The sequence below is a fragment of the Roseibium sp. JB4-4 genome (assembly GCF_055693425.1).
Window position 1 is genome coordinate 3,265,001 of the sequence record NZ_CM146333.1, and the last position, 55,584, is coordinate 3,320,584.

Consider the following 55,584-nt stretch of genomic DNA (forward strand, 5'->3'; position numbering starts at 1 on the left):
CACCAACAGTCAGCCATCCTTCATGCCAGCGTGTTTCCGTCGATTGACCACATATGTATCCAGCAAAAAGCAGTTCGCTTTTGACCCAGATCTCACCGGCCGTGCCACTTGGCAAGGGATGCGCCGGGTCGCCAATTGCAATTTGCACCCCGTGTGCTGCCCGGCCGACCGAACCCGCAGGTACATCATCGCATGGCCGCGATACTGTAATGAAACTCGTTTCGGACGCTCCGTAAAATTCCATTAAACTGGCAGCCGGAAAGACTTCGGCCATTGCGGCCCGCTGTCCATCCTGCCATTTCGCGCCACTGGCCAAAACCTGCCGGACCGTATCAACAGGACCAGTGCGCCTGGCCACTTCCCCCAAATAGTGAAGCTGAGTTGGCGTTGCATAAAGGACTGATCCGTCCTTTGCACGGTTCAGTTCGGCAAAAAGTTCTTTTGGATCAAAGCGCTCCATTAGAACGACCTGGTGGCCGCCTGACAATCCACAGACGGCACCATAAAGATGCAGCGAATGGGTCAGGCCACCCGCAATGACGATCCTATCATTCGGGGCGTTGCTGAATTCGCGATCCGATAGCTCGAAACTCTTGAGCCAAGACCTATGTGTGCGAACGTATCCCTTCGGCATACCACTGCTGCCAGAGGTAAAGCCCGCAAAAAAGAGAGCCCCTTCTTCAGGCGATACATCTGCACGTTGGCTGTCGACGGTTTTAAACAATTGCGAGCCGCACTGGATGAAAAGACCCGGGCTCAGTTCCTCCAAAACAGTCTTCATCAAACTGTCCGGCCACTCCGGATCGACAATCAGCGCCACACGGCCAGTGCGCGATGACGCAAAGAAGCCAATGAGCAACGACATCGGATCGGTCAGAGCAAACGCAATCCTTGCGCCCGGGCACGTTTCTTCGCAAATCGCCGATGCCGCTGTTTGAACCCGGTCGAAGAATTCCAGCCACGTGAGAGAGACCGGACCGCATTTCAGCGCGGTGTCTGCGGGTCTCGCCGCTGCAAATGCTTCAAGCCGGTCGCCAACAAAGGTCATCCAAGCGGTCCGATCGCATTGCGCCCTAAGTTCTGGAAAGGAAGGCTGCCGGCAGGCCTCTTGAAATGGTCTCAGCCACAAGTGCCGTGACGGCGACCTTCAACAAGTCTCCTGGAATGAAGACAGCGCTTCCTACCGCTGCTTCTGCAAGCGACAGCCCAGCTTTATAAGCAAGTCCTGGAATGCCGAAGGCGTAAACCACGACAATTCCCCCGATTGCCGCAGCAATCGCAGAAGACGTGAGCACATTCAACCGTCCGGTTGCGCGCATGATCCATCCGGCAACAAATGCGCCTACCGGCCAGCCAACCAGAAAGCCGACAGATGGCGAAAAGAACACGCCCAGACCGCCTCTGCCACCGGCCAGCAAGGGCGCGCCCAAGGCGACGATGAAAAGAAACAGAAGCACTGCCAGGGCGCCTCGAACCGGACCAAGCATGACACCGGCCAGCATGACACCGAGCGTCTGCGCGGTGATCGGGACGCCGCTCAGAAACGGTATGGCCACCGGCGGCAACAGGCCGAGCGCTGCAATGAGAGCGGCATAGAAAGCAACGTGGACCAAAGACCGGTCAGCCATATCGTTCATTCCTCTTGAGTGTCTTGTCTCTTTTGTTGCCACAGAACGCTTTGATATGAGCCGTTCCGTCCAACGATGTTGTGTCGGGCGCCGGATACCTCAGTTTCGGCCGGGATGCCAGACCCGTCCACCCTTGAGGCCCAACTATCTTGTCAGTCCGTTCGAGCCGCCGCGTGCCTTTAACGCCTCGGCCACATGATCGGACATGCGAAGCGATTGTATGGCGAATGGTGCCAACAGCCGCCAGGAGCCGGAAGATCCCGTTCTCGCCCGATAAGCCTCCTGCAACATTGAAAAGACTTGCAGCATGTGAGGTGTGAAACGAAGGACGAGGGTAACCCCAAGCGCAGGTTTGCGCGATGAAATCCCAAGCCATTCCAACGGCCTGAACAGCGGTTGCACGGCTGCCATCATGTCGTCCATACGCGTCGTGACAGACACGAAATTCGCAGCAAGGATCATGATGATGAGCCGCAAAATGATGGCAAGTCCTTCCAGGAGCGTTCCAGACAGCCAGTGTAGCGCCAACAGGCATGCCAGAAGTACCGACAACCCGCGCAAGAGCTTCAGCTGGGCCAGACCTTGTCGACCCAAACTGGCATAAAGAGAGATCACGGCAGCCAGACACGGCAGGAGGATCCAGAAAGATGTCACCTGAAACAACAGGATACTGGCAACGGCGACCGCCACCAGTTTCAGACCTGCCGGGAGACGATGCGCCCAGGTGTCACCAGGGATTTGCATCGCGATCACAGCGCCACAAGCTCCAATTTGTTGTTCAATTTGATGTCAAGATCGGCGCGATAAGCTGCAAGCACTTCATGCGGCGGCCCGTCCATACGCAAGCGACCTTCCTCAAGCCAGAAGATCCTGTCAAAGCCTTCAAAGTGACTGAGATCATGGCTGACAAGGACGATCTTTTGAGGCAACGACATCAACATTGATCGAATGCGACTGGTCGCAAGAGCATCGAGGCTCGTCATTGGCTCGTCGAGCACCAGAAGCCGAGGCTCCATAACCAGCACTGCAAGAATGCAAATCAGCTGTTTCTGACCCTCCGAGAGTTCCGAAATCGGTCTGTCAGCCAGCGCTTCGCACCCATGGGTCGCAAGAAAGGCTCGCGCCCGACTGCGGCTTTCATCTTTGTCGGATCCAAGCTGCGTGAGACCGAAGGCAATCTCTTCCTCAACGGTCGGGAAGATCGCTTGATGATCCGGATTTTGAAACACGAAACCCACATGTCGCGGCAGCTCTGGTTCGGCAAGTGTTGCCGGAACACCGAATAGCGAAAGTTCGCCGCTGCTGGGGGTGCGCAACCCATTCAGGAGCCTCACGAAAGTGCTTTTTCCGGAGCCGTTCAAACCGATTACGCCGATGCGATCTTCGGTGAGACGCAGTGTCAAGCCACTCAGGACTGACCGTTCAGCGATTTCCAGGCCGACGTTTTCAAAGGCAGCAAACGGCTTGGCGTCCGGATCACAGACACGCGTTTCATTTTGTTTGCTTTTCCTGGGCCAGAACGCCATATCACCTCGCCGCTGATCGGCCGCTTTCAGGGTCTATCCCTTAGTCTGGCGCCGCTTATCGACCGGAAACTCTTTTATGTCAAAGACGCCTCATATTACGTGGCGCAGATGATGCGGCAAATCGGCTATTTGGGCATTCACCATTTCACCGACTTGCGCACAAGGTTCAGTCACGCGAACGCTACGCCACAACGCTGTAGAAGCTGCACCGGCAATTAGCCGACCGGACGCGTCAACTCAGGCAAATCAGCCAATTGATTGATGGTTGCCCTGATGCGCTTCAATGCCCAGACAAAGCGGTCGTCAGAAGGTTCGGACCCGAAAGTGAGGCGCACATAAGGAGCCGGTTCATAATCCTTCACCTGGAAATAGCGGGACGACAAAACGGAAACTCCCTGATGGCCCAGAGCTGCCTGCAAGGCGTCCGGGTCGACCTGATCCGGCAGACGCAACCAACCGAACACCTTGTCGACATTGCTCTGAAGGAAATGAGGTGCAAGAATTTCGCGTGCGTTCAGGTACCTGCTCCTGTTGGCCTTTCGCTTCAGGCGCAGCGTCTTGAACAACAGTCCTTCACGGACCCAACCTGCGATCAGCTCCGCCGTTATGGGCGACGCCATCCACGTGCTTTCACCAATCTTGTTGCGGATGCTGTCTCCAAAGGACGCTGGCACATGAACAAAACCGATCCTGCTTCCCGGTGAACAGACCTTGGAAATACTTGCAATCGAAGCCGTCAATTCAGGTGCAAGAGCACCGAATGACGGCAACGTTTCAGGCAGGAAAGGGGTATAGGGATCGTCTTCGACAATCTTGAGATCATATTCACGTGCCACACGCACCAGATCCTCACGCTCTGTGGTCGACATGGTGTGTGTCGTCGGGTTCTGCATGTTGGGCATCAGGAAAACGCCTTTGACGCCATGAGACTTGGCGGCGATTGCCAATGCTTCGGGATCCATGGCACCAAACCCGCCGTCTTCTCGCCGGAGCGCAGGAAGCGGGACGGCTTTCAACCCAAGGCCTGAGAGCGAACTGAAGATCGAAGGGTAGGTAAACCGGTCGACGGCAACCGCATCCCCGGTTCTGAAGAGGGCCTGACAAGTCACCTGAATTCCGTGCTGGGCACCACAAGTCACCGCCACGCGAGCAGGATCGGCCTCAAGCCCATAGTCCTTGAACACCAAAACGCCGGTTTCCCGATGCGCCCTCAGACCTTCAGAAGGCACAAATCCGTTCAAGCGGTCGATGCCATTCGTTTTCGCCATGCGCACCAGACCTTCGGAAAGGCTGGGATTCAGGTGCGGAAAAGCAAAGTTTCGGGCAAGATCACAGGCCTCAGGCTCATCCTCTTGCGGAACAAGCGGAGAGACTTTTTGCGTCTCCGAGGCCACATAGGTTCCGCGGCCGGTTTCTCCCTTCACCAGACGGCGGCGTTCAGCTTCACCGTATGCACGCGTGATCGTTCCGAGCGTAACACCCAGCTGATAAGCGAGCTCCCGCTGCGGAGGCAACCGGTCACCTTGAGCTAATGTTCCAGACTGGATGTCGTCTTCAAGGGCGTCGGCAATCGCAAGATAAATGGGACCTTCGGCGGCCTCGATGTTCGGGATCCACATTGTCATGAGAACAATGTTATCATTGACGCATACAATTTTTCAAGACAGTTAGAGTCTTCGTTGCTTTGTATCAATTGTATCTATTCTACCGGTACAATGACTGGAGACAAAAATGGACCCCGCGACACTTCTTGCCTTTGCTGTCTTCATCATCGTCATGACCGGCACGCCTGGCCCCGGCAATCTGACTTTCCTGGCTATCGGCGCGTCAGCGGGGTATCGGACTGCCTTTCCCGTAATCCTTGCGTCTATTGTCGGTGCCTGGCCACTGAAACTCAGCGTGGCCTATGGGCTCGGACATGTCATGGCAGGCGGCGGAACCATTGTTACCGTGTTCAAAGTCCTGAGCATGACCTACATGACCTATCTTGCATGGCGCATTGTCTCCCTCTCGATCAAGCCGAAGGGAGAAGTTGCCCTGCCAAGCTTCTGGGAGGGTCTTTTGATCCACCCGCTCAGTCCGAAAACCTGGGCAATGAACCTTGTTGCCTTCTCGACATTCCTCGCTGGAAACGGTCTTGGCATTCACGAGAATGCCTTGATTCTGCTGGTTGGATTTTCACTGGGCGGCCTGGTTTTTCACTCGCTTTGGGCGCTTGTCGGCGTTTCCATTCTAGCTGTGATTGGAGAGGGACCGATGATGCGCATCATCACAATTGTCATGGCTGCCGGCATGCTGGCCGCAACCGCGTGGGCTCTTCTGCTTTGAAATTACTGGACCCGCAGTCATTTCGACTGCAGGTCCATTTCCAAGCGCCACTTCTCATGCATGGAAGCAGCTTCAAACTTGGTATCGCTGAGCCCGATGTCGCGCATCAGGGCAGGCGACAAATCGCCTGGTACAATGCGTTTGGGGCGACGGTTAGACCGCCGCTTCAATAATATTGCAAAAAACCTCTTTATGAGACTTGGGGCACGTCTATCAACCAGCGCCTCATCGACTTCACACCGAATGCTCTCTGACATCTCCGTAACTCCTTGATCTTAGGAAGTTACATATCGGCCCGGTATACTTGTGTTACCAACGAAATCTCGATAAGTATGCATAAGGAAGACTTATGCATGTCAAATACTCTGCCACCATTATCCGCGATCCGCGCATTTGAAGCCGCAAGCCGACACCTGAGCTTTACCAAGGCAGGCGAGGAACTTGGCATGACGCAGGCGGCCGTCAGCTATCAGATCCGGCTACTGGAAGACAGGCTCGGTTTTCAGCTCTTTACCCGAAAGACGCGCCGGATCGAACTTACAGAGCATGGCGCTGAGCTTGCATCCAAGGTCGTCGATTCATTTACCTCACTGAGGCAGGCCTTTGAAGATGTAACAGACAAGAATGCCGGCCAGCTCGTCGTTTCCAGCAACACCACCTTCGCTGTGAACTGGCTGTCCAATCGTCTGGTTCATTTTCAGATGCAAAACCCTGACATTGCCGTGCGCATTCTGCCCTATGGCCCTGACGCGCATCCTCGTTTCGATAGTTCTGACGTCGTTGTGTCCGCGTGCAAGGCACCTCCGAAGGACTGGATCGCGCACGAAGTCGTCAAGGCGACCTTCACTCCCATGCTGAGCCCTGTGCTTGCGGAAACGATTGGAGGTATCAAACAGCCCGAAGACCTTTTAAAACTACCGCTCGTGGACCCACAGGACCCATGGTGGGATATCTGGTTTGCCGCAGCAGGCATTCCGGATGTGGATCTCAGCAGCTATCCGAACTCGCGCATGGGTTCTCAGGCCCTGGAAGCAAACAGGGCAATTGCGGGTCAGGGCGTGGCTATTCTGACGCCTTATTTTTGCAAAAATGCCATAGAGACCGGCCAGCTGATCCAGCCATTTGAACTGACCTGCCGTGTGGAGGCCGAAAGCTGGTTCTTGAGCTACCCGCCGATCAACCGGACCAGCCGCAAAGTCAGGCTATTTCGGGACTGGGTTGCTGGCGAGCTGAAACGAGACGGGATGCCTTAGCGGACGTTTATCGCCGAAGAGGTGTAACACAACCTGCCGAAGGGTTCGCCGAAGCTGCCACATTGTGAAAAAGTGAAACGCAAATTCCTCTTTTGACAAACCGCGCTGCAGCGGCGATACCTCAATCCCATGTCGGATATCAAAGTAAAAATTTGCGGCCTGTCGACCGAAGAAACCATGGAAGCCGCGCTGGACGCCGGCGCAGACATGGTCGGATTGATGTTCTTTCCAAAGAGCCCTCGCCACGTTTCCCTGAGCGATGCCTGCAGGCTGGCCGACATGGCACGTGGCCGCGCTGAAATCGTGGCTGTGACGGTGGATATGGACCTGGACGGCCTCTCCAGGATCAAGGAACTTGTCGCGCCCGACACATTCCAGTTCCACGGCAGTGAAGCACCCGAAGCATGTGCTGCAGCCAAGGTGATGCACGGAACGGGCGTTATGAAAGCGGTGTCGGTCGCCGCGAAGGAAGATCTGGAAAAGGCCTTGTATTATTCGGTCGTTGCAGACCGTATCCTTTTTGATGCCAAACCACCGAAAGGATCGGACCTGCCGGGCGGAAACGGTGTTTCTTATGACTGGTCGCTGCTCAAAGATCTTGACCTGAAGAAGCCCTTCATGCTTTCGGGGGGATTGAATGCGGACAATGTCGCCGAGGCGATCCGCGTGAGTGGCGTAAAGGAAGTCGATGTCTCTTCGGGTGTCGAGAGGGACAAAGGCGTCAAGGACAGCAATCTAATTCGCGCATTTATGGCAGCGGTCAAAGCGGCCTGACCTGCCGGACGAAGGAGAATACGCGTGAACGACATGGCGAACAGCATCCGGACCGGTCCGGACGATCGCGGACATTTTGGAATTTTCGGAGGCCGTTATGTGGCCGAAACCCTGATGCCGCTGATCCTTGATCTGGAGCAGCACTACAAGGACGCGAAAAACGACGCGGCATTTCATGCCGAAATCGAATCCCTGAACACGCATTATACCGGCCGGCCGTCACCGCTCTATTTTGCCGAGCGCCTGACCGAAGAACTCGGCGGTGCCAAGATCTATTTCAAGCGCGATGAGCTGAACCACACCGGATCTCACAAGATCAACAATTGTCTTGGCCAGATCCTGCTCGCCAAGCGCATGGGTAAAACCAGAATCATCGCGGAAACGGGCGCCGGGCAGCACGGTGTTGCAACCGCCACCGTCTGTGCACGCTTTGGATTGCCGTGCGTGGTCTACATGGGCAAGACCGATGTGGAACGGCAAAAGCCCAACGTTTTCCGAATGAAGCTGCTTGGTGCAGAAATCGTTCCGGTGACGGCCGGTGCCGGCACGCTGAAAGATGCGATGAACGAAGCTCTGCGCGACTGGGTCACCAATGTCGACGACACTTATTATCTGATCGGAACGGCTGCCGGGCCACATCCTTATCCGGAAATGGTGCGCGACTTCCAATCGGTGATCGGTAAAGAATTGCGCGAACAGATCGTTGAGGCCGAAGGCCGGCTCCCGGACGCGCTTGTTGCCGCTGTCGGCGGCGGGTCAAACGCCATCGGCCTCTTCCATCCGTTCCTGGATGACAAGGACGTCAAACTCTTCGGAGTGGAAGCAGGTGGGCACGGACTGGAAGGCGATGAGCACTGCGCCTCTTTGACTGCCGGCAAACCGGGCGTTCTGCACGGCAACCGAACATTTTTGCTTCAGGACGATGACGGGCAAATCCTGGAAGGGCATTCCATTTCGGCCGGGCTCGATTATCCGGGCATCGGACCGGAGCATTCCTGGCTGAAAGACATCGGCCGCGTCGAATATGTCCCGGTCATGGACAACGAAGCCCTGGAAGCCTTTCAGCTTCTGACGCGTGTTGAAGGCATTATCCCGGCACTCGAGCCGTCGCACGCCTTGGCACATGTCACCAAGCTGGCACCTCAGATGGACAAAGACCAGATAATCGTCATGAACCTTTGCGGACGCGGCGACAAGGATGTCTTCGCCGTCGGCCAGATGCTTGGGTTCGACCTTTAAAGCCCATCCGTTCGCAACAGTTTTCAGAAAAGCCGCGTCTGGTCATGGCGCGGCTTTTTCGATTTCACTCCCGGCCGCTCTGTTCCCAAGTTTTGTTAACCTGCCCAGCAAATTCGGCATTGCTGCAATGCAAACTTGTGCGTTGTCCGCAAAAATAGCGCGACTAAATTATGTGCAAAGAAAAACCGTGCACGACACCTCATCCGATCCCTTTTGAAGGAACACACCAATGGCATTCGACATGATTAGCGGTTTTGTTCGCGATGTTCGCGCCGCACACCGCACGGCAAACGAAATTGAACGTTTGAACCGCATGAATACGGCTCAGCTCGCCGACCTCGGACTTGAGCGCAGCGATATCGCGAGTCACGCATTCGGTAAGTATTTCAACAAGCGATAACAATCGTTGGCGGACGGAGCAGCAAAACGGTTTGGTTGCCGAAATCGAAAGTTGAAAAAGCCGTGCGCCTGTTCATCAGCGCACGGCTTTTCATTTGATGGGTTTGCTCGCAAAAGCAGCCTGAAGAAACTGCTGCCTCCCACGAGCGTCCAGCGAATTGACCTGTGCGGTCAATTCTGGCGCTGTTTGTGACGTCGTATCAGTTTGCTGCGACCCGTTGAGGTTGAGTTCTATGACGCGTCTCCAGAACCGCTCAGCCAGCGGTTTCGGTGCTGGTTCAAATAGGGAATGGGCCATTTTCAGCTCCTTATTTTTCTTCGATGGCTTTCTATTTCCTATAAAATAGACGCACGGAGTGCATATTTCCAGAGGCAATTGATGCGCCCCTGACAATCCAGCCATGCATTTTTAGCAAGTCTGACCTGCAGCCAGTGCTATTGCTGCGGTGCAAAAATCTCATAAGTATCTCGTTGCGATTGGTTTTTGAATTTGGTTCCTCCGGTGTGAGATGAGTGTTTTGCAGGCTATCCTTTTGAGTGCACCTTCAGCTGCGCCGCTTTCGACGGTTTTTCGCGGCACGGGTGGGCCGTGCCAGCGTGCCGCAAGAGCAAGGGGCATACGCAGTGAGCACGTCTATCGTGCTGATAGCGAGTTTCGCGCCATTGGTTTGATTGATTACCCAAGCAAGTAGAGAATACGGCCAACCAGCGCCGAAGGTTTCAAAACCAATCCGAATTCCTGCACAATAGATTGACATACCGTACGCTGCGCCCGTACATCGCTCAGATGACAAGGCCTGTGCGATATGGTCTGGCGAAAAAAGGGTAGCAGTGAATGACGGAAACGCGCATCGATCGCCGTTTTAAAGCTTGTGCAGAGGCCGGAAGACCGGCACTCGTCACCTTTATTACTGCTGGAGATCCGGATCTTGAAACGTCGCAAGCCGTTCTCAACGCACTCCCTGCCGCCGGGGCCGATGTGATCGAGTTGGGCATGCCCTTCTCCGACCCGATGGCAGAGGGCATTCCAATCCAGCTGGGCAATCAGCGCGCACTTGCTGCCGGACATACCATGGACAAGACACTGGACATGGTGCGGACTTTCCGAAAGCAGGATCAGGATACGCCGATCATTCTGATGGGGTACTTCAACCCCATCTATGTGCGCGATCCCAAAAAATTCGTGCACGTTGCCAAGGAAGCCGGCGTAGACGGCTTCATCATTGTCGACATACCTGCAGAAGCGGACGATGAACTTTGCATCCCGGCCCTTGAAGCCGGTCTCAACTTCATTCGCCTTGCCACGCCAACAACAGATGACAAGCGCCTTCCGGCTGTTCTGGCCAATACCTCCGGTTTCGTCTATTACGTCTCGGTGACTGGGATTACCGGTGCCAACATTGCAGATACCGGCCGGGTGACCACGGCAGTCAACCGCATCAAAGGTCATACGGAGTTGCCGGTTGCCGTTGGTTTTGGCGTCAAGACAGCCGATCAGGCCGCCGTCATCGGCAAGGACGCAGACGGTGTCGTCGTCGGCTCGGTTCTGGTCAATGCCATTCGCGACAGCCTGGATGAAGCCGGTAAAGCCACCGACAAAACCGTTCAGGCGGTATCGGACGTGGTCAGCGATCTGGCCGCCGGTTGTGCCAGAGCCCGTCAGGCCTGACGGCCGACGTGAATTGAAGGAATTGCGGCGGACCCCATATCTCCGCCATGGGTAACTCGAGTATTGGGACGCGCCTGACGTGAACTGGATCAATTCTATTGTACGCCCCAAGATCCGGGATCTTTGGAAAAAACGTGAAGTTCCGGAGAACCTTTGGATCAAATGTCCGGAAACCGGGGAGATGGTCTTTCACCGGGATTTGGAGGCCAATCTGTGGGTGATTCCGAATTCCGGTCATCACATGCGCATGCCTGCGCGCAAACGGCTTGATTCGTTTTTCGACGGCGGAAACCATACGCCCGTCGAGTCGCCGGAGGTTCAGGCGGACCCTTTGAAATTCCGTGACAGCAAACGCTATACGGATCGCATGAAGGACGCCCGCTCCAAGACGGGCGAGAACGAGGCGGTGCATGTAGCGCAGGGCAATGTCAACGGCATGGCCATGACAGCTGCCGTGCAGGACTTTACCTTTGTTGGCGGATCGCTCGGCATGGCTGTCGGTGAGGCCATCCTTGCAGGCATGATGAAAGCCGTTGAGGACAAGACACCGTTTGTGATGTTTGTCGCTTCCGGTGGGGCGCGGATGCAGGAAGGCATTCTGTCACTGATGCAGATGCCGCGCACGACAGTCGGCGTGCAGATGCTGCGTGAAGCGGGCTTGCCTTACATCGTCGTACTGACAAACCCGACAACGGGTGGTGTTTCAGCATCTTACGCAATGCTTGGCGATATTCATATCGCAGAGCCGGGTGCTCAGATCGGCTTTGCCGGCCGCCGCGTGATCGAGCAGACAGTGCGCGAAAAACTTCCGGAAGATTTTCAAACCGCCGAATATCTCCTTGATCATGGCATGATCGATATGGTCGTGCCGAGACAGGAGATGAAAGACACTATTGCTCGTGTCTGCGGCATCCTCATGAAACGCGAAGTTGAGCTGCCCCGCCTGGAAGCACCCAAAGAGCCCATGCAGGAAACCGAAGACAAAGCTGAAAAGACAGCTGAAGACCCTGCCAAGGAAGCCGAAGCGTCCACATAGGCGCGTATTTTTTCCGTAAAATGTCGCGAATGCGGCAATTCACGACATTTCCGGGCTGTTCGCTTGTCTCGCGGGCAGCCATATCCTAAAGGCGTAACAGACGCTGTAACGGATGACAGGACCCTGCGGAGGGCGCCTTGGATCAAATCACAAAAATTCTGGACCGCCTTCTGGCGCTGCACCCCAAAGAAATCGATCTTTCGCTTGGGCGGATGCACAGGCTGCTGGCAGCCCTCGATCACCCGGAGCATCGCTTGCCTCCGGCAATTCATATTGCCGGTACCAACGGCAAAGGATCCGTGACGGCGACGATGCGGGCTATCCTGGAAGCTTCCGGGAAACGGTGCCACGTCTACACTTCACCGCATCTGGTCTCGTTCAATGAGCGCATCCGACTGGGACGCGATGGAGAGTTCGTCTCAGACCCATTGCTTTTCGACGCGCTTCACCGCTGCGAAGAAGCCAATGCAGGCGCTGAAATAACCTTTTTCGAAATCACCACCGCAGCAGCGCTGCTGCTGTTTGCTGAACAACCGGCAGACATTTTATTGCTGGAAGTCGGGCTGGGCGGTCGTCTCGACGCAACCAATGTGGTTGACGAGCCCCTGGTCTCGATCATCACGCCAGTTTCCATGGACCATGAGAAATTCCTTGGCAACGATCTGGCGGTCATCGCCCGGGAGAAGGCCGGCATCATCAAGCACGGCGTGCCTGTCATCTGCGCAGCGCAAGAAGACACAGCCCTGCCTGAAATTACACGACAAGCCGCACGCAACCGCGCACCCATCCAGGTTTTTGGTCAGGACTTTGTCGCACAAGACGACCAGGGGCGCATGGCATTTCAGGATGAGGAAGGCTTGATCGACTTGCCGCTTCCCATGCTCAGTGGACGACACCAGTTTGAAAATGCGGCCCTTGCCATCGCGGCGCTGAAAGTGGCTCATCTTCTGCCTGAAGAAGCAACAGTTGCCGATGGGCTCAAAAGCGTGAACTGGCCCGGACGCCTACAACCGCTGACCCACGGCGCTTTACTCGAAATGTGCCCGGACGGCGCCGAAGTCTGGATCGACGGCGGTCACAATCCAGGTGCCGGTATCTCCGTCGCCCAATTCATGGGCGAGCAGGAAGAACGCTCTCCGCGCCCGCTCTATCTGATAGCCGGTATGCTGACGACCAAAGATCCGGTCGGGTACTTCAGGCCGTTTCACGGGCTGGTGCGTCACGTGGGCACTGTGCCGATTTCAACAACGTCGACCGGAAGAACTCCAGAGGATCTTGCAGACCTTGCCCGTTGCGCCGGACTTGAGGCGACACCGTTCCAATCGCTGGACGCGGCCCTTGCGGATGTGGCAGCTTGTGCGCAACAGGATGGCGAAGCGCCCAGGATTTTGATTTGCGGTTCGCTTTATCTGGCCGGTGAAGCTCTGGCGCGCAACGGAATGGCGCCGGACTGAGAGCTTTTCGGCCAAGGCAATCAGGAGATCAGCCGGATGAAACGCCCGATCAGCATTCCCACCCGTTTTGCCGGTGTGTTGCTTGGAGCCGCACTGTTGGCGGGACCGGCCCTGTCATTGAGCGAGCAATATGAAACGCCACCAGAGCAGGGCCCGGCCGTCGTTCTGGACGGCAAGCAACTTGGGCCTGGCTATGCGGTTCTCGCACCGGTACGAAGTGATGGCTTCCTGCGCATCTATCAGCTGCAGACAGACCTTGGTGTTGAACGGATTGAAGGCGACGGCCTTTTGAAACTTCGACTCTCCGAGCTCAAGGTTCTGGTCGCCCTGGAAGGTCTGAAAAATGATGCCAGCTTCGTCGATGGATTGAAACAAGCCGCGATGAAGCCGGTTGAGTTCGTCGAAAACACGGTGACCGACCCGGTAGGGACCGCCAAAAACACAGTTTCCGGCGTGGGCCGGATGTTCGGCCGACTGACCAAAGGTGTGGAATCAGCCGTTACCGGCAAGGGCGGATCTCCCGCCGAATTGGCAAAAGCCATAACCGGGCAGGCTCGCGAACGCCGCGAACTTGCTGTTGAGCTTGGCGTCGATCCCTATACTTTCTACCGGCCACTTTCTGAAAAGCTGGACGAGACCGCGAGCGTTACAACGGCGGGCAACTGGACAGTCAGTGCGATTACGGCATTGCTGCCGGGCGGTCTGGTCGTGTCGGCCGCACGCCAGGCCGACAATCTGCGCACGCTCATCATAGACAGCTCCCCTTCCGAACTGGAAGACCGGACCGCAGCAGCACTGCGCAATGCCGGTATCAGCGAACAGACGATTTCCAGAATTGCTGCCAACCCATTTTATACGATCTCCGAAAAGGCCGCGATTGCTTACCAGCTTCAGGCCATGCCGGGTGTTCAGGACCTGGATCTGGTCGCGGCGAAAGCTGCGGATGCCGAAAGCCGTGACATTGCCTATTTCCAGCTGCGCCGCATCGTCCTTTTGGAAACCTACAATCGTGAAATCTCAGGTCTGGGTCAGATCAGGGAAGTTTCAAACATCCCGGTTGCCATCCGCCGCGACGGCCTGGCAGCAATCGTTCTGCCGCTCGACGAAGTCGCCTGGACGCAGACCGTGGCACAGACGTTTTCGGCAATTCACACAGGGCTCGGCCAATTGCCTTTCCCTCCATCTGGCGTCGATTTCCTGATAACGGGTGAACTGACGCCAATGGCGGCTGAAAGGATCACTTCGTTCGGCTGGGCGATCACTGGTGACTATCCGATGCCGAATGGGCCCGTGCACTAAACGAGGGAACATTGGCTCCTAGATCGAAGCCCTAACGTTGCTGATCGGGCAAACGTCCCTAAACACACTCCAGAACCGGTCCTGAAAGGCCGCTTTCCCAGCCCAGGATCGCCCGTTTGCGGGTGAGGCCCCAGTGGTAGCCGCCCAGTTTGCCACCCTTGGCAAGCACCCGGTGACAGGGCACGACAAAGGAAATCGGATTGCGGCCAACCGCCGTGCCAACGGCCCGTGAGGCTTTCGGTTTGCCGATTGAAGCGGCAATATCGGAATAGGTCGTCGCCTGACCCATCGGAATTCTGAGCAATGTCTGCCAGACCCGAATTTCAAAATCGGTTCCGATCATGACGACGTTCAAGGGTTGGTCTTGTTGCCACTTGTCTGGGTCGAATACGCGATCCGCATACATTGCGGTCGCATTCTGATCTGCAACAAATTGCGCAGCCGGCCAGCGCTCACACATGTCCGCCAGGGCTTCTTCTTCGCCGCCCGGATCGGCAAATCCAAGACCGGCAAGCCCCTTGTCCGTCGCCATGACGAGAACCTGCCCGAACGGCGAAGGATGAAACCCGTAGGCTATTTTCAGCCCCGCGCCCCTGTTGCGGTAATCACCGGGCGTCATTGCCTCATGCGTGACAAAGAGGTCGTGCAGCCGGGACGAGCCGGAGAGGCCAACTTCGTAGGACGTATCCAGGACGCTGGCGCTGTCGCGCAGGAGAGCTTTTGCGTGATCCAGGGTTATCGCCTGCAAGAACTGTTTTGGCGTCAATCCTGCCCATCTGGAAAACACTCTTTGCAACTGGATGGGTTGAAGCCCTGCCTCTCCTGCCAACTGCTCAAGTGTTGGCTGCTCACGCCAGTCTTCGGTAATACGCTTCAAGGTTTTGCGGACGATTTCATAATGTTCAGCGGCTTCCGCACCAACGCAGATCGGTGTCGGATCGGAAGTCAGGCTCGTAAGGTCGAGTGCTTTGGTCATGTCAGGTCCATCAGCTCTTTTCAGTCTGCGTTGATCCTAACGAGCCAACGGGACCAACGCGACCCGATTTGCGAGCCGGTTCAGGCGATGATTTGGACGGCAGCGACCATCACCCCAGAACGTCCCTGAACTCACTTGCAGATGCAGCCGGACCCTTTCTGGTCGATAGCAGTAGATTGGTTTCCGTGCCCGTGATGCCCTCGATCAGGCGAATGCGGTTCAATGCATCATCAAAAGCTGCCAGGTCCCGCGTCGCGATTTCCAGAACCAGATCCCACTTGCCGTTGGTGGAGTGAATAGCTCGAACTTCCGTCATGGCGCCCAGGGCTCTGGAAACCGGTTCAGTGTTGTGCCCGTCGACCACGACCAGGGTCAAAGCCCTGATCGGCAGATCTCGCCAGTCGTCGCGCAAAACCGCCGTGAAGCCGAGTATCTCTCCGGAGTCGATTAGTTTCTCCATGCGTGCACGCACGGTTGCCCGGGATACTTTCAAATCACTTGCCAAATCGGACACCGAACGGCGTCCATCATGCCGTAATTGTGAGACTAGGCGAAAATCAAGATCATCCATTGCATCATTCTGGTTAGTCATACTTATCATAATGATAATTCTTACCGCACATTTGATCAAGTTGCCGGATTTACTCCGCCGCGGCGTACGCGCACACTTTCAAGGCATTGCGGATTCAGGCGGAGAATGACGTGGACGTTGTCGGAAAACAGATTGCCCTTGTTGGCGCGCCGGTGGACGAGGGCGCCGGACAAAGAGGCTGTCTGATGGGACCGGACGCCTATCGGACTGCCGGACTGGCGGAAACACTGGAAGATCTCGGACACTCGGTCACCGATCACGGCAATCTGAAACCGGTCGACGTTGGCAATCTGGCACCGCCCAATCCCTTGCTGAAAAATTTCCCGGCCTATGCCGGCTGGACCCGCACGCTTCACCAAAAGGCCGCTCAGCTCGGCGAAGACCCCGTCGTGCCGATTTATCTTGGCGGCGACCATGCCATGGCGGCGGGAACGGTTTCCGGACAGGCTCGAGCTGCAGAACGGCTCGGACGCCCGCTGTTCGTGCTCTGGCTCGACGCCCATTCTGATTTTCACACCTTTGAGACCACCGCCAGCGGCAATCTGCACGGTACACCGCTTGCATTTGTCTGCGGATTGCCTGGATTCGATGCTCTTCTCGGCAACCCGTTGCAGCACCCGGTCGACCCGAAGAATGTTGAGATCCTGGGTGTCCGTTCCATCGATGATGCCGAGCGCAGGCAACTTCTTGATCATGGCGTTGGCGTTCGGGATATGCGCCAGATTGATGAGGACGGCATTGCCGGGCTGCTGAGACCCTTTTTGAACCGCGTCCGGGCGGCGAACGGATTGCTTCATGTCAGCCTTGACGTGGACTTCCTGGATCCGGATATCGCACCGGCGGTTGGAACCACCGTGCCTGGCGGCACCACGTTCCGCGAGGCGCATCTTGTCATGGAAATGCTTCATGACAGCGGACTTGTCAGCTCGCTCGACCTTGTCGAACTCAACCCATTTCTGGATGAACGCGGAAAAACCGCGCGTCTGATGGTCGAACTGACCGGCAGTCTTTTCGGACGCCGTGTCTTCGACCGTCCGACCAGAAGCTTCTAGAGGACACAATGACCAACAACACCAATAATCTGTCTCCGTCGGATCTCGCCTTTGTTCCGTTTGTCAGCGTCGACAACATGATGCGCAACGTGCGGTCCATTGGCGTCGAAACCTTCATGCGTGAGCTGGCTGAATACATCGAAGATGATTTCCTGCGCTGGGAAAGCTTCGACAAGAAGCCGCGCATTCCCGCGCACGCGCCTGAGGGTGTGGTTGAGTTGATGCCGACAAGCGACGGCAAGACCTTTGGCTTCAAATATGTCAACGGCCACCCCGGCAACATGCGTGAGGGACTGCAGACCGTGACCGGTTTCGGTGTGCTGTCCGATCTGGCAACGGGCTATCCCGTGCTCTTTACCGAAATGACCATTCTGACCGCACTGCGCACAGCTGCCAATTCAGCCTTGGCGGCCAAATATCTCGCGCCTGAGGGATCGACAACCATGGCCGTGATCGGAAATGGTGCACAGTCCGATTTTCAATGCCTTGCATTCAAGGAAATGCTCGGGATCACAGAGATCCGTGCTTATGACATTGACCATAGCGCCAGCATCCGGCTTGCGCGCAACCTCGCCAATTCCGGGCTCAACGTCACCATCTGCAAGACGCCCGAAGACGCGATCGAAGGTGCTGAAATCATTACAACGGTTACTGCCGACAAGCGCTATGCGACGATCCTGACGGACAACATGGTCGGCTCAGGCGTGCACATCAACGCGATCGGCGGCGATTGTCCGGGAAAAACCGAGCTCCACAAGGACATCCTGTTGCGCTCGGACATTTTCGTCGAGTTTCCTGAACAAACCCGGATTGAAGGCGAATTGCAGCAACTTGACGCCGATCATCCGGTGACCGAGCTCTGGCAGGTCTTTGCCGGCAAGGCGGAAGGTCGAACAGGCAAGGATCAGATCACTTTGTTCGACAGCGTCGGGTTTGCGATAGAGGACTTCGCAGCACTGCGCTATGTGCGCGACATGCTGCCTCAGACAGGCCATTTTGAAAAACTGGACCTGCTTGCAGATCCGGATGACCCGCGCGACCTCTATGGGATGGTGTTGCGCTCCAGCGCCAATGGCGACAATCAGGCCGCCTGAGCAGATCAGCCGAGCGCGCTTTCAATTTCCCGTACTACGGCGTCGGCGGCTGCGCCCGGGTCCTCGGCCTTGCTGATCGGACGGCCGACAACCAGGTAGTCGCTGCCCGCGCGAATGGCCTCTGCCGGGGTCATAACCCGGCGCTGATCCCCTGCCGCGCTGCCGGCAGGCCGGATGCCGGGTGTGACAATGACAAGCTGGCCACCTAGGATCGTCCGCATCTTGTCCGCTTCAGTCGCGGCACAGACGATGCCTCCCATGCCTGCTGCGCGCGCATCGCGTGCCCGGGTCTCCACGACCTCGGCAAGCGGACCGCGATATCCCGCTGCAACGAGATCTTCTTCATCCATCGACGTCAGAACGGTGACCCCGAGAAGACAAAGATTGGGGTTACCTTCGGCCTGCAATCCCTTCACGGCCGCACGCATGGTCTTCGGATATCCATGCAACGTCATGAAGGTCACGCCCATCTTGGCAACGTTTCGGACAGCCTTTTCAATCGTGTTGTCGATGTCGTGCAGTTTGACGTCGAGGAAAATCTTTTTGCCGTCAGCGGCCAGATCGCGGGCAAACTCAAGGCCACCGGCGAACTGAAGCTCCATGCCGATCTTATAGACACCGACTTTGCCTTCCGTTTTCTTCACCAGCTCTTCAGCTTCACTGACGGTTGGAACATCAACCGGCAACATCAGACGATCGAGTGCGGAAGTCGGGGCAAAGGGGCTGGTTGGCATCGGCGGTATCCTCATCTGACTGGTGGGCATCTTGTGCTTAGCACCACCGGCTTTCTTGTGCCACCGTCAGTCCTTGCCGTCTTTCTCAAATTCGGAAAACGCCTGCTTGTAGTCCGCGTGCCAGCGGCTCAAGGGTGGCCGATTTTCAACGATATCGCCAATAGCCCACTGCGCACGCCGTCTGTCGCGAACACTGTCGACATCATTGTCAGGACAAAGGACATAGAAATCTCCTGCCGACATTCTCTCGATGAAATAGTCGACCGTTTGCTCGCTCGTCCAGGCCGCGTCTGGCTTTTGGGGAATGAAAGCGGCGATCATTCCGGTATAGGTGAAACCGGGAACGAACAAGTGCACGGAAATCGGCGCCCCCTTTTCACGCAGTTCATGCGCCAGCTGTTCGCTGAGCACCTTGACCGCTGCCTTGGTGACATTATAGCCCGGATTGCCAGGCGGCGTCGTGATGCCTTGCTTGGAACCTGTATTGATGATGACCGCAGGCCTTCCAGCGTCGATCATACGTTGTGTGAAGGCCTGAACACCGCGCAGAACACCAAAAAAATTGATATCCATCATCTGCGTCCAGTTTTCCATCCGGTCCCAAGCTCCGGTCGGGCGACCGATGCCGGCATTGTTCATGAGGACCGCTACCGAACCGAGCTCGAATGCCTTATCCGCAAGCGCTTCCACCTGTTTCGTGTCCGACACATCGGTTGCAACCGCTTCAACAATTGCGCCGGAGCCCGCCGCTTCGCGCACTTTTCCGGCCGCAGCGTCGAGTTTGTCGCCAGGTAAATCCGCCAAAACCACGCCAAGTCCGGCCTCGGCAAAGCGGATCGCGGCAGCTAGACCGACCCCACTTGCCGCGCCGGTCACCACGGCAAGACCACCTTCGGATATCGCTTCCTTGTACATGTCAAATTCCTTTGTGAGTGGCCAATTGCAAACGGCAATCCTGTGGCTGGTTGGTCTTCGCGTCCTTTATGTCGGCCCATGGGACGACGTCCGATGTCGACGTCGCTATTTCATTAGGCGCATCAGGCTGCTACAACACCGCCCGTTCCTCACCTTAGCAAGGACAGCAATCGATGCGCACAGCGAAAATATCGCGCGACACCAAAGAGACCCGCATCTCGGTCGAAATCAATCTGGACGGCACTGGCGCATACGACGTCAAGACGGGCGTCGGGTTCTTCGATCATATGCTGGAGCAGCTCTCGCGCCATTCGCTGATCGACATTCATGTCCGCGCAGAAGGCGACACCCACATCGATTTTCACCATACAGTGGAAGACACAGGCATTGCGCTTGGGCAGGCGATTTCATCTGCCCTTGGTGACATGGCCGGCATCACGCGTTATGCGGACACCCATCTGGCAATGGACGAGGCGCTCACCCGTTGTGCGCTCGATGTTTCCGGACGGCCCTTCCTGGTGTGGGATGTTGCCTTTGACCGGGACAAGGTCGGCGACTTCGATACAGAATTATTTGAAGAGTTTTTCCGCGCATTCACCATGAATGCGGGCATCACCCTTCATATCGCCAATCTTTATGGTTCCAATTGTCACCATATTGCCGAAACTTGCTTCAAAGCGGTTGCGCGAAGCTTGCGCAAGGCTATGGAAATCGACCCGCGACAGGCGGACAGGATACCGACAACCAAGGGCCAGCTTGGCGGCTAGGCAGGGACAAGCCCATGAGCACTTACGTTGTGATGGCGCCGCCGGAATTTGACAATCTGGCGGGTGACCCGCTCCAGAGCGACCGGCTTGCCTTCGTCCCGGACGGTTTTTCAGCGCTGGCTTTTCTGTTTTCGATCATCTGGATGCTGGTACATCGCATGTGGCTGGTGCTGCTCGGCTATCTCGGGATTGCACTCATGGTGGAACTTCTGGCGCTCGCCGTCAGTCCTGAAGCGACGGCCATCGCAGCCTTTGTTGTTTCGATTCTTTTCGGCTTCGAGGCGCAGGCACTCCGTCGTTGGTCGCTGGAACGCAAAGGCTGGCGTGTGGTCGGAATTGTCGACGGCGTCAATCGCGCAGAGGCCGAGTTGCGCTTCCTGCATAAGGCAGCAAATCAACTGGCCCCGGAAACAAAACAAAGAGACGCGCAGAGCACCCCGCCCACATCAGCCCCGATCGTCCCAAGGGTCGGCAGCGAACGTGTGGTCGGCCTGACGCTCGGTCCGGAGATCCGTCAATGACAATTGCAATTATCGATTATGGCTCGGGCAATCTTCGTTCGGCCGAGAAGTCATTTGAGCGCGCGGCAAGATCACACGCTCACGTGCCTGATGTCTTTGTGACCTCAGATCCGGATCGCGTCCGAAAAGCCGACAGGATCGTGCTTCCGGGCGTCGGCGCCTTTGCGGACTGCAAGCGCGGCCTGTGGGCCGTCGACGGTATGCCTGAGGCGCTTGAAGAAGCGGTGCGTCAAAACGGCAAACCGTTTTTTGGCATTTGTGTCGGCATGCAGTTGATGGCTGCAAGAGGCCTCGAATTCGAAACCGTCAACGGCCTTGGCTGGGTCGAGGGAGACGTTTCAGCGATGGAACCTTCAGATCCGTCCCTCAAGATACCGCACATGGGATGGAACACCATCAATGTCGCTAACGGTGCGCACCCCGTCCTTGCCGGCATTGAGACGGGGCCGGACGGGCTGCATGCCTATTTCGTCCACTCTTACCACTTCGCCTGCACCCACAAGACCGATTGCCTGGCGAGCTTTGATTATGCCGGCAGCTTTACGGCAATGGTGGCGAAGGACAACATGATCGGCACCCAATTTCACCCGGAAAAAAGCCAGCGGCTAGGCCTCGCCCTAATCGCGAATTTTCTGGAATGGACACCATGACAACCGCTTGGAGGACCCCATGAGCAAGGGATACTGGATTGCCCGTGTCGATGTACACGACGCGCAGAACTATCCGAAGTATGTCGAAACGGCGAAGCCTGCGTTCGAGCGCTTTGGTGCGAACTTCCTTGCACGCGGTGGTACGACAAACGCGATCGAAGGTCCGGGCAGGGCGCGAAACGTCGTGATTGAGTTTCCGAGCTTTCAGCATGCGGTCGATTGCTACAACTCGCCCGAATATCAGGAAGCGGTGAAAATCCGTCAGCAATATGCCGATGGCGAAATCGTCATCGTGGAAGGAATTTAAGTAGCATGATCCTGTTTCCCGCCATCGACTTGAAAGATGGTCAATGTGTGCGATTGAAGCTTGGCGACATGGACCAGGCAACCGTTTTCAATGACAATCCGGGCGCCCAGGCGAAGTCATTCCAGGACCAGGGCTTTGAATGGCTGCATGTGGTCGATCTCAACGGTGCCTTTGCCGGTGAAAGTGTCAACGGAGCGGCGGTCGATGCCATCTTGTCGTCGACTTCAAATCCGGTGCAGCTTGGTGGCGGAATCAGGACGCTGGATCACATCGAATCCTGGCTCTCAAAGGGTATCACGCGGGTCATTTTGGGAACCGTTGCCGTGCGTGACCCAGATCTTGTCAAGGAAGCCTGCCGCAAGTTCCCGGGAAAGATTGCTGTCGGCATCGATGCCAAAGGCGGATATGTTGCCGTTGAAGGCTGGGCGGAAACGTCCGAGCTCACCGCTGTCGATCTTGCCAGACGGTTTGAAGACGCCGGTGTATCGGCGATCATCTATACGGATATCGATCGGGACGGGGTTCTGAAGGGCCTGAACATTCCATCCACTCTGGAATTGGCCCGGGCCGTTTCCATCCCCGTCATTGCCTCGGGAGGTCTTGCCTCCATTGATGACATTCATCGCCTGCTGAAACCTGATTGCGCCATCCTGGAAGGGGCAATTTCCGGCCGGGCGCTGTATGACGGCAGGCTTGATCCGGCAGAAACCATGTCGCTGATCCTTGCACAGCGGAGCAAAGTATCATGACCCTCAAAGCCCGTGTTATTCCGTGCCTCGACGTCAAGGACGGACGCGTCGTCAAAGGCGTCAATTTCGTCGACCTGATTGATGCCGGTGACCCGGTTGAGGCCGCCAAAGCCTATGATGCGGCAGGCGCCGACGAGCTCTGTTTCCTCGACATCACCGCGAGCCACGAGGGCCGCGACACGATTTTTGACGTTGTCCGTCGGACCGCAGAAGCCTGCTTCATGCCCGTGACCGTCGGCGGGGGCGTACGCACAGTGGAAGACATCCGCAAACTGCTTATTGCAGGCGCGGACAAAGTGTCGATCAACACCGCAGCAGTGAAGAACCCCGACTTCGTACGGGAGGCGGCCGAAAAATTCGGTGCGCAGTGCATCGTTGTGTCTATCGATGCCAAGCAGGTCAATGAACCGGGCGCTCCAGAAAAATTCGAGATCTTCACCCATGGAGGCCGCACGCCAACCGGGATCGATGCCGTCGAGTTCGCCAAGAAGGTGGTTGGACTGGGTGCGGGCGAACTGCTGGTCACGTCGATGGATCGCGATGGCACCAAGGCCGGTTACAATATTGCCCTGACCAGGGCGATTGCCGATGCAGTGCGCGTTCCCGTCATTGCATCGGGAGGTGTCGGAAATCTGGACCATATGGTCGAGGGCATACGGGACGGACACGCCACGGCCGTACTGGCAGCATCGATTTTCCATTTCGGCGAACACACCATTCACGACGCCAAGCAGCACATGAGCGATGCAGGCATCCCCATGCGCCTTGATGCCTGACCTCGCCTTTAGGACATAGCCCAATGACCGACTTCACTTTGGAAGATCTTGACGCCATTATCGCTAGCCGTGCCAAGAGCAGCGATGAAACGTCCTATACGCAGAAGCTGGTCAGAAAGGGCGTTGCCAAATGCGCCCAGAAACTGGGGGAAGAAGCGGTTGAGGCAGCCATTGCTGCCGTCAAGGAAGATCGGAAGGAATTGACGGCGGAAGCCGCCGATCTGCTTTATCATTTGTTGGTGGTTTTGAACGTATCTGAAGTTCCGCTGAAAGATGTCATGTCGGAACTTGCCGGCCGAACAGGCCAAACAGGACTTGAGGAGAAGGCATCGCGGCCTAGGGAATAGCCACCGGAGACGCCGGAAAGCCGCGCTGCAGGGACTGCGAAGACGATGGATCAGAAAGTCGCAACAGCCCTGGACATGGATTTGTCCCCTTACCGGGTGTTCACCGAGCGCCAGTGGGCAAAGTTGCGCGCTGACACACCCATGACGCTTAGCGAACATGAGGTTGCTCAGCTGCAAGGCCTGAACGCGCCGGTGTCGATGGAGCAGGTGGAAACCATCTATCTGCCGCTTTCGCGGCTGCTTGCCTTTTATGCCGAGGCAACCGTCAGAATCCATCAGGCTACGCAGGAGTTTCTGGGTCACCGGGAGAACAAGACGCCGTTTATCATCGGCGTGGCTGGATCGGTATCGGTTGGCAAATCCACAACATCCCGCGTGCTTCGAGAGTTGCTTGCAAGATGGCCTGCAAGCCCCAAGGTGGACCTGATCACCACAGATGGCTTTCTGTTTCCAAATGCCATTTTGGAATCCGAAGGTCTGATGGGCAAAAAAGGCTTTCCTGAAAGCTTCGACCGGCCGCGGCTTTTGAAGTTCCTCTCAGACATCAAGGCTGCCAAGCGCAACGTCCGTGCACCGGTGTATTCTCACTTCTATTACGATGTCATGCCGGGTCACGCCGTCACGGTGGATCGTCCCGACATCTTGATTGTCGAGGGTCTGAACGTATTGCAGACACGCGAACTGCCTAAGGACGGCAGAGCTGTGCCGTTCGTGTCCGATTTCTTCGACTTTTCCGTTTATATCGACGCCGATGAGGATCTCTTGCGCAAATGGTATGTTGATCGTTTCATGCGGCTTCGGGAGACTGCATTCCGCGATCCAAGTTCCTATTTCCACAAGTACTCGCGCATAACAGACGAGGAAGCGCTGGCGACCGGTGACCGGATCTGGACCGAGATCAACTTGGTCAACTTGCGCGAAAACATTCTCCCAACACGTCCGAGGGCCGATCTGATTCTGAGCAAGAATGCCAGTCATCACATATCGAAAGTGGCCCTTCGCAAGGTCTAGGTTTTTCAGATTTCAAAAAAAACACCCGCGACCGTTTCAGCCGCGGGTGTTTTTGTTTCAGCAAGACACGTTTTGTCAGGCAGCTTCATTCCGCTGCGTGGTCAGCTCGCGCACAGTGTCGAGGAACGACGTCACCTTGGCACGGAGATCGCTTGCATTGGTCTCAAGGTCTCCAGCTGCAACGTCGACGGTCTGAGCGGCTTCTTTGGTGTTGCCGGCTGCATCGGAAACGCCCTGGATAGTGCTGCTGACCTCAACCGAGCTTTGGGAGGCCTGCTGCGCGTTTTCCGCGATTTCCTGTGTCGCCGCACCCTGCTCATCGACAGCTGCTGCGATGGACGATGCAATCTCGTTCATATTGTTGATGATTTCAGTCACCGATCCGATCGCACCGGCAGCCTGTTCGGTTTCACCCTGGATCGCCGAGATCTGGCTGGAGATTTCTTCGGTTGCCTTGGACGTCTGTGTCGCCAGTTCTTTCACTTCCGCGGCAACAACCGCGAAGCCTTTGCCTGCCTCACCAGCGCGCGCAGCCTCAATCGTCGCATTCAGCGCCAGCAGGTTGGTCTGCTCTGCAATTGCCTGAATGAGGGTGACAACCTCGCCGATCCGGCCCGCAGCCTCTGAAAGACCATGCATGCGCTCGTTGGTCGCTTCAGCTTCCTCAGCCGCCTTGGCGGCAATTTCGCTTGAAGACTGGACCTGACGGCGGATTTCGTTGACCGATGCTGACAGTTCTTCTGCGGCAGCCGCAACCGTTTCCACATTGCTGGAAGCCTGCGTGGAAGAGCTGGACACAACAGTCGATTTTTCAGTTGTCTGCTCGGCACCAACCATCATGTCGGCAGAAGCCGATTTGAGGCGGTTCACGGAGGTTTCGATCGTCTGCATCAGACCGGTGATCTGATTGTCGAAATCCTGGCTGAGGTCGCGGACCTGTTCACCGGTTCTTGCGGCGATCTCGCGAGCTTCATGCTGATGGATTTCAAGTTCCTTGCGCTCGGTCTCATTGGCAACAAAGACCTGCATGGCCGTTGCCATCTTGCCGATTTCGTCGCCGCGATCCGCGCCTTCGACAACAATGTTCGTATCGCCTTCTGCGAGGGTCCCCATGTTGGCCGTCAAGGCGCGCAACGGGCTGACGGTTTGACGAACGGCCACCATGGCGATTGCGATAGCGATTGCAGCGCCGATCAATGCCAATGTGATGATTTTGGTTGCTGCGCTCCAATAAGCCGCATCCAGATCATCAATGTACACGCCCGTTCCAACCATCCAGTTCCAGGCGTTAAAACCTTCACCCCAGCCGTATTTTTCGATCGGGATTTCACTGTTCGCGCGCGGCCAATAGTAAAGCAGTGGAGCGCCACCAGCTTTGGCGTGGCCGATAAGTTCTTCAACAATCTTGACCCCGGTTTTGTCCTTGAAGTCAATCATATTGGTGCCATTCAACGACGTTTTCGGATGCACAAGGTTGGTGCCGTCATAGTCGTAAACGTAAACGTAATTGTTGCCCTCAAAACGGATTGCTCCGATGGCAGCTTTCGCGGCGAGCTGGGCTTCCTCGCGTGTCATGTCACCGGCTTTTTCGAGCTCATGAAAATGAGCTGCTATTGAGACGGCGCTGTCCGAAAGGTCTTCGATTTTCTTGAGACGTTCGGTGAACATCGCTGAATAGAGGCTATTCAGGCTAACTGCACAGATTGCGACTGTAAAAACCAGGATCGTCGCGATGGGGAGACTTATTTTCCAGGTGATGGGCCAGCGAGAGAAGGACATGATCAATTGATTCCTTTTGTAGGATTACAAACAGAATCAATTCAAAACTTGACCAATTGCTTAACTGCAGTGCAACAAAAGCATCAAAATTTGCTTTATCGACAATCGCTACGAAGTACTACTGAGATTTTCTTCTCGCATTAGTAGCTCTTACCCTCGTTACACTTATAAGTATTTATCGCCTTGCGCAGAATACGTCCCTCAGTCCGGGTCTGGACCATGTCGCATTCTGAACCTGCCCCTTCAGGATATGCCCCTGCGATTCGAAATAGAACGTGTTCTGGCTGCCCTGTCGCTGCAACGTGACCGCTCCATAGCCCATCTCGGCAACCGTGGCGGACCGGCCATCGGGAGAGAACACAACGTTCAGGTCGATGCCGGCCGTGCACAGATAGTCGGCAACATTTGTGCGGGCCTGTTGCTGGAAGACGGGTTGATTGGCACCACCAACGTCTCCAGGAGGGACTGGTCCTGCAGGCTGGCCATTGTTGAACTGGTCGTTCTGCAGACCCCCAGGCTGGCCAAGGCCACCCGGTTGGCCGAAGCCGCCCTGATTGCCGAAGCCGCCAGGCGTTACCGCGCTCGGCGGACCTGACACAACAACTTCACGATAAGGCGTTCTGGAGACATAAATTCCGCGACATTCACCACTTGCGCCTCGCACTGTCCAGGCGTGCGAGACATAGGTTTGCTGTTCCAGGATTTGTCCGGGTTCGAGGCGGGCATAGGGACGCTCTCCACCGCGATAGTCGACCCAGTGCACCTCAATGGGTTGACGGCTGGCATTCCGGAAGACGATCTGACCCGGCCGGACAGCCTCAACCGAGCGCACTCTGCCGAGTTCGCTGCAGGAAAGGTCGGACCCGGGCTCTTCTCCGGAAGGGCCAAATCCTTCGTCCGAGACAATCTGCTGTGGCAGAGCACAGGTGGCTACGAAGAGCCGCACCGGATTGGCGCTGCCTTTCAGAGAAACCCCATGAGTGGGCAGGCCCTCGACCGCAATCGTCAATTCAGACTGCTTGATCATGGCTTCCCACAGCGGATCGGTCATCTCGATATTGACTTCAGGAAGGGAGACACCGGCCTCATTTGCCGCGGACGAACCGAAAGCATTGTAGGTGCCCTGGAAGTCGCCGGCAGTAATTCGTACCGCTTGAGGCATGCCTTCGAGAAGACCTGCAGGAGCCTGCTGAAATGTGATCTTGGCAAATCCGGATTGAGAAGTGCAATCGGCTCTGAAATCCCTGTCATCGGTCTGCGGTATCGCATGCTGAAGGAAGGACGCCGATCCTGGCTGACTTCCAGGTTCGGCCAGCCATTGACGGTTTTCTGAAACAGTCACGAGAACGGGTTGCGAATTGCCGGACCCATCTGAAAGGCTGTCACGGACAATGGTTTCCAGATCGCCTGGAACGGACGCCGTTTCCGTCCCGGTCGGATCAGGTGTCGAAATCGGCGTATCCACCTGTTCCAGCGGCTGCAGACCTTCCTGGTTCTCGGGCGGATTGATCTCGGTGATCGAGGATGATGGCGTCTGGTTGTTGTCGGCTTGAGGAGCGACTTCCGTCGTCTGTGTCTGTGTTTGCGTCTGACCGCTGTCGGTTCCAGACGTGTTGCCGCCGACTGGACCTGCTGCTGTCCCGGCGTTGGTGCCCACGACCCGCGCTGCCGCTCCAGGCTTGCCGTCGCTGGTTACGTCAACCACCACAGTGTTGCCGCTACAGATATTGGCGTCGCGATGAAGAACACGGCTGTTTTCAAGCGTTACTTCAAGTTTGACATCGCAAGAGGGGCGGTTGGCATCGCCGCCTTGCGTATCGATGACAACACCTTGTTCGTCCCGGCTGATAATCGGCCGATACTTCTTGTTGACGGTGATAGAGCGAATGCCGGGTTCAGCCGGTTCCACATTGATGCGCAGAGTTTCGGGTACCGATTGCGCAAAAGCGCCGCCACCAGCGCCAAGGAACGCCAGACTGCAGGCCGCCAGCAGGCCGGATTTCAACACAGGGGAATAACGTACGTAAGCAGCTGCAAGCCGCATGAGCGATCTCCATTGGAGCGCAGGAATACCACCAAGTGGAGTTACTTAGGCAAAGTGGCAGCGAAAGGGCAACCCTGCAAACGGCGAAACTCCCGGTTTCTCACCGGGGAGCGCGCTTGGCGAGGATGCGTTGCAGCGTTCGACGATGCATGTTGAGCCGCCGCGCCGTCTCTGAAACATTCCGGTCGCACAGCTCATAGACACGCTGGATATGTTCCCAGCGAACCCGGTCTGCCGACATCGGATTTTCCGGCGGTTCGGCCTTCTCTTCCGGTTTGCGCGCGAGCGCTGCGACAATATCGTCCGGATCAGCCGGCTTTGCCAGGTAGTCGATCGCACCCAATTTGACCGCCGTAACAGCTGTCGCAATGTTGCCGTAGCCGGTCAGTACGATTGCGCGTGAATCGGGCCGTTTCTGGCGGATCTGCTGGATCACGTCGAGACCATTGCCATCTTCAAGGCGCATGTCGACGATGGCAAAGGCGGGTGCGTTGCGGGTGATCTTGGCCGCTGCATCCTGAACACTGTCTGCGGTTTCAGGAACAAAGCCCCGCTTTTCCATCGCGCGGGCAAGGCGTTGCTGGAAAGGCTTGTCGTCATCAACGATGAGGAGGGTCTTGTCCTCCGATGTATTCATGGCAGTAATCGAGTCCGTCATTTCGCGTTACCGTTTTTATTCTTTATGACATGTTGCAGAGGTTGGATTTGGCAATATCGTCAACCGTCTGTTTCCGTCAGTTATTGTCGTTATGGGGTGAAAATGACGTTTCGTCCACTCTGTCTTCTGATTCAAAGACCACGCGCGGCCAACTGACACGTATGTGCGCGCCTCTCGCCGGTGGTGGCAAATTTTCCAGATGCAATTTTGCACCCGTGCGTTCCAGCAGTGTTTTGGCAATGAAAAAGCCAAGTCCGAGTCCACCACCAGTCCCTGCTTGATGGGCCTTGTTGCCTCTGACCGTAACATACGGATCACCGATCTTGCCCAGGATGTCCAACGAAAAGCCGGGGCCGTCGTCCTTGATGGAAATGGACAATGTGGTGTCGTCCCAGTTCGCTGAGACATCGACCCGGTCTTTGGCAAAATCAACCGCATTTTCCAGAAGGTTGCCAAGGCCGTACCGAATGGCGGCGTTGCGCGTTCCAATCGGTTCGCTGCCATCGCCCTGGTGAGTTGAATGGATGGCAACTCCCATCCCGCGGTGTGGATCGATAACGTCTTCCAGAAGCTGCGAGACCGGAATCCGCTGATAGGTCCTGTCTTCGTCGCTGGAAAGGCTTGTCAGCTGTTGAAGAATTCCGCGGCACCTTTCGGCTTGCGAGCGGATCAGCGCCACATCTTCGCCGCGGGTATCCCCACTTTCGAATTCGTCCGTCAGCTCCTTGGCCGCCAGATAGATGGTTGCTAGCGGTGTCCCGAGTTCATGAGCTGCCGCCGTTGCCAAACCATCAAGCGCATTCAGGTGCTGCTCGCGCGCAAGCACCAGTTCGGTTGCTGCAAGCGCGTCTGCCAATTGCCGGGCCTCCTCGGCCACCCGGAAGGCATAAATCGCCATGAAGCCAAGTGTTGAAACAAGCGCGATCCAGAGACCAATGGAATAGACAACCGGCAAGTCGAACTCAGCCCCGACCGGCCAGGGCAACGGCAGATGAAAGACCGCAAGTATCGTTGCGCTGGCAGTGGCCAGTATTCCGAGCAAAAACGTATAACGTGCGGACAGTCCCGTGGCCGACACCATCACCGGCGCCATCAGCAAAAACGCAAATGGATTGCCAAGGCCGCCGGTCAGGAAAAGCAGCCCGCTCATTTGCAGTATGTCATAGGCGAGCTGCATCGTCGCCGCCCGTTCCGACAGACGTGTGACGGCAGGTGAGCGGATCCTCAAGAAAATGTTGAGCCAGGCAGATAGAGCCACCATGGCAAAAGCCGGTCCGATGGGAAGCGGATAGGCAAGACCCACATGCACCACCAGCAGCGCAGCCGTCTGGCCACCTACCGCCAGCCAGCGCAGACGTACCAGGGTATCAAGCTTCAATCGCCTGTGAGGCAGGGTAATATTTGAGGTCAGTGAGTCAGGCATGTCGGTTTCATTGGCGCAAAAGGTTCCTTCTTTTGAAGCGGTTTGACGCCTCTGGCAAGGCTGCGCCCTTGTGCCGAAGGGATCTAGATGGTAGCCCACCGCTAACAAGGTTGCCCGGGTCACGCGGACCGGCAGCCAGGCGGAGCGTTTTTGGGCTCTTCATTTCAGCACCGCGAGACGGAATTGACACGATGACCGATATCAATGAAGGCGGCGCGCAGCCGCAGGCGGAAGGCGCCGCAGCACCGGGCATGCACATCCTTGGCCAGTACATCAAGGACCTGTCTTTTGAAAATCCGAATGCTCCGCGCTCGCTGACGCAAGGCGATCAGCCGAAACTCGACATCAATGTCAACGTTGGTGCCCAGCAAATGGGTGATGACCAGTTCGAAGTGATCCTGACACTGACAGCGAAAGCCGAGCGTCCGGACATGGTCATGTTCAACGTGGAACTTGTCTATTCTGGCTTGTTCAAGGTTACCGGTGTCCCGCAGGAACACATGCATCCTTTCATCATGATCGAATGCCCGCGCATGATTTTCCCATTTGCGCGCAACATCCTCTCCGAAGCAACCCGCAACGGCGGCTTCCCTCCGCTTATGCTCGACCCGATCGACTTTGCACAGCTCTATCGTCAGAACATGGCGCAGCAGGCCACAGCAAAGCAGGGCGAAGGTGAAGGCGAGCAGAAGCCGAACTGACCGTCGACTTTTCACAAAGAGTCTGAAAACCCGCGCAGCTTGGCTGGCGCGGGTTTTTTGTTGCAGGTCGCCGGAGAAACCTAATTTCCAATACTCATCGGCGTTGAACACCTTTCTCGTCTCAATCAATAAATCAGCCGCGATTTGGACTTGACGATTACGTAAACGGCATGTTTCAAGGAGCCATGCGGCGCAAGCCGAACGAACATGGGAGACAAAAATGTCCTTGGAGCAACTTACCGAAGGTGTCCGCGAAAAAGTATCCAGCGGCGGCATTGAAGAAAGCGTCAAGTTCGATCTGGGTGATACCGGTCAGATTTTTCTTCAAGGTTCCGACGTTTCCAACGAAGACACCGAGGCCGACTGCACCATCAAGATGACCGCTGAGGATCTTGCTGACCTGCTGAGCGGCGAGCTTGACCCGACGGCTGCATTCATGGGCGGAAAAATGCAGGTTGAAGGCGATATGAGTGTCGCCATGAAGCTTGGCAGTATCGTGTAAAGGCGCCTGCCTGATTGATACCCAGGTTCAATTGCCGGTCCAGGTGGACCGGCAAATCATCTGTGCCTACCAGAGCTCAAGCTCACCTTTTTCCTTCAGGGCCTCGAACCACTCATCAGGACGCATGGCGATTTTCGCATGCTTCACCATGGCCTCGTTCATATCCGCAAGTCCGGCTGTGTCGGGCCATTTGTCCGGTTGCCACAGACCGGAGCGGAAGACGCACTTCGGACAATGCATGAATGCGCTTTTGACGTGAACCAGCAAGGCGAGTGCCGGTCCGCGCCCATTGACCGCAAGTGTTTCCAGCAGATCAGCATCTTTGGTAATCTTGGCAATGCCCCGAACCCTGAGCGTTTCACCACGCCCGGGAACAAAGAACAATAGTCCAATCCGCGGGTCCTCTAACAGATTGTGAAACGAATCCATGCGCCGGTTTCCAGGACGGTCCGGAATGGCCAGCAAACTTTCATTGATCACTTTGACGAAACCGGCCGGGTCGCCTTTAGGCGACAGATCGAGATGACCGGAAGGACTGGCCGTTGCGAGAAAACAGAACGGCGACCGCGATATGAACTCCCTGCAGATACTGTCCAAAGCCGGAATTTCCTTGTCCACTGCCTGAGGCATGGCTGGCCCCGAAACAGCTTCCAACTCATCCTCACTGGTAATGAAATTTCCAAATCCGGAAAAAGGATCGTCGCGTCTGGTCATGGTTTCCTCCGCAAGCCTTCTAAAGACTATCGATCCACCCACTCTCATCGTCAACGTCGCGCAGTCCAAAAGCAAACGGCCGGAACGCGATTCCGGCCGCCTGCAATCATTTGCTTTCGTATCACCTATTGCGTGATGATTTCCGGCCCCATCAATGCATAGGGCAACCAAGTTGAAAGTGCCGGGACATAGGTCACAAGAACCAGGAACAGAAGCAGGACCAGCACAAAGGGTGCTGCAGCCTTGACGACTTGAACCAGGCTCATCCCGGTGATACCGGATGTCACAAAGAGATTCAGTCCAATCGGCGGCGTAATCATGCCGATCTCCATGTTGACCACCATCAGAATACCGAGGTGGATCGGATCCACACCCAGCTCCAGACCGATGGGAAACACGACTGGCGCCACGATCAGCAACAAACCGGATGGCTCCATGAACTGCCCGCCGATCAGCAGGAGGATGTTGACTGCAATCAGGAAAGTGAACCAGTTGAAGCCGGCTTCAACCATCCAATCCGTGATTACCTGCGGGATCTGCTCTGCCGTCAAAGTGTGCGCGAAAAGTAGCGCGTTGACGATGATGAACATCAGCATGATGGTCGTCTTGGCCGAGTCTGTCAGGACTTTCTTGGTGTCCTTGTGGACCATGGCCGGCAGGAATTTCCAGGTGATGATCCCCAGATTTCGGCCCCAGACACGGCCTCCGGCGCCATAGGCTGCAGGAAGCGCGGCAGGTGCGATACCACCTCGAAGGACCGGATAAGCGAGCAAAGCTATGATCAGCACGATGGCGCTGTCCAAACCGAAGAATGCTCTTTCCGAGACGAGGGCGGCAATGCCGGACCAGACGAACATGGCAACGACCGAATAGGTAATGGCCTTGAAACCGGTCAGAGCCAACGGCCCGTCATTGTCTTGAATCCAGCCGATACCCGACAACGGGCCCATGTCACGGTACACAAACAGTGCGATCAGGCCGGCATAGACAGCTGCGACAGCAGCGGCCTCCGTCGGCGTGAAGATGCCAAGATAAATTCCGCCGAGGATGATGACCATCAGGAACAGGCCTACGGCCGCCTCGGACAGCGCGCCCCAGATTTCCTTGAACCCAGGCCAGGGCTGCGCCGGCAAGTTCTTGATACGCGCCATGACGTAGATCGCGATCATCAGCATCAGACCGGCAATGATGCCGGGAATGACACCGGCCAAGAACATGCGGCCAACGGATACGTTTGTGGCCGCGGCATAGACAACCATCACGATGGAGGGCGGTATCAGAATGCCAAGCGTACCTGCGTTGGCAATCACACCGGCGGCAAATTCCTTGGTGTAGCCGGCCTGACGCATGCCCGCGATGGCAATGGTGCCGATGGCGACAACCGTTGCCGGCGACGACCCGGACAGGGCTGCGAAAAGCATACAGGCAAAGACACCGGCAATTGCGAGACCGCCCCGAATGGAGCCGACTGTCGCGATTGAAAAGCGGATGATTCTGCGGGCGACACCGCCAGTCGACATGAAGCTGGATGCCAGAATGAAGAACGGAATGGCCAGAAGTGTGAAGTTTTGCGAGGCGTTGAAGAGCTGTACCGCCACGGAGCTCATGGAATCATGGCTGAACAAGGCGATGTAAAGAACGGCGGACAGGCCGAGCGAAACGGCAATCGGCACACCCAGAAACAGGAAGCCGAAGACGAATATGAAGAGAAATGCAGTTTCCATCGGGCCTTAATCCTTCAAGACGTCTTTGTTTTCTGCCACCAGTTCTTCTGCTTCATGCGCAGCGATGATGGCGTCTTTTTTACCCATGAGAATGAGCACAAAGGCCTGCGCGGCACGGAAGGCCAGCAACAGGAGGCCAACAGGCAGAATGATGTACGGGATCCAGCGTGGAACGCGTTCCTTGACGTCGAACCACTCCTGGATGAAGACCGGCCATTTCAGGTCTTCCATACCGATTGGAAGCTTGTAGAACTTGGCAACGTACGCGTAGGCGCCACCTGAGGAACCCTTATTATCCAGTCCAAGTATTGCGCCGAACCAGGTCGCATCAAAGAGGAGTATCGCGTACAGAACGGTGAGGGCGGCACCAAGCAGGGCAGCCAGCCGGAACATGGGTTTCGGCAGAAGATTGATCACCGCGTCAACGCCCAGATGCGCACCGATCTTGATGCCATAGCTCATGCCGAACAGGATCAGCCAGGCAAAAAGGACACGGGTGAATTCCAGCGCACCGCCCCAGCCGGAGTTGAACCCGTAGCGGGCCACCACCTGAGTGAAGGTTACAATGGTCATCAACGCCAATATCAAGGCGATGATGTTTTCCTCCAAGGAATCGACGAACCGTCCGACACGGGACATGAAAGCCTCCCCATTGCCGGCGCGCTTTCGCCCCGGCTTCGCACCTCATAGGGCGCAGCAAGATGAATTGAATGATTTGTATTGGAGGATGGGTCCGCAGTGCGGACCCATCCATTCAGACCCGATGGTCTTAGCTTGCCTTGTTGGAAGACACGGCAGCGTCGATGACGTCCTGGCCGATGTCGTCGCGGAACTTGTCCCAGACAGGCTTCATGGTGTTGACCCATTCGTCGCGCTGCTCAGGTGTCAGCTGGCGAACAACACCACCGTTTTCGATGATCTTCTGCTTGTTTGCCTCGTTGATCTCTGCAGCACGTGCGTTGTACTCGTCGGAGACCTCGTTGAAGATCGTTAGGAACTGGTCACGTGTGTCTGCTTCCAGGCTGTCGAGCCATTCCTGAGACGTGACGGCCAGATAGGTCAGCAGCTGGTGGTTGGTTTCCGTGGTGCCGTCCTGAACTTCAAAGAACTTCTTGGTATAGATATTGGACCAGGTGTTTTCCTGTCCATCCACAACGCCGGTCTGCAGGGCTCCATAAACTTCCTTGAAGGCGAGCTTCTGAGCGTTGGCACCCATGGCTTCGATCATGGCTACGGCCACGTCAGATGTCTGAACGCGGAACTTGAGACCTTTGGCGTCGCTCGGGACCAGCAGTGGCTTGTTTGCGGAAAACTGCTTCAGGCCGTTGAAGACATAACCGAGGCCTACAAATCCATAGTCGGACATTGCTCCGAGCAGTTCCTGACCCTTGTCTCCTTTGGTGAAGGAGGTGACGGCATCCATGTTGCTGAACAGGAACGGCAGATCGAACACGCGGTATTTCAGGGTGTAGGATTCAAACTTGGACAAAGACGGTGCCGCAAGCTGCACGTCACCCAGAAGCAAGGCTTCCATCACCTTGTTGTCGTCAAACAGCTGAGAGGACGGAAATACCTGCATGCAGGCCTTGCCGTCCATTTCCGTGTTGATCCTGTCAGCGAGCGCAGTCGCCATCTCACCTTTCGGGTGACCCTGTGCAGAAACGACGTGGCTGAATTTGATGACAACTTCGCCGTCGCCGCACTCGTCGGCTGCGTGAGCCGCAGATGTCATGGCAAAAGAAGCTGCAGCAGCAGCGGCGATCACAAACTTTTTCATCTGATGTCCTCCCAGACATTTCAATATGGCAGCCGGTTGATCGGCCGGACAGCACCGGGGCTGGTCGCGAGTCTCATGGCAAAGCCCGTGCCAAATCGCATCAAAGGTCGAAAAAACACTGATTTCTGCAATTTCCAAATGCGTAAAGAACACCTGTCTTGGAGTAATACTCTCAAATGTGGGTCGGTTGCGACACAGACACTTTCGCGAATGTGTCGATTTCGACACATTTATCTCACCAAATCGCCTTATTGCCAAAGCCCGCCGCTGTTCGGATCGTGATGAAGAGGAGTTGCCAGGGCTTTCAGCTTCTCCGGATTGCGGATAACAAAGATGCCGTCGATCCGTCCATCCCCGTTGTAGCTTAGTGTCAGTGCAGTCACGACACGCATATTTTCCAGCACCACAATGCCGCTTAGTCCGTTGATGCTGCAAGGCAAAACAGGAGCGCCTCCCCACAAACGCCGAAGGATAAGCGCCACATATTTGGCCACGTCTCCGCGCCCCTCAAGGACACGGCCCAACGCGGTTGTCTTGCCGCCACCATCTGACTGAAACCGAACCGTTTCTGAAAGCAGGCCGCTGAGCTGTTCCGTTGACCCGCTTTCGAGCGCTTGCAGGAAAGCCGACAACATGCGTTTTTGATGGTCCGGGGGCGGAACAAAGCGCGAGGCCGGTTCTTTGATATGTTTGGCAGCGCGAGACACCAGTTGTCGGCAGGATGACACGCTGAGGTTCAATGTTTCGGCGACGTCCTCATAAGGGGCGCCAAAGACTTCCCGCAATAGATACGCAGCGCGCTCTTTCGGACTGAGCCGTTCCAAAAGCAACAGAAATGCTGTCGTCAATGACTGCGCCCGGTTCAGATCTGCCTCAGGGTCGGTGTCTCCGGCAAGCTGGAGTGGCTCCGGTATCCACGGACCAACATAATCGAGCCGCTTCCGGTGGGCCGCCTTCAAACTGTCGAGACAGCGATTGGTGCAGATTGTCGTCAGGTAGGCATCCGCGTTGGCCACGGATGCCTTGTCCAATTTCTGCCAACTCAAGAACGTGTCCTGGACGGCGTCTTCGGCATCGGCCATGGAGCCGAGCATGCGATAAGCCAGCCCAAGCAGTCGCGGGCGGGCAGTTTCAAACACGTCCATGTCCGATGCCTGTCTCATGTCAGTGGTTTGAGACCTGAACACGGTTCCAGAGGTTTATCATGGCAATGGCCGCCGTGATTGCGCTGATCTGGGCATCCTCGAAGTAATTGCGCAAATCGGCGCGCAAGCGGCCATAGTCGGTGTCCGGGCTTAAATCGGTCAGGGCTTCCGTCCAGGCAAAGGCCGCTTTTTCAGCCGGCGTGAAGTCGTCGACGTGACGCCAGACAACAAGCCTCTGCAACCGCTCCTGGCTTTCTCCATCTGCCAATGCTTCTTCAGTATGCATCTTGACGCAGAATGCGCACTGATTCATCTGGGAGGCCCGCAAGTCAACCAGATGGCGCAGTTTGGGAGCCAAGTCGGCATTTCCGATTTCACCGCTGGCGGCTATGAAGCTCTTTGCGACTGCGGGGATGTTCTGGTGGTGATTGACGGGAGTAACGTTGGTCATAAGTGTCTTCCATGCAATTTTGTTGGGACTACACACTGATGACGATCAAGCGACTGCGTTTGTGACACCGCAAAAGGAAATTTCTCAAAATGCTGCAGGTTCGTAAAATCCGGGAGCCTTGGAAGTTCCCTGATTGTTGAACTAGGCCGACAGCACTTCGTCTTTTCCGAGCTCGTATTTTCGCATCTTTTCATAAAGCGCCTTGCGGGACAGGCCCAGGTTTTCGTAGGTCGGCTTGATGGCCCCATCATTGCGTTTGAGCTCCGCAGCGATCAGGGTCCGCTCATAGCTGGCCACCTGTTCAAAAAGGGAAGCGCCACTTCCAGACTGCGGTTCAGGCATCTGCTCCAGCCCCAGAACGAACCTATCTGCAACATTGCGTAATTCACGCACATTTCCAGGCCAGTCCCGTGCTATCAGCCCTGCCAGATAATCATCGCCGATATCCGGAATTTCCCGTCGATACCTTGCTCTGGCTTCGACAGTCAGGTGACGAAAGAGCAGCGGAATATCTTCCGGCCGGTCGCGCAAGGGCGGGATCGCGACGTTGACGACATTCAACCGGTAAAATAGATCAAGACGGAAACGCCCTTCCTTGCCCGCCGCCTCCAGATCCTCTTTGGTTGCCGCGATGAAACGCACGTCGAGTTCAATCGGCTTGTTGGAGCCAAGCCGCTCGATCGTCCTGTTTTCGATGACACGCAAGAGTTTCACCTGAAGCTCCAGAGGCATCGATTCAATTTCATCCAGGAAAACCGTGCCGCCGTGGGCATGTTCCAGCTTTCCGATGCGTTGCCCGCTGGCGCCCGTGAAAGCGCCCTTTTCGTGACCGAAGAGCTCCGATTCTATGATTTCCGCGGGCAATGCGCCGCAATTGAGCGCGACAAACGGCTTGTCCTTGCGCGGCCCTTCATCATGCAGGGCTCTTGAAACAACTTCTTTTCCCGAACCTGTTTCACCAAGAATCAACACATCCGCATCCGTGGTCGCAAGCGCCGTAACGTTTCGGCGCAACAACTCCATAGCAGGTGTCCGGCCAACCAGACGGCTTTCCAGACCAGTCCGGTCTGCGAGCTCTTCTCTGAGTTTCCGGTTTTCCAGAACCAGGCGACGCCTGTCGAGCGCGCGTTCCACGACCGAAGCCAGGTGAGAAACGGAAAAGGGCTTTTCCAGAAAGTCATAGGCTCCCGCCCGCATCGCCTCGACCGCAAGCGGAACATCGCCATGTCCCGTTATCAGCACGACAGGCAGCGCGGGATCAATTTCGAAGGCCTGTTTCATAACCTGGAAACCGTCCGTCCCAGGCATTCGAATATCCGTGATCAGCACACCGTAAAAATCCCGGCTGATCCGCTCAAGAGCGTCTTCCGCAACACCCGTCGCGAACACATCCTGACCGGACAGTTCCAAGCCCTGACCAAGAGATCTGCGCAGATCCTCTTCATCATCAACCAGCAAAACGGTTGCGTGATCCATAAGATGGCGTCTTCCTATTCGGCCGCGAGGACAGTTTCGTCCGCCACCGGCAATCGCATTGTGAACACCGCGCCGCCATCGTCGAGATTTGACGCTTTCAGCGAGCCCGAGAAGTCATGAACGATCTTGTAGGCGATCGACAAGCCCAAACCGAGCCCGGCTCCGACTTCCTTCGTAGTGAAGAAAGGATCGAATATCTGCGGCAACACCTCGCCATCTATTCCCGGTCCATTGTCAGACACAGTCAACACAGCTTCAGTACCCTGACGGTGCAACGAGAGTTTTACGTTGGGTACCGGACTTGTTCCAACAGCGTCCACAGCATTGGAGAGCAGATTGATCACCACTTGTTCAAGCCGAATGCGCCCCCCTTCACGATGATGTCCTGTTCGGGCAGGGCGAGATCAAGCCGTACTTCTTTCTGCTTGATCTGCGGTTGAAGAAGCAACGTGGCCTCATCGATCACCTGGCGCAACGAAACAGGCTTGATGTCTGTCCCCGATTTGCGGGTGAAGCCTTTCAGTGTTTTCGCAATTTCGGCCATCCGCGCCACCATGCCGCCAATCCTGGAAAGATTGGTTTTGGCCTCATCAGCCCGATTCCGATCAATCAGCATGCCGGCAATTTCGGCATCAGAACGAATGGCGGCGAGCGGTTGATTGTATTCGTGGCTCAAGGCCGCCGACATGCGTCCGAGCGTCGCCAGTTTGGCTGCCTGGACCAGTTCCGCCTGAGTCTGGCGCAGATTGGCTTCTGCCTGCTCACGTTCCCGAACTTCCTGTTCCAGCAGTACGTTCGTCTTGCGCAAATCGGCCGTACGGCTCTGGACCCGGCGTTCCAGACGAAGGGCCGAGGCCCTGTTCCTGCGCGTCTGACGCATGAAGGCTTCGCGTCTTGCGATCAATACCCAGATACCACCGGCCGCGATTACGCATACAAGCAGGGCGACCAGCATCGCCCAACCGGCTCTTTGCCTGGCATCCTTGATGTTTACCAGCGTTCTGACTTCCCAGCCCAGAACGGGCAGGTCTTCGGCAAGCTGCATGTGCAAACCCGCATTTCGAGCCGCCGGCAGAAGCAACTCGAGCCGTCCTGGCAATGTCAGGTCTGCAATGTCAGATCCAGGGTCGATATCGTCGAACTGTTTCCCTCGCCAAAAGGACACATTTGTAACAACGACTTTGCCTGAGCTGTTAATGGCGACAATCGGATCCTTGCTGAGGGCCCAGGCCTGTTCGACATCGTCCAGACTGACCCTGACCGCCAATACGCCAACCAGCACATTGTTCCTGCGCAATGGAGATGCGAAGACATAATTGGACGGTGATATGGGAGTTCCCGGGATCAATTGACGACCGAGTTGTCCCTGCCGCGCCTGTTCAAAAGCCATCTGAATGGTTTCGCTGCCACCGATAGCGCCAGCCGGAACACCACTCCTGCTGGAAACGGATACCTTGCCTTGCGGATCCATTATCCACACTTCTTCGGCTCCCGACATGCCAGCGGCTATGGCGGCAATACCCGGATCTGCGTTGTCGTGCTTTTCCAGTAGCAACTGCGCGACATCTGGACCACGCGCAAGCAAGGGGGACAAGAGGCGGAACTTGTCGAGAAGCCGTTCCAGAACGGCGGACTGCACAGCCAGATTGGCTTCTGCTCGGGTTTCCTGTTCTGCAAGGGTGATACGCAGGCTCGCGAGTCCGGTCAACCAAATCAGGACAAGCGTGGCGACGACCATGATGGCCCCGATCGCAAATTTCAGCTTTTTTGAAGCCGGACGCTTGGTACTGCTTATCATTCGACCAGTATAGCCAAGGATCCCGAAGCCGAAAGTCTGCCAAAGGAAGCACTTGTCACGTAACATCGTCTAGAGCGTTAATTCGGCCTGGCTTACAAGAGCAGGCGCTCTTTGCCTCCGGTCGATCGCCACACTCTTGATGAGAACACTCACTCTTTTGCCTGCTGAAAGCCCGAGATCAGCAACTGATGCTCTGGTAATGCGCGCGCGCAAAGTTTGTCCGCTCACAGAACACAGAATTTCCGCATAGGGACCGGTTTCTTCCGAAATGCTGCTGATGGTCGCCTCGAAGCAATTGCGGATCGACAACCCTTTGGGTGGAGATAGCGCCAGTGCGACATCCCGAGCCCTTATGCGCAAGCGTACGGCATCGCCGATGTCACCGACCTTTCCGGGGATCTGAAGAACCGCGGATCCGATATCAACAAGGCAAAGGCCCCACTCCTGGTCAATGCCCGCGATTGTTCCTTCAATAAGCGCGCCGGCCTCGTGGCGACCGGTCGCCCGACCAAGGTCTGTTCGCGTCAGCATTTCGGCAACCGGTCCGTAGGCTGGCGTTTGTCCATCGGACAAGATCACCAGCGTGTTGGACAATCGCGCGACTTCCTCAATCGAATGGCTGACATAAAGGATCGGCAATCCTGCTTCCACGCACAAGCGATCAAGATAGGGCAGAATGTCGTTGCGCCGGGCCTGATCGAGATTGGCCAGAGGCTCATCCATGATCAGCAGCCGTGGATCGGAAAGAAGAGCACGCCCGATCGCCACCCTTTGTCTTTCGCCGCCGGACAACGTAGCCGGCTTGCGTTCGAGAAGGTTTTGAAGGCCCAGAAGATCAACAACTTCGCCGAAATCCCTGCTGGGAGCCCGTCTTCCAGCCCAACGCGCATAGGTGAGGTTCGACTTGACACTGAGATGCGGAAACAGGCGAGCATCCTGAAAGACATGGCCGATCCGCCTCTTTTGAACCGGCAGATCGACACCGTTTGACGAATCGAAGACCACCGTGCCGTTGACGGAAATACGCCCTTTTTCCGGCTTGATGAGGCCTGCAATCATGTTGGTGAGTGTCGTCTTTCCCGCGCCCGACTGGCCGAACAACGACGTCACTCCGCCGACACTTTCAAAGCTGGCATTCAGGTCCATCTCACCGAGTTTGCCGGAGATATCGACACTAAGCATCGGCTCCCCCTATCCTGTTTCGCAAACGGCGCGCCAACAGTTCGGAAGCAATCAGCGCAGCAAATGCCACAAAGGCAGCAATCAACGTCAGCCGGAAGGCGGCGATGTCGCCACTGGGTGTCTGTGTTGCCGTATAAAGCGCCAAGGCCAATGTTCGGGTTTCGCCAGGAATGTTGGAAACGAAAGTGATAGTGGCTCCAAATTCTCCCATCGCCTTGGCGAACCCCAAAATCGCACCTCCGAGAATTCCGGGCAGGGCAAGCGGTAGCGAAATGGTCAAGAAAGCAGTGAACCGGCGTGCTCCAAGAGATTTGGCCGCATCTTCCAGCTTTGGATCAACGGCCTCAAAAGAGAGGCGGATTGGGCGCACCATCAATGGAAATGCCATGACGCCTGCAGCAAGTGCCGCGCCGGTCCAGTTAAACGCAAAGCTGACGCCAAAAGTGTTGTCGAGAAATGACCCGATCGGTCCCTTTTTGCCGAATGCCAGAAGGAGCACATAACCCGTGACTACAGGTGGTAGAACAAGGGGCAGATGTACAAGAGCGTTGACGATACCGTGGCCGGGAAACCGAAAACGCGCCAGCAGATAGGCAACAAGAATGGCTATCGGAAGCGCAAATGCGAGGGCAACGCTTGCCACCTTGAGGGTCAGGATCAGAGCCTGCCATTCGGCCGGTTGAAGATCGAAAAAATCCACGTGCGCCCAGTCTGTTGAATCCCATGGCTGCGCCCGATCCGCAGCCTAGCCTTCCTTATCGGTTAGAAACCCCGACGAGTGCAAGATCTCTTGAGCGACAGGCCCTTTAAGGAATTGAAGAAAACGGTCTGCGTCCACATGTGACCCATTTGCTGTTTGCGCAGCCAGATACCGGATCCTCGGATGACCGTCGTCAGGGAACTCGTAAACAACCAGCGCATCGGACGCGACTACTGCATCTGTCCGGTAAACAAGGCCAAAGGGAACGTCACCGCGCGCCACCGCGGCAAGCACGACACGCACATTATCCATTGGCGCCAGTTGTGATGAGACAGTATCCCAGAGCCCGAGCGCTTGAAGAGCTGCCTTTCCATATCGGCCTGCCGGGACAGTTTCCGGATCGGCAATTGCCAGACGCTCATCCTCCAGCCGCTCCGGCAGATCGGAAGCGCCAGGTTGCAATCGCGCGCTGCCCGCCGGTGCCAACAGCACAAGCCGATTGGATGCGATTTCACGGACGGAACCCGTCAGGACGGCCTGCCGTTCAAGGACGTAGTCCATCCATTCAGCATCTGCAGATACGAACACATCGGCAGGTGCTCCCGCTTCTATCTGGCGTGCAAGTGTTCCGGTTCCTGCAAAGGAGAAGAGAACATCCGTTCCGCTTTCTTCAGCGAAGGTGGTACCGATTTCTTCCATCGCTTCGCGCATGCTGGCTGCCGCAAAAACGGTGAGTGGCTGATCGGCCCGAGCAGGAACAACCAGCAAGATTGTCAGTACGAGTGCTTTTAGGATGTGCAGCAAGCAGTCACCACTTTTTCGATTTCACAATTCACCAGCATTTATGCACCATCCCAAAACGCATCAATAGGCCGGAGAGTTTCTAATTCAGGCGATGCGTGGTTGTTCACGCGATTGCTTTTGCTTGCTTCAGCCTGAAAAGACGAGGGCATCAACCAATTCGCTCTCAACCGGGTGTGGTGAAAGAACAGGTCATTCGGTACCTTCTGCCGAATGCGAGGGGAATGACATATGACAATCCAACTGGTTTCGCAGGTTCCTGATGTCGATACTTATTTAGAGCTGCGCGCGAACGGCGGACTGAGCGGGTATGACCGGAAGGCCGCCGAAATCGGACTGAGGAACAGTCTTTTCTCCGTTCTATTGCTGGACGAGGGAACACCAATTGGCATGGGCCGCCTGATCGGCGACGGCGGCTGTTTCGTTCAAGTGACCGATATTGTCGTGCTGCCCGAGTACCAGGGCCGCGGGCTTGGAAAGCGTATCATGGCAGCGCTGACCGAATTCATTGAAAGCGAACTTCCGCCAACAACCTATGTCAGCCTGATCGCCGACGTACCTGCCAACAAGCTTTATCAGCAATTCGGCTTTCACGAGACCGCGCCAGCCTCAGTTGGCATGTCCAGACGGTCAAGCTGACCCTCGTTTACGCAATTCTTACGCCTCTGCCAATAAAATGAAGCTTCATCGGCTCCGGGGTTTTTGCAAGTGTCCAATCAGGTTCAGCGCAATCTGGAAAACGCATTCTTATTCGTTTTCAGGACAATTTGCGCACTGTACCGTCCGCTCAAATCCTGGATTGGGGCCGGGTTGCTCGGTCTTTTCATCCTGATGACAGCCGCGGTGGTGCATGTCTTTCCTCTCTCCAACTGGGATATGTTCGCCTATACCGCGGTCGTTCTCGAACCCTCGGCGGAAGACAAAGACGACCTGCATAGGCAAACATACGGGTTCGTGAAGGATAACCTCGCGGAGGGTGAATACCTCACGCTGACACAGGACAGGCCTTATCGGATCCGTCAGGCTGAAGATCCGGACGCTTTCGGGACGATGCTCAGCTTCTATCGCCTGAAGATCCTTTATGTTGAAACGGCAAAATTGCTAAGCGGTTTCATGGATCCTGTGAAGGCGCTGCGCCTTGTTTCGCTCCTTTCTGCCGTTGCGGTTGGAGCTGTCCTGATGATTTGGCTCGCCAGGACGGGTACGCTGATGTATGGGCCGGTTGTTGTTGCCTTGTTGATTGTTTCCGATTTCGGCGGCGCGGCCCAGCTGATCTCGCCAGATCTCTATGCCACGGTCTTTTTGCTCGCCGCCGCGTTCCTCTATCTGGAACGGCTAGATATTGCCTCTGGCGCGTGCCTTGTCGCAGCCTTTTTGATCCGACCCGATCATCTGGCATTCATTGGCGTGTTTTTCGTCTTTGCAGCCATCTATGGTCATGGACGATGGACCATGACGGGCTGTTTCGTTGTCTGCTTCGGTATTTATTACTGGCTGACGCGGGCATCCGATCACCCTGGCTGGTGGGTCCATATGTGGTTCACCCACGTGGAATATGTTCCAACGCTTGAAGGGTTCGACCCACCATTTTCTCCCGTCACATATGTGCAGATGCTGGTGCGTTCGACAGTCAGGTCGTTGATGAGCCAAACCTGGCTTGCGCTGCTTTTTGCCGAGGTGCTGTTTTTCGCCAAGTGCATCACGCCGTCTGGACTTCGTGATCGGGAATGCGTTCTGCTTTATGCTGTATTTGCATCGATCTGCGCCAAGTACCTCGTGTTTCCACATTTTGAGACACGTTTTTTTCTGCCGTATCTCATGATCATCGGGATGGTTCTGTTGGTTGGCTGGCATCGCCAGAAAGAGGTGCACGCCAATGTCAGTCTCAGCATCTGACGGACTGCTCGCAAATCGGGTCGTTTCTGGAAAAGCCTGCTCCTAATGTTGTTTCAAACAACCGAGGAGCCCACCATGTTTCAGATACATCCGCTTCCAGCAAACGAGTTCTCACACCTTTTTGGCCTCTCAGATGCCCAATTGGCCGAAAAGAATGTCCAGGTGCTCATTTCCGATGGCGCCTTTCCATGCCGCGTATCGCTCACCGATGTTGCAGCAGGAGAACGGGTTTTCCTGCTCAATTTCGAACACCAGCCCGGCGATACTCCCTATAGGTCGCGTCACGCAATCTTCGTCAAAGAGGGTGCCCGTGAAGCCGAGCCGGAAACCGATGTCATTCCCCAATCCATCGTTTCCCGATTTCTGTCCGTTCGTGCCTTCAACAGGCAGCATGAGATAGTCGATGCAGACGTTGTGAAGGGAGCGGAAGTCGAAACCCTGATAGCTTCCTTTTTTGAAAACCCCGATGTCGACTATCTTCACCTGCACTATGCAGGACGCGGTTGCTTCGCAGCCAAAGTGACCCGCGCACAAGCGTAGGCACCAGCGATCGAGCTTCGAATTTCAATCGTCCTGCAAGGCTCTTGGTGAGATTTTTCAGGACGATTTTTTTGGTTTTGTCCAGCGCACTGATTGTGAAGATATTCGAAAACAGCCTCCAGGCAGCGGTAATCAAGGACCCTAGCAACAATTTGGCACATTCAAATCCTTGGCCGACACTCCAATTGGCGCCCATTTTCAGGCTAAACTGGATCTTACACGGAGCGCGCCTCACCCGCATAAAGAAACAGAACGTCATTTGAAACCACAGGTTACTAGTGTAATCTGCTGCTATCATAGGGAGTATTGCGTCATGCCAACTGCAGCCAGCCGCCGCGCCGCCTTTAAGGCGCTGCATGAAAAAGGGCGAGCCTTCCTCATGCCAAACCCTTTTGATATCGGCTCTGCCCGGATCCTCGACGGCCTGCGTTTTGATGCGATGGCCACCTCGAGTGCCGGCTATGCCTGGACACAGGGTGTGCGCGATGCCGAAGGACTGATCAGCAGGGACGCTGCGCTGGCACATGCTGCGGACATAATCGGAGCCTGTGGTGTTCCGGTGAACGGCGATCTTGAAAACGGCTTCGGCGATGCCCCCGAAGCGGTCGTGGAGACTGTGAAAGGAGCCATGGAGGTCGGCCTCGCAGGCTGCTCGATAGAGGACTACACGACTGATCCACAAAACCCCTATTATTCTCTCGAACTCGCGGTGGAGCGCATCAAGGCGGCAGTTGATGCGAAAAATGCGATCGCTCCAGACTTTGTTCTGACCGCGCGCAGCGAAGGTCCGGTCAAGACGGACTACGAACTGGAAGAAACGATCAAGAGGTTAAACGCCTTCGTCGAAGCCGGGGCTGATTGTGTTTATGCACCCCAGCTGAAGGACAAGGACCAGATCGTGCATGTTCTGTCCAAGGTTGATGCGCCGCTCAACATTCTCGCCGGGCGGAAGAACTTTCATTTGACGCGCAAGGAACTTGGCGATCTCGGTGTTACCCGCGTTTCAATCGGCGCAGGTCTTGCACGCATTGCCTATGGTGCCTTCATCGCCGCCGCCGAAGACATGAAAGACGGAGGTTCATTCGGCAGTTTTGATCGCGCGGACGGCGTCGCCGACAGTACGGTTGACTTTGAATCCTTCATGAAAGCCCGTCCTTGACGGTATCTCTGAAACACTCGTCTGCAGGCGCACCAACGCGTGCGGCTTCAGGCGACGGCCCGGAGATCAGCAACTTGGCGCGTAAAGCGTTTGAGCACTATGTGCCCGTCATGAACGCCATTCCCGTGCCGATGTCTGCTGACTACAGTGCGATGATCCGGGAGCACGAGGTTTGGGTTCTCCGGGACGATGACGCGATTGTTGCGAGCCTGGTGCTTATCTGGCATCCCGACCATCTTCTGCTTGAAAGCGTGGCCGTTGATCCTGACTGCCAGGGCAGCGGCTACGGCAGAAAGATGCTGGACTGGGCGCTGAAACGTGCCAAGGAAGCCTCCGTGCCGGAAATCCGCCTCTATACGAATATCCTCATGGTGGAGAACAGGGATTGGTACCTGCGTGCCGGTTTCGTTGAAACACACGAGGAACAGCGCGGCGACAAGCACATCGTGCACATGATCTACCGGCTTTGATGCGGCCGTTCAGAGTTTTGTGCCGTAGGTGAGTACAAGCGGCAGGGTGACCAGCGTCAAGAGCGTGGAAACAAAAATGAAGCCGGCAACACCGGAAGCTTCCTCACTCTGATATTGTGAGACGGCCAGATAGGTTGCGACTGATGGCGGCATGAAACAAAGCAGGACAATGACATTCTCGACCTTGGAATCGAGCGTCAGTACACGCGTCAACACGAAGGCCGCGATAGCTGCTATTCCGACATGCAGTACCGACAAAAGAACCGCTCGGGACAAATTGCCCAACTTGAGTGTTGCCAGGCTGAAACCGAGCGTTAAGAGCATGATAGGGATGGCAAGTCCTGCCAGAATATCGAGGCTTTGATCCAGGGGCTGAGGAAACCTGGTCCCACTGGCCATCATCGCCAAAGCAATGATCACCGCATAGATGACCGGTTGACGCGCCAACGCCGCAAAGTTGGGCCGCCCCATGGGCAGTGCAACGCCAATCGTGAAAATTGCAGTCAAAACCACGACGATGAACCCGATTGCAACCGCGGCACCTTCCGCTCCAAATGCAAGTGTCGAGACCGGCAAACCAATATTGCCCACATTGGTGAGCATCATCGGCGCCAAATATGCCTTGATCGGGATTTTCAGGAGCTTCAAAAGCACAAACCCGGCGCAGCCAAATATCAGGATCATCCCGACAGCGGCGATCACAACCGTTAAAAAGGTTCCGACCTCCACGTGCTCCTTTGCAAGATGTGACAGGACAAGAGCGGGATAGCCGACATTTGACACCAAGCTGCCGAACAGCTTTGTGTCAAACGGTGCTTTGACGATGGCGAGTGTATAGCCAAGCAACACACACAGCATGACCGGAAGCATGATGTTGGTAATGTGGCTGAGGATTTCCGTCATGCCGCGCTCCCGGAATGGTTCGATTGTCTGAGAACCTATCTGAACTGCGCGATGACGCGAATACCAGCGCTTAAACCAACAAGACCCGGCGCTCTTGTGCGAAACCGCAAAGAGTGCCGGGCCTTAGTGGTTGCCGAGCAACAGCCGGTAGCTAGGTGTCGCCCCAGTTTCGAGTGCCCTTATCCTTCATGATCCGTCGAACCATTTTGCCGAATGTTTTGTCTTTCGATCTGCGCTCGGCCAGGCTGGACGAATTGAAGGCCTCTTCAGACTTTAGCTTCCGCCACCGTTGAAGCCTGGAAGCGTCGAGTTGTCCTTGCAAAATGGCCGCCTGGACAGCGCAACCGGGCTCCGTCTGATGAAGACAATCCCGAAAGCGGCAGGATGCAGCCAGTTCGTTCAGATCCGAGAAGAGTTCATCAATGCCGGCAGCAACATCTGCAAGCTGCAGCTCGCGCATGCCAGGCGTATCCAGAACAAGGCAACCGCCTGGAACCAGATGCAATTGCCGGCGGGTCGTCGTGTGGCGCCCCTTTGCATCATCTTCGCGGATGGCTCGTGTCTCGATCGCATCGGACCCGGACAAGGCGTTGGTCAACGTCGATTTGCCGACACCCGACGATCCCAGAAACGCGACCGTCCGGCCGGCCTTGCACCAGTCGGCCAGCTTTGCAATCGGCTCATCGCCGCGTGCATCCAGGGTCACGACAGGGACCAGAGCGGAGACGCGTTCGGCTTGCCGGACAAAGTCGGCAGGATCCGCAACAAGGTCGGATTTGGTCAATACAACGACGGGCTCAATTTCAGCTTCAAAGCAAAGTGCTATGTAGCGTTCGAGCCGCGCAATATTGAAGTCCTGATTGCAGGACGACACAATGAATGCCGTGTCGATGTTGGCGGCGATCAGCTGGATTTGGCGATCCGTTCCAGGCGCACGGCGCTTCAGCAGGCTCTTGCGCTCCAGAAGTCGACTTGAAGCCAAGTGAATATGATCAAGAAGCAGCCAGTCCCCAACTGTCACGTCAGGTCGCGGCGGGATCGTTTGATCCGTTCGGTCTCCGAGAACATGCAAACCGTTGCGGTGTACTTCGACGACCCGGACAGGTGGTGTCCTGGTCAGGTCATCAGCACTAAGTTGCTGAGCGAATTGAGATTGCCAGCCAAGTTTCTGAAGCGATGAAATGGGCTGATCGGACCCACCGGTTTTTGGGCCGGAGGGAAAGAAGTCCGAATAGTTTCGTGTCATTTGAGGTCTCGTGATTTAAACACACGTCATCGAGCGCCCAAAAGGGCACCGTTTCATGTATTTGAGGCTCTCTGAACTCCAGAGAGCCTGCTCACGCAAGCTCTGACATAAAGACTCCGTTGCACGCCGACGATGGCGCTCCCTGCAAGCTAAGGGCTGAGCCCTCGGGATTCAAGTCGGAAGCAGAAGTTACATTTCAGACACCGTTATTCAGGCCTCACACCGACATAAGCTGCCCGGGGACGGATTTGCTCATGGGACGCATATTGTTCCAGCGCGTGGGCAATCCAACCGGTAATGCGGGCGGCACAGAACATGATCTTGCCGGCTTCTCTCGGCAGGTCATAGGTCTTCTGGATTGCAGCGAGAGAGAAATCGACATTCGGCGCAAGGCCGTAAAGGTCCCGAGCCGACGCTATCAGGCCGGGCAAACGGTCCACAAACGGGTGTCCAGGTTCACTCTGACACAGCAAATCCAGCAGGCAGTCTGCACGCGGGTCCTTGTCGCCGTAGATGGAATGACCGAAACCGGGCAATTGCTCCCCACGGCTGAGCCGATCAGAGAGCGCGCTTTCAATATCGCTTTCCGGCCCTATCTCTGACAGCCATGCACTCGTGCGATCGGAGGCGGCGCCGTGACGAGGTCCCGTGAAAGCACCAAGACCCGATAGCAATGCCGCGTGCAGCGGTGCTCTCGTTGATGCTGCACACCGCGCGGCAAAAGCGCTTGTGTTCAATTCGTGATCAGCACTGAGCACCAATGCCGAGCGAATTGCGTTCTTTGCATTCGACGACGCTCCGAAACACTCGGCAATTTGCGTATGAATGGGTTGGGCACTTGGTTTGGTATCCAGCAATGCGGCAACACTGAAGCGCAGAAGGGCGGCACCCTTGATCTTCAGAAGCTTCGGAGCCTGGGTGAAGGCTGCCTTGTCCTGCAGGGGCCAGGAAGCCAGCGCCATCATCAATCGGTCCAAAGGTCCCAGTCCATCGGGAAGGTCCGGGAGGTCTGCCGGAGCCTCTTCCGCAAAAGGATCCTCTTCGGAGTTCCACAACAATGTGGCGACGGTCTCCAGTGTCGAGTTTCGTGCAAGATCACGCGCAAGATGCCCGCGATAGACCGGCCCATCCTCCGAGATAAGCGTCAGCTCTGTTTCAAGCACCGGGTCGCCTGTCAAGGGTCTGGATCCTGCGGTTTCCTCAACCGACTTGCGCCCCTTGAGCCTTCTGACATCACCAGCGTCATAGCGGCGTTGTTTCCCCGGTCCGGCAACTGAGGAAATCAATCCGCGGCTGACATAAGCGTAGAGCGTGGCCGGTTGAACGCCCAGTTCAGTGGCCGCCTCACGGGCGGATAGATAGACAGGCTTAGACATATATTGATTGTATTTATCAATATTGATCAATGCAAGGCACTCTTTCTACATGAGCGCGAACCAAAAAGGAGATGCCCATGACGGAAGCCCCAAATCCCGCCCGGATGACGCCGGACCCGATTGCCGGTCTTGAAGGGGTTGTCGCCGCGACAACGCATCTGAGTGATGTTGATGGTGAAAAGGGCGTGCTTGTTCTTCGTGGACGCCGCATTGAGGACCTTGCCGGCAAGATGCCATTCGAGGCTGCTGTTCAACACCTCTGGCAAGACCTCAACGTATCAGGAGCTTTTTCGCTTCAAACTGATTTTGCACGGGCGCGCCGCGCCGCATTTGCTGTCGTTCCAATACTGGAGAAAGCTTCTGCAACGTTGTCTGTCTACGAATACATGCAGCTCGGCCTGGCAGCCCTGCCGCTGACTGACGATATCCCCGAGCCGATTGCGATCAGCGGTGCGCTGCCTGTCTTTCTCGCTGCAGCGTACAGGATCTCCAAAGGTGCAAAACCGATCGCACCGGACCTTTCGGTCGGATCTGCCGCCGATCTCCTGCACATGCTGACAGGCGAGGCCCCTTCAAGATACTTCATAGACGCGCTGGACCGCTACCTAGTGACTATTTTGGACCACGGATTGAACGCGTCGACCTTCACCGCCAGGGTGATCGGCTCAACTGATGCGGGTTTGAAACAGGCCGTGCTTGGCGCAATGGGCGCCCTAAGCGGCCCCCTTCATGGTGGAGCGCCAGGCCCGGTCCTTGACATGATCGACGCCATCGGCACGCCGGACGCCGCTGCCGGGTGGATTGACGCAGCCCTTGCACGCAAGGAGCGCCTCATGGGGTTTGGTCACAGAATCTACCGAACCCGGGATCCGCGCGCCGATGTTCTGAAAGACGGATTGCGAATTCTTGGAGAAGAAAACCCGAAAGTAGGACTGGCGGAAGACATCGAAGAAGCCGCCCTTGCGGCGCTCAAAAAAGCCAAGCCGGACCGGCCACTGGATACCAATGTCGAATTCTATACAGCTGTCTTGCTTGACGCTGTCGGCATCGATCGATCTTTGTTCACCCCTCTCTTTGCCGTTGGAAGAACACCCGGATGGTGTGCCCACGTGCTTGAGCAACAGAGATACGGCAAACTGATCCGGCCGGCCTCGCAATATGTCGGACCAGCCCCTGAATAAGCTGTTTCGGCGAACTCACATTGCCTGAAATGAAAAAGGCCTGACGAATATCGCCAGGCCACTGATACAAAATGCCAGCAAAAGAGCGGTTCCCTTTTCGCAATGCTTGCCTAGTTGGCGAGTTCCGCTTCCCGCACGGCGAGTTCGATCTCGTCGACCAGGCCGGCTTCAAGACCGAGCCGCGCTGCCAGCATTTGCAAATAGGCCTTTTCGGCCGGGTGGTCGGGGTCAATCGCAATGCGGGAGGCTGCATAGATTTCCGCTGCAGATTCCGGACAGGAAGCACTTGCTACCACCTTGTCGAGGTCGAGCGGCGAGCGAAGTTCATCCATGAGGAAGGCTTTCGCTTCGCTGTCCAGACCGGCTTCATCGATTTTCGCAAAAATTCTGTCTTGCTCTTCCCGGTCGATATGTCCGTCGGCTTTCGCCGCCGAGATCATGGCCGTCAAAAGGGCGACTGCGAACTGGTTTTCGCCTCCTGGCTGCTGCGCCGGATCAAAGGCGGTGCCGCGCGGCGCCTCCAGTGGAATGGGTTCGTCCTGGGGATATTGAGGACGTGGCGCATTCTGCTGATTGGCCTTATGGCCCTGATAGGCCTTGTAGGCGAGGCCTGCAACCAGGGCGAGCCCCCCATAAGTCACAGCTTTCTTGCCCATTTTCCGGCCTGTTTTTGAACCCAGCATCAGACCGGCCAAACCGCCAAGTGCAAGTCCGCCGCCTTGGGACGACAGAAAATCCTTGCCCTGGGACAGGAGGTCACCTGAACCGCCACGTTGGGCAGCAGCACCGCCGCGGCCGCCATATTGGTTCCCCGGTTGACCGCCACCCTGGCTTCCCAGAAACTGATCCAGCAAGGATTTTGCGTCAAACATCAATTGGCTCCTTTGAACGGCCCCTGCCGGGGCAAAAACACATTTGCCCTATCAAATGGGACTTTCTTCCGGAGGCGCAAGATTAGGCTACAGTCTGCGACACATTTATACCGGCCAATTCACATCCGATTGGGACATGAAAGACGTTCGTTGCTTCCAAATAATTCAATCCGACGGACTGCGGTCATGGTGATTTCTGCCCTGATAGCAGTAAGCGGTGGCACAACGACCGCGCTGTCTGCAGACGGTGCTTACGATGCCTATTTGTCCGTCACCGATGCAACGCTCAAAGCCTCCTATGCCAAGATGATGGCGCAGGAAGACATCAGCTCGACTGACAAGCTTTTTGCGCATCGCATCGAAGGGTGCACGCAAGGTCCAGAAAACAGAACTATTCACGCTGTGCAGGACCGCGGCTCGCCGCGCGGCGCTGAGTTCCCGACCTTCGTCTTTGTATCCGAGCCCAACGGCGACCGTTTGCAGCTCATACAAAAGGCTTTTGCTGGCCGACATCTCTATGTCCTTGAAGCGAGTGCCTGTCAGCCCGATGCCTGTCTTTTGTCCGCAGAAAAGGGGTATTCGGATATTTGCCTTGCCGACGGAGCAGGACGACCGGGCGAAGACCTCCCTGGCCTGCGCCAGGATTTCTGGTCGGATCTCTTCAAACTCCTGGGGCTGTGAAGCCCCTAAGACCGTCCAAGCGGCAACAGATTGTCGTCTTTCAGTGTTTCCATGGCGATCGATGATCTGACGTGATGAACAGCTTCCTGGGGCAAAAGCTCGTCATTGATGACATGGCTAAGTGCTTTCAGATCCGGAACGACGATCTTGAGCATATAATCCTGGTCACCTGTCAGTGTATGAGCTTCCTGCACTTCCGGCATTGCCTTGACCATATTGCGGAACCGGCGGGCATTCTCCCTGCTGTGAGCGCCCAGCGTAACGCCGACAAATGCAGTGACCGTCAAGCCCAGCGCCTCGGCGTCGAGCGCGGCCTTGTATCGACGGATGATACCCGCTTCTTCCAGCTTGGCTCTCCTGCGGGAAACCTGACTTGCAGACAGATTGATCACGTCACCCAACTCGGAATTGGTGAGCGCAGCATTTTCCTGCAATGCAGCCAACAACTTCACATCATATCCATCCAACGCAACTGTCATGCGTCTTTCCTTAAATTTCTGCATGAACCGTGCACCATCTTACGCGAAATCACGTGCTTTGCACACACGATGCGCATCTTTGCCTCCATCCTGCTCTTAATGACTAAAGCTCCAGAGGAGGCTCTTTTATGGGACCGTTTCCGCATGATGCACCACCTGCTCAAATAAATGACCAGAATCCTGCCGGCACCGATGGTTTCGAGTTTGTTGAATTTGCCCATCCAGAGCCGGAAAAGCTCGACGCCTTGTTCCGCAAGATGGGGTATGTCCCTGTTGCAAAACACAAGAGCAAGAACATCACGCTCTACCGTCAGGGCGATGTGACCTATGTCTTGAACGCGGAGCCAGGCAGTCACGGCATGTCATTTGTCGAAACGCACGGTCCTTGCGCTCCGTCCATGGCCTGGCGTGTTGTCGATGCGCAAAAGGCTTTTGAGCATGCCGTTGCAAAAGGCGCGACACCCTATGAAGGCGACGGCAAGGTCCTGGCAGCACCAGCAATCGTCGGCATCGGCGGATCGCTCCTCTATTTTGTCGACAGATATGGTGGAGCTGGCTCAGCCTATACCGCTGAATTCGATTGGCTCGGCGAAGAAAACCCGAGACCGGGCGGTGTCGGATTTTATTATCTCGACCATCTCACCCACAATGTCTATCGCGGCAACATGGACAAATGGTGGGATTTCTATCGTGATCTCTTCAACTTCAAGCAGATCCATTTCTTCGACATCGATGGCCGCATCACGGGTCTCGTCAGCCGTGCGATCACGAGCCCTTGCGGCAAGATCAGAATTCCTTTGAACGAATCCA

At 56.1% G+C, this 55,584-nt stretch carries 61 protein-coding genes (2 of these 61 only partly in view); 29 read left to right on the forward strand and 32 right to left on the reverse strand.

Going from position 1 to position 55,584, the window contains the following annotated elements; translation table 11 throughout:
- The 5 genes from ACZ1HV_RS15235 to ACZ1HV_RS15255 all read right to left on the reverse strand — a co-directional run.
- Positions 1–1,048, reverse strand: the 5' portion of a protein-coding gene (locus tag ACZ1HV_RS15235) for an AMP-binding protein (RefSeq protein ID WP_472715641.1). Its footprint begins 305 nt before the window's first position; only the first 1,048 of its 1,353 coding nucleotides appear in the window; the start codon lies at positions 1,046–1,048; the stop codon falls past the left edge of the window.
- Between the two features lie 25 nt (positions 1,049–1,073).
- Positions 1,074–1,628 (reverse strand): biotin transporter BioY, encoded by a 555-nt coding sequence (locus ACZ1HV_RS15240; RefSeq protein WP_298966694.1) that lies wholly within the window; start codon positions 1,626–1,628, stop codon positions 1,074–1,076.
- A 144-nt stretch (positions 1,629–1,772) separates the two neighbouring features.
- On the reverse strand, positions 1,773–2,372 hold the full coding sequence (locus tag ACZ1HV_RS15245) for an energy-coupling factor transporter transmembrane component T family protein (RefSeq protein WP_472718455.1): 600 nt from the start codon (positions 2,370–2,372) through the stop codon (positions 1,773–1,775).
- Positions 2,373–2,377: 5 nt separating this feature from the next.
- On the reverse strand, positions 2,378–3,154 hold the full coding sequence (locus tag ACZ1HV_RS15250; RefSeq protein ID WP_472715642.1) for an energy-coupling factor ABC transporter ATP-binding protein: 777 nt from the start codon (positions 3,152–3,154) through the stop codon (positions 2,378–2,380).
- 215 nt (positions 3,155–3,369) lie between these two features.
- Positions 3,370–4,779, reverse strand: coding sequence for an aminotransferase-like domain-containing protein (locus ACZ1HV_RS15255; protein ID WP_472715643.1), 1,410 nt, complete (start codon positions 4,777–4,779; stop codon positions 3,370–3,372).
- A 106-nt stretch (positions 4,780–4,885) separates the two neighbouring features.
- On the opposite strand from ACZ1HV_RS15255, the gene ACZ1HV_RS15260 reads away from it, so the two are divergent.
- Positions 4,886–5,482, forward strand: coding sequence for a LysE family translocator (locus ACZ1HV_RS15260; RefSeq protein WP_298812125.1), 597 nt, complete (start codon positions 4,886–4,888; stop codon positions 5,480–5,482).
- Between the two features lie 17 nt (positions 5,483–5,499).
- Here ACZ1HV_RS15260 and ACZ1HV_RS15265 read toward each other — a convergent pair whose 3' ends face one another.
- The gene (locus tag ACZ1HV_RS15265; RefSeq protein WP_298966691.1) at positions 5,500–5,739 is read right to left on the reverse strand and encodes a hypothetical protein; all 240 of its coding nucleotides are present in this window, start codon (positions 5,737–5,739) and stop codon (positions 5,500–5,502) included.
- Positions 5,740–5,835: 96 nt separating this feature from the next.
- On the opposite strand from ACZ1HV_RS15265, the gene ACZ1HV_RS15270 reads away from it, so the two are divergent.
- The 4 genes from ACZ1HV_RS15270 (at position 5,836) to ACZ1HV_RS15285 (ending at position 9,148) form a co-directional block, all read left to right on the forward strand.
- Positions 5,836–6,735, forward strand: a complete 900-nt coding sequence (locus ACZ1HV_RS15270; RefSeq protein WP_472715644.1) for a LysR family transcriptional regulator — start codon at positions 5,836–5,838, stop codon at positions 6,733–6,735.
- 129 nt (positions 6,736–6,864) lie between these two features.
- Entirely contained in the window at positions 6,865–7,509 is a 645-nt protein-coding gene (locus ACZ1HV_RS15275; protein WP_298812129.1) for a phosphoribosylanthranilate isomerase, read from the forward strand.
- A gap of 33 nt (positions 7,510–7,542) precedes the next feature.
- Positions 7,543–8,748 (forward strand): tryptophan synthase subunit beta, encoded by a 1,206-nt coding sequence (trpB, locus tag ACZ1HV_RS15280; protein WP_472718456.1) that lies wholly within the window; start codon positions 7,543–7,545, stop codon positions 8,746–8,748.
- Positions 8,749–8,977: 229 nt separating this feature from the next.
- A complete protein-coding gene (locus ACZ1HV_RS15285; protein ID WP_298812132.1) occupies positions 8,978–9,148 on the forward strand; it encodes a DUF1127 domain-containing protein in 171 nt (56 codons plus the stop codon).
- 90 nt (positions 9,149–9,238) lie between these two features.
- Here the strand turns inward: ACZ1HV_RS15285 and ACZ1HV_RS15290 are convergent, their stop codons facing one another.
- Positions 9,239–9,445, reverse strand: coding sequence for a hypothetical protein (locus ACZ1HV_RS15290; RefSeq protein ID WP_298812134.1), 207 nt, complete (start codon positions 9,443–9,445; stop codon positions 9,239–9,241).
- A 537-nt stretch (positions 9,446–9,982) separates the two neighbouring features.
- On the opposite strand from ACZ1HV_RS15290, the gene trpA reads away from it, so the two are divergent.
- The 4 genes from trpA (at position 9,983) to ACZ1HV_RS15310 (ending at position 14,605) form a co-directional block, all read left to right on the forward strand.
- Positions 9,983–10,816, forward strand: a complete 834-nt coding sequence (trpA, locus tag ACZ1HV_RS15295) for a tryptophan synthase subunit alpha (protein WP_472715645.1) — start codon at positions 9,983–9,985, stop codon at positions 10,814–10,816.
- Between the two features lie 79 nt (positions 10,817–10,895).
- A complete protein-coding gene (gene accD / locus ACZ1HV_RS15300) occupies positions 10,896–11,852 on the forward strand; it encodes an acetyl-CoA carboxylase, carboxyltransferase subunit beta (protein WP_298964193.1) in 957 nt (318 codons plus the stop codon).
- Between the two features lie 137 nt (positions 11,853–11,989).
- A complete protein-coding gene (locus ACZ1HV_RS15305; RefSeq protein ID WP_298812141.1) occupies positions 11,990–13,306 on the forward strand; it encodes a bifunctional folylpolyglutamate synthase/dihydrofolate synthase in 1,317 nt (438 codons plus the stop codon).
- Between the two features lie 36 nt (positions 13,307–13,342).
- Complete coding sequence (locus ACZ1HV_RS15310; protein WP_472715646.1) at positions 13,343–14,605, forward strand: hypothetical protein; 1,263 nt, start codon at positions 13,343–13,345, stop codon at positions 14,603–14,605.
- 58 nt (positions 14,606–14,663) lie between these two features.
- Here the strand turns inward: ACZ1HV_RS15310 and ACZ1HV_RS15315 are convergent, their stop codons facing one another.
- Entirely contained in the window at positions 14,664–15,581 is a 918-nt protein-coding gene (locus ACZ1HV_RS15315; RefSeq protein WP_472715647.1) for a methylated-DNA--[protein]-cysteine S-methyltransferase, read from the reverse strand.
- A 109-nt stretch (positions 15,582–15,690) separates the two neighbouring features.
- On the reverse strand, positions 15,691–16,152 hold the full coding sequence (locus tag ACZ1HV_RS15320; RefSeq protein ID WP_472715648.1) for an Lrp/AsnC family transcriptional regulator: 462 nt from the start codon (positions 16,150–16,152) through the stop codon (positions 15,691–15,693).
- 131 nt (positions 16,153–16,283) lie between these two features.
- Here ACZ1HV_RS15320 and rocF point away from each other — a divergent pair, with 131 nt between their 5' ends.
- Both rocF and ACZ1HV_RS15330 read left to right on the forward strand, forming a co-directional pair.
- On the forward strand, positions 16,284–17,225 hold the full coding sequence (gene rocF / locus ACZ1HV_RS15325) for an arginase (RefSeq protein WP_472715649.1): 942 nt from the start codon (positions 16,284–16,286) through the stop codon (positions 17,223–17,225).
- 8 nt (positions 17,226–17,233) lie between these two features.
- Entirely contained in the window at positions 17,234–18,319 is a 1,086-nt protein-coding gene (locus ACZ1HV_RS15330) for an ornithine cyclodeaminase (RefSeq protein ID WP_298964205.1), read from the forward strand.
- A 5-nt stretch (positions 18,320–18,324) separates the two neighbouring features.
- Here the strand turns inward: ACZ1HV_RS15330 and pyrF are convergent, their stop codons facing one another.
- The gene (gene pyrF, locus ACZ1HV_RS15335; RefSeq protein WP_472715650.1) at positions 18,325–19,053 is read right to left on the reverse strand and encodes an orotidine-5'-phosphate decarboxylase; all 729 of its coding nucleotides are present in this window, start codon (positions 19,051–19,053) and stop codon (positions 18,325–18,327) included.
- A 66-nt stretch (positions 19,054–19,119) separates the two neighbouring features.
- A complete protein-coding gene (locus ACZ1HV_RS15340) occupies positions 19,120–19,968 on the reverse strand; it encodes an SDR family NAD(P)-dependent oxidoreductase (protein ID WP_298812158.1) in 849 nt (282 codons plus the stop codon).
- Positions 19,969–20,141: 173 nt separating this feature from the next.
- On the opposite strand from ACZ1HV_RS15340, the gene hisB reads away from it, so the two are divergent.
- The 8 genes from hisB to coaA are packed head-to-tail and all read left to right on the forward strand — an operon-like array spanning position 20,142 to position 25,096.
- Entirely contained in the window at positions 20,142–20,735 is a 594-nt protein-coding gene (gene hisB, locus ACZ1HV_RS15345) for an imidazoleglycerol-phosphate dehydratase HisB (RefSeq protein WP_298812160.1), read from the forward strand.
- 14 nt (positions 20,736–20,749) lie between these two features.
- Entirely contained in the window at positions 20,750–21,256 is a 507-nt protein-coding gene (locus ACZ1HV_RS15350; RefSeq protein ID WP_472715651.1) for a DUF2628 domain-containing protein, read from the forward strand.
- Positions 21,253–21,906: an imidazole glycerol phosphate synthase subunit HisH gene (hisH, locus tag ACZ1HV_RS15355; RefSeq protein ID WP_472715652.1), complete on the forward strand. Its 654-nt coding sequence runs from the start codon at positions 21,253–21,255 to the stop codon at positions 21,904–21,906. Before ACZ1HV_RS15350 ends, hisH begins: the two co-directional genes overlap by 4 nt.
- Before the next feature lie 19 nt (positions 21,907–21,925).
- On the forward strand, positions 21,926–22,213 hold the full coding sequence (locus ACZ1HV_RS15360) for a DUF1330 domain-containing protein (RefSeq protein WP_152499061.1): 288 nt from the start codon (positions 21,926–21,928) through the stop codon (positions 22,211–22,213).
- Positions 22,214–22,218: 5 nt separating this feature from the next.
- Complete coding sequence (gene hisA / locus ACZ1HV_RS15365; protein WP_472715653.1) at positions 22,219–22,962, forward strand: 1-(5-phosphoribosyl)-5-[(5-phosphoribosylamino)methylideneamino]imidazole-4-carboxamide isomerase; 744 nt, start codon at positions 22,219–22,221, stop codon at positions 22,960–22,962.
- Complete coding sequence (hisF, locus tag ACZ1HV_RS15370) at positions 22,959–23,738, forward strand: imidazole glycerol phosphate synthase subunit HisF (RefSeq protein ID WP_298964221.1); 780 nt, start codon at positions 22,959–22,961, stop codon at positions 23,736–23,738. The genes hisA and hisF overlap by 4 nt, the downstream gene beginning before the upstream one ends.
- Positions 23,739–23,761: 23 nt before the next feature.
- Positions 23,762–24,085, forward strand: a complete 324-nt coding sequence (locus ACZ1HV_RS15375) for a phosphoribosyl-ATP diphosphatase (RefSeq protein WP_298812176.1) — start codon at positions 23,762–23,764, stop codon at positions 24,083–24,085.
- Between the two features lie 45 nt (positions 24,086–24,130).
- Entirely contained in the window at positions 24,131–25,096 is a 966-nt protein-coding gene (gene coaA, locus ACZ1HV_RS15380) for a type I pantothenate kinase (RefSeq protein ID WP_298812179.1), read from the forward strand.
- 75 nt (positions 25,097–25,171) lie between these two features.
- Here coaA and ACZ1HV_RS15385 read toward each other — a convergent pair whose 3' ends face one another.
- The 4 genes from ACZ1HV_RS15385 to ACZ1HV_RS15400 form a co-directional block, all read right to left on the reverse strand.
- Positions 25,172–26,875 (reverse strand): methyl-accepting chemotaxis protein, encoded by a 1,704-nt coding sequence (locus ACZ1HV_RS15385; RefSeq protein ID WP_298812181.1) that lies wholly within the window; start codon positions 26,873–26,875, stop codon positions 25,172–25,174.
- 175 nt (positions 26,876–27,050) lie between these two features.
- Positions 27,051–28,919: a VHL beta domain-containing protein gene (locus tag ACZ1HV_RS15390; RefSeq protein WP_472715654.1), complete on the reverse strand. Its 1,869-nt coding sequence runs from the start codon at positions 28,917–28,919 to the stop codon at positions 27,051–27,053.
- 100 nt (positions 28,920–29,019) lie between these two features.
- Complete coding sequence (locus ACZ1HV_RS15395; protein ID WP_152499068.1) at positions 29,020–29,577, reverse strand: ActR/PrrA/RegA family redox response regulator transcription factor; 558 nt, start codon at positions 29,575–29,577, stop codon at positions 29,020–29,022.
- A 76-nt stretch (positions 29,578–29,653) separates the two neighbouring features.
- On the reverse strand, positions 29,654–31,000 hold the full coding sequence (locus ACZ1HV_RS15400) for an ActS/PrrB/RegB family redox-sensitive histidine kinase (protein ID WP_472715655.1): 1,347 nt from the start codon (positions 30,998–31,000) through the stop codon (positions 29,654–29,656).
- A 191-nt stretch (positions 31,001–31,191) separates the two neighbouring features.
- On the opposite strand from ACZ1HV_RS15400, the gene secB reads away from it, so the two are divergent.
- Both secB and ACZ1HV_RS15410 read left to right on the forward strand, forming a co-directional pair.
- Entirely contained in the window at positions 31,192–31,701 is a 510-nt protein-coding gene (gene secB, locus ACZ1HV_RS15405) for a protein-export chaperone SecB (protein WP_298812198.1), read from the forward strand.
- Between the two features lie 220 nt (positions 31,702–31,921).
- Complete coding sequence (locus ACZ1HV_RS15410; protein WP_472715656.1) at positions 31,922–32,203, forward strand: SCP2 sterol-binding domain-containing protein; 282 nt, start codon at positions 31,922–31,924, stop codon at positions 32,201–32,203.
- A 66-nt stretch (positions 32,204–32,269) separates the two neighbouring features.
- On the opposite strand, the gene ACZ1HV_RS15415 is transcribed toward ACZ1HV_RS15410, so the two are convergent.
- The 12 genes from ACZ1HV_RS15415 to modA form a co-directional block, all read right to left on the reverse strand.
- Positions 32,270–32,917 carry an MSMEG_1061 family FMN-dependent PPOX-type flavoprotein gene (locus tag ACZ1HV_RS15415; RefSeq protein ID WP_472715657.1) on the reverse strand — a complete coding sequence of 216 codons (648 nt, stop codon included), beginning with the start codon at positions 32,915–32,917 and terminating at the stop codon, positions 32,270–32,272.
- A 125-nt stretch (positions 32,918–33,042) separates the two neighbouring features.
- The gene (locus tag ACZ1HV_RS15420) at positions 33,043–34,641 is read right to left on the reverse strand and encodes a TRAP transporter large permease (protein ID WP_472715658.1); all 1,599 of its coding nucleotides are present in this window, start codon (positions 34,639–34,641) and stop codon (positions 33,043–33,045) included.
- A 6-nt stretch (positions 34,642–34,647) separates the two neighbouring features.
- Positions 34,648–35,280: a TRAP transporter small permease gene (locus tag ACZ1HV_RS15425; protein WP_472715659.1), complete on the reverse strand. Its 633-nt coding sequence runs from the start codon at positions 35,278–35,280 to the stop codon at positions 34,648–34,650.
- A gap of 130 nt (positions 35,281–35,410) precedes the next feature.
- Positions 35,411–36,418, reverse strand: coding sequence for a DctP family TRAP transporter solute-binding subunit (locus ACZ1HV_RS15430; protein ID WP_298812208.1), 1,008 nt, complete (start codon positions 36,416–36,418; stop codon positions 35,411–35,413).
- Between the two features lie 248 nt (positions 36,419–36,666).
- Positions 36,667–37,563, reverse strand: a complete 897-nt coding sequence (gene sigJ, locus ACZ1HV_RS15435) for an RNA polymerase sigma factor SigJ (RefSeq protein WP_472715660.1) — start codon at positions 37,561–37,563, stop codon at positions 36,667–36,669.
- A 19-nt stretch (positions 37,564–37,582) separates the two neighbouring features.
- Positions 37,583–38,014 (reverse strand): carboxymuconolactone decarboxylase family protein, encoded by a 432-nt coding sequence (locus ACZ1HV_RS15440; RefSeq protein ID WP_472715661.1) that lies wholly within the window; start codon positions 38,012–38,014, stop codon positions 37,583–37,585.
- A 141-nt stretch (positions 38,015–38,155) separates the two neighbouring features.
- A complete protein-coding gene (locus ACZ1HV_RS15445) occupies positions 38,156–39,490 on the reverse strand; it encodes a sigma-54-dependent transcriptional regulator (RefSeq protein ID WP_472715662.1) in 1,335 nt (444 codons plus the stop codon).
- Between the two features lie 14 nt (positions 39,491–39,504).
- Positions 39,505–39,834, reverse strand: a complete 330-nt coding sequence (locus tag ACZ1HV_RS15450) for a sensor histidine kinase (RefSeq protein WP_472715663.1) — start codon at positions 39,832–39,834, stop codon at positions 39,505–39,507.
- Positions 39,831–41,288, reverse strand: coding sequence for a sensor histidine kinase (locus ACZ1HV_RS15455; protein WP_472715664.1), 1,458 nt, complete (start codon positions 41,286–41,288; stop codon positions 39,831–39,833). The genes ACZ1HV_RS15450 and ACZ1HV_RS15455 overlap by 4 nt, the downstream gene beginning before the upstream one ends.
- A 69-nt stretch (positions 41,289–41,357) precedes the next feature.
- On the reverse strand, positions 41,358–42,470 hold the full coding sequence (gene modC, locus ACZ1HV_RS15460; protein WP_472715665.1) for a molybdenum ABC transporter ATP-binding protein: 1,113 nt from the start codon (positions 42,468–42,470) through the stop codon (positions 41,358–41,360).
- Entirely contained in the window at positions 42,463–43,170 is a 708-nt protein-coding gene (gene modB, locus ACZ1HV_RS15465) for a molybdate ABC transporter permease subunit (protein WP_298964250.1), read from the reverse strand. Before modB ends, modC begins: the two co-directional genes overlap by 8 nt.
- A 45-nt stretch (positions 43,171–43,215) precedes the next feature.
- Positions 43,216–43,974, reverse strand: a complete 759-nt coding sequence (modA, locus tag ACZ1HV_RS15470) for a molybdate ABC transporter substrate-binding protein (RefSeq protein WP_298964252.1) — start codon at positions 43,972–43,974, stop codon at positions 43,216–43,218.
- Positions 43,975–44,202: 228 nt separating this feature from the next.
- On the opposite strand from modA, the gene ACZ1HV_RS15475 reads away from it, so the two are divergent.
- The 5 genes from ACZ1HV_RS15475 (at position 44,203) to ACZ1HV_RS15495 (ending at position 48,036) form a co-directional block, all read left to right on the forward strand.
- Complete coding sequence (locus ACZ1HV_RS15475; RefSeq protein ID WP_472715666.1) at positions 44,203–44,610, forward strand: GNAT family N-acetyltransferase; 408 nt, start codon at positions 44,203–44,205, stop codon at positions 44,608–44,610.
- 69 nt (positions 44,611–44,679) lie between these two features.
- Positions 44,680–45,867 carry a hypothetical protein gene (locus tag ACZ1HV_RS15480; protein ID WP_472715667.1) on the forward strand — a complete coding sequence of 396 codons (1,188 nt, stop codon included), beginning with the start codon at positions 44,680–44,682 and terminating at the stop codon, positions 45,865–45,867.
- A 75-nt stretch (positions 45,868–45,942) separates the two neighbouring features.
- Entirely contained in the window at positions 45,943–46,407 is a 465-nt protein-coding gene (locus tag ACZ1HV_RS15485) for a DUF1203 domain-containing protein (RefSeq protein WP_298812233.1), read from the forward strand.
- Between the two features lie 313 nt (positions 46,408–46,720).
- Positions 46,721–47,566, forward strand: coding sequence for an isocitrate lyase/PEP mutase family protein (locus ACZ1HV_RS15490; RefSeq protein ID WP_298812236.1), 846 nt, complete (start codon positions 46,721–46,723; stop codon positions 47,564–47,566).
- 74 nt (positions 47,567–47,640) lie between these two features.
- Positions 47,641–48,036, forward strand: a complete 396-nt coding sequence (locus ACZ1HV_RS15495) for a GNAT family N-acetyltransferase (protein WP_472715668.1) — start codon at positions 47,641–47,643, stop codon at positions 48,034–48,036.
- Positions 48,037–48,045: 9 nt separating this feature from the next.
- Here the strand turns inward: ACZ1HV_RS15495 and ACZ1HV_RS15500 are convergent, their stop codons facing one another.
- The 3 genes from ACZ1HV_RS15500 to ACZ1HV_RS15510 all read right to left on the reverse strand — a co-directional run bounded on the left by ACZ1HV_RS15500 (position 48,046) and on the right by ACZ1HV_RS15510 (position 51,561).
- Entirely contained in the window at positions 48,046–48,939 is an 894-nt protein-coding gene (locus tag ACZ1HV_RS15500; RefSeq protein ID WP_298964259.1) for an AEC family transporter, read from the reverse strand.
- 151 nt (positions 48,940–49,090) lie between these two features.
- Entirely contained in the window at positions 49,091–50,185 is a 1,095-nt protein-coding gene (gene rsgA, locus ACZ1HV_RS15505) for a ribosome small subunit-dependent GTPase A (RefSeq protein ID WP_472715669.1), read from the reverse strand.
- Between the two features lie 206 nt (positions 50,186–50,391).
- Positions 50,392–51,561, reverse strand: coding sequence for a citrate synthase (locus ACZ1HV_RS15510; RefSeq protein WP_472715670.1), 1,170 nt, complete (start codon positions 51,559–51,561; stop codon positions 50,392–50,394).
- Between the two features lie 77 nt (positions 51,562–51,638).
- On the opposite strand from ACZ1HV_RS15510, the gene ACZ1HV_RS15515 reads away from it, so the two are divergent.
- On the forward strand, positions 51,639–52,742 hold the full coding sequence (locus ACZ1HV_RS15515; RefSeq protein WP_298984128.1) for a citrate synthase/methylcitrate synthase: 1,104 nt from the start codon (positions 51,639–51,641) through the stop codon (positions 52,740–52,742).
- Between the two features lie 110 nt (positions 52,743–52,852).
- On the opposite strand, the gene ACZ1HV_RS15520 is transcribed toward ACZ1HV_RS15515, so the two are convergent.
- Positions 52,853–53,614 carry a tellurite resistance TerB family protein gene (locus tag ACZ1HV_RS15520; RefSeq protein ID WP_298812254.1) on the reverse strand — a complete coding sequence of 254 codons (762 nt, stop codon included), beginning with the start codon at positions 53,612–53,614 and terminating at the stop codon, positions 52,853–52,855.
- A 186-nt stretch (positions 53,615–53,800) separates the two neighbouring features.
- Here ACZ1HV_RS15520 and ACZ1HV_RS15525 point away from each other — a divergent pair, with 186 nt between their 5' ends.
- Positions 53,801–54,295 carry a hypothetical protein gene (locus tag ACZ1HV_RS15525; protein ID WP_472715671.1) on the forward strand — a complete coding sequence of 165 codons (495 nt, stop codon included), beginning with the start codon at positions 53,801–53,803 and terminating at the stop codon, positions 54,293–54,295.
- Between the two features lie 5 nt (positions 54,296–54,300).
- Here ACZ1HV_RS15525 and ACZ1HV_RS15530 read toward each other — a convergent pair whose 3' ends face one another.
- Positions 54,301–54,774: an Lrp/AsnC family transcriptional regulator gene (locus tag ACZ1HV_RS15530; protein WP_472715672.1), complete on the reverse strand. Its 474-nt coding sequence runs from the start codon at positions 54,772–54,774 to the stop codon at positions 54,301–54,303.
- 128 nt (positions 54,775–54,902) lie between these two features.
- Between ACZ1HV_RS15530 and hppD the strand changes: the two genes are divergently transcribed.
- Positions 54,903–55,584, forward strand: partial view of a 4-hydroxyphenylpyruvate dioxygenase gene (gene hppD, locus ACZ1HV_RS15535; protein WP_472715673.1) — the 5' portion only. The gene runs 431 nt beyond the window's last position; 682 of the gene's 1,113 nt are visible here — the first part of the coding sequence; its start codon is at positions 54,903–54,905; its stop codon lies off the right edge, out of view.

Coding starts and splice junctions, on each gene's coding strand:
- ACZ1HV_RS15430 (WP_298812208.1), bottom strand. CDS start 36,418: ATGAAAAAGTTTGTGATCGCCGCTGCTGCTGCAGCTTCTTTTGCCATG.
- ACZ1HV_RS15445 (WP_472715662.1), bottom strand. CDS start 39,490: ATGGATCACGCAACCGTTTTGCTGGTTGATGATGAAGAGGATCTGCGC.
- coaA (WP_298812179.1), top strand. CDS start 24,131: ATGGATCAGAAAGTCGCAACAGCCCTGGACATGGATTTGTCCCCTTAC.
- ACZ1HV_RS15410 (WP_472715656.1), top strand. CDS start 31,922: ATGTCCTTGGAGCAACTTACCGAAGGTGTCCGCGAAAAAGTATCCAGC.
- ACZ1HV_RS15455 (WP_472715664.1), bottom strand. CDS start 41,288: ATGATAAGCAGTACCAAGCGTCCGGCTTCAAAAAAGCTGAAATTTGCG.
- ACZ1HV_RS15500 (WP_298964259.1), bottom strand. CDS start 48,939: ATGACGGAAATCCTCAGCCACATTACCAACATCATGCTTCCGGTCATG.
- trpB (WP_472718456.1), top strand. CDS start 7,543: ATGGCGAACAGCATCCGGACCGGTCCGGACGATCGCGGACATTTTGGA.
- ACZ1HV_RS15515 (WP_298984128.1), top strand. CDS start 51,639: ATGACGGAAGCCCCAAATCCCGCCCGGATGACGCCGGACCCGATTGCC.
- ACZ1HV_RS15490 (WP_298812236.1), top strand. CDS start 46,721: ATGCCAACTGCAGCCAGCCGCCGCGCCGCCTTTAAGGCGCTGCATGAA.
- ACZ1HV_RS15440 (WP_472715661.1), bottom strand. CDS start 38,014: ATGACCAACGTTACTCCCGTCAATCACCACCAGAACATCCCCGCAGTC.
- ACZ1HV_RS15330 (WP_298964205.1), top strand. CDS start 17,234: ATGACCAACAACACCAATAATCTGTCTCCGTCGGATCTCGCCTTTGTT.
- ACZ1HV_RS15415 (WP_472715657.1), bottom strand. CDS start 32,917: ATGACCAGACGCGACGATCCTTTTTCCGGATTTGGAAATTTCATTACC.
- ACZ1HV_RS15485 (WP_298812233.1), top strand. CDS start 45,943: ATGTTTCAGATACATCCGCTTCCAGCAAACGAGTTCTCACACCTTTTT.
- pyrF (WP_472715650.1), bottom strand. CDS start 19,053: ATGCCAACCAGCCCCTTTGCCCCGACTTCCGCACTCGATCGTCTGATG.
- hisF (WP_298964221.1), top strand. CDS start 22,959: ATGACCCTCAAAGCCCGTGTTATTCCGTGCCTCGACGTCAAGGACGGA.
- ACZ1HV_RS15530 (WP_472715672.1), bottom strand. CDS start 54,774: ATGACAGTTGCGTTGGATGGATATGATGTGAAGTTGTTGGCTGCATTG.
- ACZ1HV_RS15290 (WP_298812134.1), bottom strand. CDS start 9,445: ATGGCCCATTCCCTATTTGAACCAGCACCGAAACCGCTGGCTGAGCGG.
- ACZ1HV_RS15340 (WP_298812158.1), bottom strand. CDS start 19,968: ATGTACAAGGAAGCGATATCCGAAGGTGGTCTTGCCGTGGTGACCGGC.
- ACZ1HV_RS15395 (WP_152499068.1), bottom strand. CDS start 29,577: ATGACGGACTCGATTACTGCCATGAATACATCGGAGGACAAGACCCTC.
- ACZ1HV_RS15320 (WP_472715648.1), bottom strand. CDS start 16,152: ATGGATGATCTTGATTTTCGCCTAGTCTCACAATTACGGCATGATGGA.
- ACZ1HV_RS15240 (WP_298966694.1), bottom strand. CDS start 1,628: ATGGCTGACCGGTCTTTGGTCCACGTTGCTTTCTATGCCGCTCTCATT.
- secB (WP_298812198.1), top strand. CDS start 31,192: ATGACCGATATCAATGAAGGCGGCGCGCAGCCGCAGGCGGAAGGCGCC.
- ACZ1HV_RS15255 (WP_472715643.1), bottom strand. CDS start 4,779: ATGACAATGTGGATCCCGAACATCGAGGCCGCCGAAGGTCCCATTTAT.
- ACZ1HV_RS15250 (WP_472715642.1), bottom strand. CDS start 3,154: ATGGCGTTCTGGCCCAGGAAAAGCAAACAAAATGAAACGCGTGTCTGT.
- trpA (WP_472715645.1), top strand. CDS start 9,983: ATGACGGAAACGCGCATCGATCGCCGTTTTAAAGCTTGTGCAGAGGCC.
- ACZ1HV_RS15310 (WP_472715646.1), top strand. CDS start 13,343: ATGAAACGCCCGATCAGCATTCCCACCCGTTTTGCCGGTGTGTTGCTT.
- ACZ1HV_RS15360 (WP_152499061.1), top strand. CDS start 21,926: ATGAGCAAGGGATACTGGATTGCCCGTGTCGATGTACACGACGCGCAG.
- sigJ (WP_472715660.1), bottom strand. CDS start 37,563: ATGGACGTGTTTGAAACTGCCCGCCCGCGACTGCTTGGGCTGGCTTAT.
- ACZ1HV_RS15420 (WP_472715658.1), bottom strand. CDS start 34,641: ATGGAAACTGCATTTCTCTTCATATTCGTCTTCGGCTTCCTGTTTCTG.
- ACZ1HV_RS15475 (WP_472715666.1), top strand. CDS start 44,203: ATGACAATCCAACTGGTTTCGCAGGTTCCTGATGTCGATACTTATTTA.
- ACZ1HV_RS15425 (WP_472715659.1), bottom strand. CDS start 35,280: ATGTCCCGTGTCGGACGGTTCGTCGATTCCTTGGAGGAAAACATCATC.
- hisH (WP_472715652.1), top strand. CDS start 21,253: ATGACAATTGCAATTATCGATTATGGCTCGGGCAATCTTCGTTCGGCC.
- ACZ1HV_RS15315 (WP_472715647.1), bottom strand. CDS start 15,581: ATGACCAAAGCACTCGACCTTACGAGCCTGACTTCCGATCCGACACCG.
- ACZ1HV_RS15525 (WP_472715671.1), top strand. CDS start 53,801: ATGGTGATTTCTGCCCTGATAGCAGTAAGCGGTGGCACAACGACCGCG.
- ACZ1HV_RS15510 (WP_472715670.1), bottom strand. CDS start 51,561: ATGTCTAAGCCTGTCTATCTATCCGCCCGTGAGGCGGCCACTGAACTG.
- hisB (WP_298812160.1), top strand. CDS start 20,142: ATGCGCACAGCGAAAATATCGCGCGACACCAAAGAGACCCGCATCTCG.
- ACZ1HV_RS15375 (WP_298812176.1), top strand. CDS start 23,762: ATGACCGACTTCACTTTGGAAGATCTTGACGCCATTATCGCTAGCCGT.
- ACZ1HV_RS15400 (WP_472715655.1), bottom strand. CDS start 31,000: ATGCCTGACTCACTGACCTCAAATATTACCCTGCCTCACAGGCGATTG.
- modC (WP_472715665.1), bottom strand. CDS start 42,470: ATGCTTAGTGTCGATATCTCCGGCAAACTCGGTGAGATGGACCTGAAT.
- rsgA (WP_472715669.1), bottom strand. CDS start 50,185: ATGACACGAAACTATTCGGACTTCTTTCCCTCCGGCCCAAAAACCGGT.
- ACZ1HV_RS15260 (WP_298812125.1), top strand. CDS start 4,886: ATGGACCCCGCGACACTTCTTGCCTTTGCTGTCTTCATCATCGTCATG.
- hisA (WP_472715653.1), top strand. CDS start 22,219: ATGATCCTGTTTCCCGCCATCGACTTGAAAGATGGTCAATGTGTGCGA.
- ACZ1HV_RS15520 (WP_298812254.1), bottom strand. CDS start 53,614: ATGTTTGACGCAAAATCCTTGCTGGATCAGTTTCTGGGAAGCCAGGGT.
- ACZ1HV_RS15385 (WP_298812181.1), bottom strand. CDS start 26,875: ATGTCCTTCTCTCGCTGGCCCATCACCTGGAAAATAAGTCTCCCCATC.
- ACZ1HV_RS15265 (WP_298966691.1), bottom strand. CDS start 5,739: ATGTCAGAGAGCATTCGGTGTGAAGTCGATGAGGCGCTGGTTGATAGA.
- ACZ1HV_RS15390 (WP_472715654.1), bottom strand. CDS start 28,919: ATGCGGCTTGCAGCTGCTTACGTACGTTATTCCCCTGTGTTGAAATCC.
- ACZ1HV_RS15270 (WP_472715644.1), top strand. CDS start 5,836: ATGTCAAATACTCTGCCACCATTATCCGCGATCCGCGCATTTGAAGCC.
- ACZ1HV_RS15285 (WP_298812132.1), top strand. CDS start 8,978: ATGGCATTCGACATGATTAGCGGTTTTGTTCGCGATGTTCGCGCCGCA.
- ACZ1HV_RS15350 (WP_472715651.1), top strand. CDS start 20,750: ATGAGCACTTACGTTGTGATGGCGCCGCCGGAATTTGACAATCTGGCG.
- ACZ1HV_RS15275 (WP_298812129.1), top strand. CDS start 6,865: ATGTCGGATATCAAAGTAAAAATTTGCGGCCTGTCGACCGAAGAAACC.
- ACZ1HV_RS15245 (WP_472718455.1), bottom strand. CDS start 2,372: ATGCAAATCCCTGGTGACACCTGGGCGCATCGTCTCCCGGCAGGTCTG.